Below are 57,671 nucleotides of genomic sequence, written 5' to 3' on the forward strand. Positions count from 1 at the left end.
TTTAATTTTATTTTATAATCTACACCGTCATATGCTGTCTAATCCCCTGGTTCACGCAACCAAGGCTGCGCGCTGGTTTCATTTTCAGTTAAAATTCGGTGCATTGTCTTTTGCGCTTGGGGTACAAACATTTTGGGTTCAGGATTCACCGGCACAAACTGCAGATCAAGTGTTTCTGTCCCATCTTTGCGCAATACTCCACCAACTTTTCTAACTTCAAAACCAACCCCAATCGTTTCTTGTGCATCGCCCCAAGAATTCTTTTGGGTGATATTGGTCGAGATGCCCAAAACACGTGTGACCTCAACATCCAGATTAGTTTCTTCTTTAAATTCGCGAATTACTGCTTGGGTAGGAGAATCACCATACTCTAAATATCCACCTGGAAACCCCCAACCAACTTCAGAATCCCAACGTTTCTCCAGTAAAATTGCATCATGTGCTTCATTCCACAAAACACCGTAAGCCGAAACAAAGATCATTCCTTCATGACCCACTTTTTCACGCATTCTTGCTATGTAATTTTTATCCATTGTCGTCTTCCTTCTATGTCAAATAACTTTTAACTTCAGTAACGCAGCTCCATGTATTCATTTTAGCTTACTTTAAATGTGCTTTTCAACATCTTCACTTCTTTAAACTTGCTTCTTTGAATTTTCCCCCTTAATCAACTTCCGCTGCATTTACCTGCACCTGCTTTGCTGCCCAAAATGGGGCTCGCACCACCCCAATTACCTTCTTTTCTGGAACAAAACCGTAATAACGACTGTCATTAGAAATATTTCGATTATCGCCTAAGACAAAATAGCTATTTTTAGGAACTGTAAATTCCTTATTTTCAAAAATTTTAACTCCGGCAGCTTCCGGATAGCTCGCCTGGCAGCCCAATTACCCGCTTAACATAGATCGTTTTTGCAGTAGTAGCTTGATTTTTTTCAATTCCCTGTGCATAAAAAGAAATCACTGTATTATGCCTGACTTTTGCTTTATTCAGGCGATAGACAACTTCATCGTTTCTCAATGTAGGACTCATTGAACTTCCAGCGATTACCTGCATCCCAAAGAATTGGTTAATGATCAATGCCATCACCAGTCCAACTAAAATGGGAATCACCCAGTCTCCGATCTGTTTAATCCGCCTCAATTTATTCTCCCTACTCCTTCTTTGCAAACTGCCAACTGCTCTTTCTAGTCTGTTTAGTTTGCTTTTCCAACTCTTTCAAGTATATCTTGCAACTGATAGAATTTCAATTTGCTCAGCATTTCACCAACCTATGCGGATAAAATTCAAAATTATTTATTTAAATAAGCGTAAAGAAACATGCTTTTTTTTAAATAAAATGATCTGTATCCATCAAAAGTAAGGATTAGTTCTAGGATAAGCGTAAAAGGTCTATTTTGGGGGCAGAAAATTGCAGCAAAGAAAAAAAGAATTACAGCGCACACACCAGTTCCTGCACAAGCATGCAGCACTGTGGTGTGGTTTATTAGTAACTTTATTACTCATGGTGGCGGCTGGTATGCTGGTGTGGCACCAATTAAATCCTAAAACCCATTTCAATAATCTAAAAACGGTCGCGCACAATCACACTCAGGTCCATCAGGCCAAAGGGACCTTTAATATCTTGGTAATTGGATCTGATGAACGGAAAAATCAAGTTAGCGGCCATACCGATTCCATGTTGTTAGTCCATGCTGATCTAACTAAAAAGCACTACACCATTATGAGTATTCCACGTGACTCACGCATCTACTTAAATAACTTTGGGTATACAAAATTAACTAGCGTACAAGCTGTCTATCAAGCAAAGTATGGTGCTAAACAAGGTGCTTTTCGGGCTGTCCAAGCAATTTCAAGTTATCTAGATGTTCCTGTGAATTATTATTTAGAAACTAATTATACGGGTTTTCGTTCTATGGTTCACGCAGTTGGGGGAATTACCATGAATGTGCCTTTCAATGTCACTCTCACGCATCCATGGTATGCTGAAGATTATAATAAGTTGATTACTGCTGGAAATCACAAATTAACTGCTAAGATGGTCACCGAAATTGTTCATGAACGCGATTCGGTACCTGGAACAGATTTTGGACGTCAACGCCTTCAAGAAGCTGCCCTGCTTGGGATTGGAAATAAGATCAGCGATCCGCTTAACGCTTTCAAAGTCCCAGCACTCGTCAGTTCAATTTCACAATTTCTTGTTGCCACTAATATGAGTAAAACCGATATGATTAGTATTGGGTTGGCTATGAAAAGTAATTTTAATGCTAAAAAACAAGTCCGTTATTTACAGCTTCAAGGAAAAGACACGGTTCTTTATGATGATGTATTGCAAAATTACAATGATGAAATCGTCCTTGAACGTTCGCAGTTGCACAAAATCATCACACAAGATTTTTAAAGGAATCCCGTCTTTAACATAAAAAGCTGCATGTGCACTTTGGTTTGTACCAAAGATTGCACATGCAGTTTTTTTACTCAAATTCGCCTTAATTACTTTTATGCCAAAGACTTAAATAACAAGACTCCGGCACCCATCACAATACAATATAGCGAAAAAGGCCCCATCGTATTGATTTCTTTGCGGTTGAACCAATGCATCAGAAAGTAAACACTTAAAAATGCAAAAAAGCCTGCGACAACGCCACCCGTCACCGAAAGTCCTAATAGTCCCGCCGGATGATGTTGAATTAGTTTAGGAATCTCTAACACTGCTGCCCCGGCAATCACTGGTGTTGCCAGTAACATTGAAAATCTAGCAGATTCTTCATTTGAAAGCCCCAGCCAAAATCCGGCTGTCATGCTAGAACCCGAGCGTGAAAATCCTGGAATCAATGCAAAAGATTGAAAGATGCCCACGATAACTGCTTGCCACCAGGTCAACTCTTCCAGCTTCTTGGTTCCTTTTTGTCGAAAACGTTCTCCCAAAAATAACAGGACCCCATTCACTATTAAGAAACTCGCTGCAAGTCCAACATTACTAAAGGCTTCGGTAATCCTCTTTTCAAACAATGCACCTAAAATAACCGCCGGAATTGTTCCCACAACGATTAACATCAGTGTCTTTTTTGAATCCCGTGTAAAAAGTGAACGAATAATCTGATACCAGTCTTTTCGAAAATACAATAATAATGCAAGCGTAGTCCCCACATGCATCATTACGACAAACTCCAAGAAGTTATTCTTCAAAAACTCTTCACTAAGATTCCAACCAAATATGTACGGTACGATCACTGAATGTGCGACACTGCTGATTGGAAAAAGTTCTGAAATTCCCTGCACGATCGCTAAAATAATTGTTTGTAAAAAATTCATTGTTTCTTCCCCCTTATGCAGTCTCATTGTAACCTAATGACCGCCACAATCAGGTAATTACTAAGGTTTCTTAAACAGATTTGCATTATTTTATAAATCTTTAAGCTATTATGCAAACATACCCGCCGTTGCCACTTTCCAAGTTATCAAAGTTGATTTTAAATAAGTCTAACAATTCAGAAAAAAAGCCTTATCGTGGTTCTTCAGTATATTTCAGCGTATATTAACTGTGTACAACCATTACGCCATCAGGCGGCTGAAAAGTACTGGTTTTAAAATCAAGCAAGAGAGAGGATTCGGTAATGATGGATACGCGATCACTAATTAAAAAATACCCACAAGTACGTGCTCTAATGAATAAAAATCCGCTTTTTTGGCGTAACCCTGATTACGGACAGCAAGCTGCTTTGCCATTCTCTCAAGCAGATCTTTTTGATGCAGTTGCACGCTGGGAACGCTTTGCTCCTTATCTAGAAAGAACTTTTCCAGAAACAATTGCAACACATGGAATCATTGAGTCACCCTTAATTCGACTTGAGCACCTGCAGGAAAGCTGGACCGAGCTCAATTCCTTGGGACTAAACGGAAAACTTTTTCTCAAGGCTGACAATCAGCTACCGATTTCTGGGTCAATCAAATCTCGTGGTGGAATCTATGAGATTTTAAAATTTGCTGAACAGATTGCTATGGTTGAAGCAGATCTCGTCTATCAGGACAATTATCAAATCTTAGCTTCTGCTAAATATCGCAAACTTTTCGCAAACTACGGCGTAATTGTCACTTCAACTGGAAACCTTGCACTAGGCGTCGGTATCGTAGCAGCTGCTTTTGGCTTCAAAACTACTGTTTATATGTCACATGATGCTCGCCAATGGAAAAAGGACAAATTACGCGCAAATGGAGTCACAGTCAAGGAATTCACAACAGATTTTTCCCACGTCATTACCCAAGCCAGAGCAGATGCCAGCCGTGATCCGCGAATTCACTTCGTCGATGATGAAGGTTCAGCTGACCTTTTCTTAGGATACGCCGTTGCAGCTGTTCATTTGCAAAAGCAGCTCCAGCAACACCATATTAAAGTTGACTCAACTCACCCAGTTGTCGTCTATCTGCCCGCTGGTGTCGGCGGTAGTCCGAGTGGAGTCACCTTTGGTTTAAAAACCATCATTGGGCCCAATATTCATGCGGTCTTTTGTGAACCAACCCACGTTCCTTCTGTCACTTTAGGAATGATGACTAAGCTGAATGATCAAATCTGCGTGCAAGATATTGGTCTGGATGGCTTAACTGCTGCTGACGGTTTAGCCGTTAGCCGACCTTCACGCTTAGCTGGCAACATCATGCGAACCCTGCTTTTCGGCAGCGTCACATTTGCAGAGCCTGATATCTTTCGTTACGTCGCACAGTTGATGGATACGCAGCAAATCGCGGTTGAACCTTCAGCTGCTGCGGGTTTCACCGCAATTCCTACGATTACCAAAAATGTCTCTGCATTCAATACCCCAGATACAACTCATATTGTCTGGGCCACAGGTGGCAATCTGCTTCCTGAAAACGAAAAAATTGCTAATTACATTCAAGGAAAAGCTTTACTATGAAAGTAGTAAACAGCGTTAATTCTCGTGCTGCAATTAAAAAGTAAAAATTTCAAAAATAAAGCTGTAGGCGTCCAAATAAGAAAATATACTAAAAAAAGACCGCGCCTTTAGAAATAACACAACGCTCTGTTATTCCCAAATTCACGAATCCTTTTGTTCAATTATTCAGTAATTACTCAAAAAACAATTGTGCCTCTCCTAATTTAATTGACTGCCCTTTTAACTTACCCTGCGCACCTGTAAAATGAAGTGTACTCAAATGATTAGCTGTTCCCGCAACAAATTCAAAAGTTCTTTCTTGGACTGGAACTTCAAAGCCCGCTGAACCTTTGACAACAGAACTTGCCAACAATGTGGCCCATTTTTGTGCAACTTCTTGCGGCCGCGTAACTGTAAAGGTCGCCGCCACCACTTTCAAGTCGCCTGCTGGATGACTTTGGATTAATTTTTGCTCCCTTAACTGTGCAATCCTTGCGGTGTCTGGACTTTGCCAATCAATAAAAAATGGATAAGGCATTCCTTCAATTTGACCATCAATAAAGAAAATTTTCCACCTAATTAATCGCTGCTGCTCATCCAAACGTTCGCCTTGTTCAATAGGACTGACTGGAATTCCAGCAGCTTTTAGCCGGTGCCACGTAGCTTGCAAATCAGTGCTGCGAATCGCAACCGTATTCAACCGTTGTCGCTGCTGCTTGAAGTCTTGCACTGCATCATAAACGGCAGCCGCTTCACTGCGGGTGAAAGAATCAGCCTGCTCTTGGTCAAAAACACTGATCAGTTCAATATAATTAATCCCAAAATACCCTAATGCGTTAGCAGTGCCCCATGCTTGATGCTTCCCTCCGCGCTGAAAGATAATTCCGTGCTTAGCAAAAAGTTGGACTGCTTCGTCCAGCGACTGTACATTAATCATTGAATGATCCCAGTTCAAGTGCTCCATTATTAATGTTTCCCTCCTAAGTCTGTTGTCCGTTGAATCGCCGCTAAAACTGCATTTTGAACTCCAGCTGCAAAGTCACTTGCATCCAATTCATGCTGCGCCGCGATCCCAACCCCACCAGCAGAGTTGTTAATATCTAACAGTTCATAAGGATGTTTGCCACTGATTTCAAGCATCCGGGCCGCTCCTTTGAGATTCTCTAATGCGACTGCATTGGCCTGTTTTCGCGATAATCCGCCTAGAACACCTGCATTGGTCAATGCAATAAAAAAGTTATAAACGTAATTCGGTCCTGCAACTCCATACCCTGTATAAATATCGAGCTGTTCTTCCGGAATGTAATCGACTTTGCCAAAGCTCGTTAAAAATGGTTCGATTATTTTTTGATTTGCGCGTGCAGAGCGGGTGACCCCGCTGTATCCAAAACCTGTTTCTGTCAATGTATTAGGAATAATCCGCGTCAAGGCTAACTGAACCTTAGTTGCCGCTGCAAGTTGCTGTAAAGTGACTCCGGCAATAATTGAAATCACTTGAGCTCTAGGATTTTCTTTGACAATTGTTTTTAAAATTGCATTCCAGTCATCTTGTGGACGAACTCCCAGTAAAATGATTTCTGCTTGCTGCAAAGCTTGGGTTGTCGTCACCGCCGCTGTGATATTGTATTTTTGCTGTAAGTAAGTCACCCGTTGTTCATTTATATCAGTTACAAAAGTTGTTTCAGGTGCAAGTGCCTTGTTCTTTAAGGCAGCACGGATAATCGCTTCAACCATTTGTCCGCCGCCAAAAGCATAGAGTGAAATCGTCATGCATCAGACCTCCCAATTCATTTTAATCTTCTAGATTGTAAAGAACTTCAAAAACATCAACCATAACCTTCTTCTAGTACCCAGCAAAGAATCTTTGGGTGTACCACTTGTTATTACAACCACCTCCTTGAATTTCGCGATATCTGTTTTACTAAAGCACTTTTTTGCTTATGCACCCACTGGCATTCTTTCAAAATAAAAAGCTTCCGGCCTTGACTGCTGAATTGCTAGTCAAGGGACGAAAGCTTTCGTGTTACCACCCTAGAATCATAACCCACTCACATGAATTACCTCAACGACACCTTTGATGCCAGGGATGATAACGGATCCTTCCGTGATCACTGCGTTAACACTAACCAATTCGTTCAGAGTTCATCTTCACAACACCGTTCCTAACTGTCTTTCACCGCACAACAGCTCTCTTTAAAAGAACAAGTCCTGCTACTCTTCTCTGCATAACTCAACTATTAAGATTATCATTGATAATATCACTAAAATTCAGATTTGCAAGCGTCACTTTCTAAAATAATCATTTAGCTTTTGCTGGAAATATCCAGTTAGCAATTATTTTACGTTGCACAAGCAGCACCACACTCACTAAAAATAGCGCTAAAAGCCCACATGCCGGAAATCCCCAACTACCAGCAGCTAAGTCCATTACTGCGCCAACATACAAACTTCCAAGTGGGGTTGTTCCTTGATTCAATAAGACATAAACACTCATAATCCGCCCACGAAGTTCATGCGGAATTCCAACTTGAAATGAAGCATTGGATTGATTTAAGAAAATCATATTACAAAAACCGAGTAAGATCATTATCACGCTTGCCAGCCAAAAGCTCCGGACAAACAGCATCAAGGATTGCAAAAGCATTGTTCCAAACGAAACAACTAGGTAGAGGCGGCGATTAAGTCCATACCGCGCTAAATAACTCATAATAAAAGCGGCCGCAAGTGAACCGATTCCAGTCGCAGAAAGCAAGTTGGCATAGGTTTGTGACCCAGCGTGCAGCACTTCTTCAGCATAGATTGGAATGATTACGTTGTTGTTGAAATTCAACGTGCTGATAATCAACATCATAGTCGCAACTAATTTGAGCTCCGAATGCGAAAGGACATAGTGAATTCCTGCCAAAATATCACGTAGCATTTGAGGCCTTTTATGTGTCTGAATAACTGCAGGAATATTCTCGATGCGCGCTAACCCAAAAATAACAGCTAGATAACTCACGGTATTAATAAAAAAACACCACGTGATTCCAAACTGCACCATCAAAATTCCAGCAAGAGCTGGACCGGCAATTTTTGCCAAATTAAAAATCGACGAATTCAGCGAAATTCCATTTAACAAATCTTTTTTGCCCACTAATTCAACTACGAATGACTGCCTCGTTGGTGTGTCAAAGCTTTGTAAAATTCCCATCCCAAATGCAATTGCCAGAATTTGCCAGTACTGTACTACTTTAAAATAGACGATCAAAGTCATTAAAGCTCCTAAAACTAAAAAGCCACACTGAGTTATCAGCAAAAGCGTCCGTTTGGGAAAACGATCAATCAGCGTCCCCGCTATTAAAGTTAATCCAAGCAGCGGTAAAAATTGACAAGCTGCCAGCAAACCCACTAAAAATGCAGATTTGGTCATTTGATAAACCAACCAAGTCTGAGAAGTTCGTTGAATCCAAGTGCCCATAACTGAAATACACTGTCCAGTCCAAAAATAGCGAAAATTTCGCGATCTAAGTGCCGCAAAGGTATTTGCAAAAAAATGAGTCTGCATTATTCACACCCCACTAATTCTGTTCTTTACTTTTACTATCTTAACCCTAACTAGCGCTATGGGGCATTTTAAGAACTTTTTTAAGAGACTTAGCTAAGTTTCACTTTTAAAATGGCTGTGCACCTTTTTTAGCTTTACTTTATCTAACAAGCTTAGTGACTTATTAAGCCTAGTATCGTGATACAATGCCATTTAACGTCAAAAAACAGTCAGACTGAAAATTGCGTTTGCATCTTCAATCTGACTGCCTCTCTAATTCCTAAAATGGACATTTAAACTAGGTAAATTCAGCTAGCAATTAAATCCAAACATCATTTTCCGCGGTCAAAGATCCGGTTGTATCTCCAGTGTTCAATACGCCCTCTGGTTCAATCAACAAAATTTGGGCTTCTTCTTTTGCATATGGCTTATGCTCTTTTCCTTTTGGAATAACGAACATTTCGCCTGCCGCTAAGTTAACGTTGCCATCCCGAAAATCGATTCTAACATTACCTGTGAGAATAATAAAAACTTCATCGGTTGTATCGTGTTTGTGCCACACAAAATCATTTTGAATTTTAACAACTTTAAACTGATAATTGTTCATCTGAGCAATAACTTTAGGTGACCATTGCTCAGAAAATTTGTTTAGCTTTTCGTTAAAATTAAGCGCTTGATAATTCATCTTGTGACCTCCGCAATATTTAGTAATTGTTTTGACATCATCTGTGCCTAAAGACGCTCGCCTACTAGTGCACTTTTTGAATTATACAGGAAACAAGCTCGGTCTACCTAATTTTTACTCTTCCTTAGCTGTTTCAACGTAAGTAACTGCACCACTTCTTCTCAAATAAAGCATTGACACCCAGAGTAATCCCAATGCCGTAATCATAAAGAGCAGCATCATTCCGATTGAAACACCCACCTGACTAGTCCCTAAACCAGACGTTAAGGCTTCTCTAAATCCATATATCGAATATGTCATTGGTAAAAATGGATTGATTGCTTGGAAAAATCCATTCATTCCCTTGGTAATCTCAATTGGAAATGATCCTCCAGAAGCTCCCAACTGAATCACCAGCAGGATCATCGCAGCAAACCGTCCCGGATTTGAACCTGCGACTGATAGGAACATTATCAGATACATTGCCGTTAAAGAAAATACCAACGCATTCAGCACCAGTTGGAGCGGGTGATCCGGTGTCAAGCCAGCAGCCATCATTAAGAGCGTCTCGACTAGTGCGTTTCCAGTTGCAACTAATCCTCCAATTGTAACTTTGCTGAAGAACCAATCCGTCCCAGTCCCACTCGGTGATGCTAGTCTTCTGACTGGATATACCAGGTTGAAGACAAGGGCTCCTACATACAAAGCAACTGACAACATATATGGCGCAAGTGCATAACCATAATTGGGAACCTTGCTGTAATTTTTGTGTACTAAGTTGGAAGGTGCTGCAAACATGTCTGCTGTCTGCGCAGAGGTCTTTACTCCATTTACCTGTCGGGCACCTTGAGCAAGTGCTTTAGCCAATGCTTTATTTCCGGCTGCAAGCTGGGTTGCACCTGTTTGTAACTTCGGTGAATTATTCTTCAACTGGGAAGTTCCACTTGCCAGTTGAGAAACACCGGTAGTCAAAGTGGGAACCTTGCTGTTTAATTAACCCAGACCGGTTGCCAATTGTGTGGCTCCAGTATTCAGGCTTTGGCTGTTATCATTTAATTGTTTTGTCCCACTAGCTAATTGCGCAATTCCAGCAGTTAAAGCCGGGACATTGCTGTTCAATGTTCCTAGACCAGTCGTCAACTGGACCGCTCCTTGATTAAGAGTGCCACTCTTAGCAGCTAATTTGCCAGTCCCATTTGCTAGTTGTGTAATCCCAGAAGTCAGGGCTGGGACATTGTTATTTAGTGTTCCCAGGCCAGTTGCAAGCTGGTTGGTGCCGCTGACTAAAGCTGACGAATTTGCATTGAGCTTTCCTGCACCAGCAGAAAGTTGATTTGCTCCAGCTGTATAGCTATTAATTCCTGCTGCTAATGCTTTAACCGCAGCGGTGGTCTTAGAATTTTGCGATAATTCGTTAACTTTAGCGCTCAACTGGGCTTCAGTCTGCAGCTGGTTGGCATCCAAAGTAGGCGCACTTCCATTCACCCCTGTATACAATTGTGTTGCCGCCGCTGCTGCTTTACTAGTTAATTGCTGAAATTCTGTGGCTTTGTTTGTGAGTGTCAACAGGTTATCCAGTTGGGCTTGTGCACTGTCATTAGTCATTCCTTGACTTGTCGCTAATAAGTTTTTCGAATCAGTCATCAAGCTTGTCAACTTATCCGTAGCACTCGTTAACTGCTGGATTTTGGAAGAACTCAAGTTAGCTTTGACATTGTTAAATGTTGTACTGAATGCACTCAAATTAACACTTTGTTTAAATTCTTGTGCAGCCGTTCCCAATGCCGCAGCTTCTTTAGCATTGCTGTTATCATTGCCTGTTGATAATGCAATGATTTGTTGCATTTTTTCTTTTTCATCCGTATTAGTACTGCTATTAGCAACTTCTCCCGCCAATTTGCTAATTGCTGTCGAATTACTGCCGATCTGCGACAAACTTGTTGCCAACTTATTTGTAAAAGTTGTCTGTGCAGTTTGCGCTTGACTTAATTGACTATCTAACTGCGAGATAGTGGGTGCAATCGCATTTAAACTCTTGCTTAAGGATTGCAGTAATGCCAAATCATCAGATAAAGCGTCCATTTCACTTTGCACTTTGGTAGTTTGTGTTGAAACATTTTTCATCTGTGTTTTCATTTGAGTAAGCTTTTCTTGATTGCTTGTAATTTGGCTAACAATTTTTTGGGTGTTCTGTTCAATGACAGAGTTCAGCACATATAGTCCCGCCGTTGCCTGGGGCAATTGACTGGTTGCTTGAACAAGCTGACTTGCTCCCGCATTCAAAGTCTGTGATTTGCCTGCAAGTTTATTTAAATTCTGGGTAACGCTGCTTACCCCTGCCGTATATTGGGTCACACCGCCGGTCAAAGTGCTTGATCCGGTTGCAAGCTGCTGCACTCCGCTCGCCAATGTGCCGGTCTTAGCATTCAGAGTTTGCACACCACTATTAGCCTGATTAACTCCACCAGTATACTGATTAATTCCTGCCGTTAAACTCTTTGACCCCGTCGCAAGCTGTTGCACCCCAGTTGCCAGTGTGCCTGTACTATTGTTCAACTGCTGAGTACCTGCATTCACTTGGGCAACTCCTGTCGTATATTGAGCAACTCCTTTTTTCAATGCAGTTGCGCCAGTCGTCAACTTAATTACACCCTGTCCCAAGGGAACAACCCCTGTCTGGAGCTGAATAACACCATCATTTAGCTTTGAAACACCTGCTGTATAAGTATTAATTCCATTGGATAAGGTAGTTGTGCCTTGCTTTAATTTTCCCGCTCCGCTTGCCGCTTTGGAAAATCCACCACCGATTTTTTTTAGCGTTGCAAACATTGCACTTGCGTACGCCTTTGTAACCGATTTCCGTACTTGATTATTAAGCTGCTTCACGCCTTCTTCGCTGATCACTTTTCCAATATAATTCAGCGAATCATTTGTTTCGTACTTCAACTTCATTTTGCGCGGTTCTTTGTCAAGAACAGTCGTTGCATTTTTGGAAAATTGCTTAGGAATTGTAATGACCGTATAGTACTTCTTGTGAGCTAACCCATAAGCTGCTTGCTTTTTCGAAACAAAGTGCCATTCCAAATCATCATTTTTCCGCAGTTGCTTGACCAAATCATGCCCAACTTGCAGTTTCTTTCCTTGATACTTAACTGCTCGATCTTGATTAACAAGTGCCACCGGTAACGAACCTGTATTGCCATAAGGATCCCAGACTGACTTTAAAAAAAAGACAGAATATAAAAAAGGGACAATCATGACAGCAAAAATCGTTGCAACTAAGATTTTGTGCCTACCAATATTTTTAAATTCTTCCTTAATCATGTTCACTGTTCCCACTCCCATACCATTTTGATTACTTCTAATTTCCTTAAAACGATGGAATTAACCAATTAGCTTAAACTCATTCAATTCCTTCCCAATTATTCTGGCAAGTCGTGCTACAATTTCAGCCACAGGTTTCTCGTAATTTTGCTGATTCCACAAGATTAGCACAGCAAATACTGCACCTGAATAGTAGGAAACCGCATAAGGAGAAGGCTGCTGGCCGCACTTTAAAAAATATTCAAAACAAGCACTCAAATCCTCCGTCTGTGCTTTTAAAACTAATCCTTCAACTCCAGCATTAGTAATTGCTGCTACAATTTGCGGATTCTTTCTAAAATAGTTGAAATACCCCTGCAGCAATTGCGGTAAACAAGTTAAGTTATTAGCTGTCATCTCTAACTTGAACTGCCCCGATACCCCGATAACCGTTGAAAGATCACCTTCAAGATGTCCTCTTTGCTTTTATAATTGCGATACAAACTCATCCGTGAGACTTCAGCTCGTTTTGCAATCTGCGTGAGCGAGATACTATCAAATTTTTCAACTTGCATTAATTGAAAAAGGGCAGTCTCAATCCGCTTTTGCGTATCAACACTTCTCTTATTCATAAATTAATCCCCCTTTCTAGGAAAGTTTCAGCTAAAGAATACCCAAAAGGTATTATACTTCGTTTCGTTACAAATGTAACTATTTTTTCAAAACTTAATCTCGTTTATTTTATCCGCGCAACCATATCCGGTTTAAGCTTAGTTGGCTTGCTGTTATCAGGAACTGCTAAAGCGACGCAGTTATTCATAAATGTAATCGTTTTCCTAGCAATTAACTTCCTCCTTATGGTAGTTTGGAGGTGTATATAGTTACTTTGTTGTTGTCTTTAACTTCTTCAATCTTGAAAAGAGGCAAGTTTATGATGTCAATCCTAACTATTTTGCAGCGTCAATTTGATTTGATTGAGACAGAGCTGATTCGTTACCGTAATAATCCCTTTGATGTTGAACGGACACATGATCTGCGAGTTGCAATTCGTACCCTTAGAGGACTCTTCAAATTTCTAAAACGTGAAATTCCACAAGCTGCTTTTGCAGTTGTGGATAAAAATCTTAGTGAAGCTGCTAAAATTTTTGGAACTTTACGTGAATTGGATGTTTTAATTGCCAAATCCAGTGAATTTGCTTACACACATCCAGAAGAACACACCAATTACCGCCATTTCTTTCAGGATTTTCATCACCGGCGCCAGCAGGAAATGGAAAGAATTATGGCACCAAAAGTTCAACAAGAATTGACCGACTACCTTGCGGGTGTGCGAGATCAATTAGGAATTTTGCGTTTTGACAAAAAAACTGATTGGTCTAAGCAGGTCGCTCAGGAACTTAAGCGACGCAAAAGCAGTCTGGATAAGGCTTTCAATCAGTTGGATTTCAAAGACTATACCCGCGTTCACCAGATTCGCAAGCGCGCTAAAACTTTGCGCTATTCTGCAACCTACTTTGCCAAACTGGCTCCTCAAAAAGCCGTTAAAGTTCAAAAACAGGCTAAAAAAATCCAAGCAATTTGCGGCGAGATTACTGATGCACATGTTAATTACGATTTCTTACTCCAATTTGCTGAGCAGACTGATAATTCGGCTGATAAAAAGCTGTTATTACGAATTGCTCAAGCGCAGCATGAGCTCTATGCTCCAGCTAAGAAGGATAGCTAAAAATGGTAATTAATTATTAAAGGGGGCTGTGACAAAAGTTAAGTTATGTCACAGCCCCGCTTTTATTCCGGATAAACGTGTTACATAAGTCAAAATTCTCCATCTAACTTCGAATTACTCATAGCAAAGATTCTCTACAAATAACTGATGCTAAAACCAGTAACTACAAAGCTAACTGCTCAAAAGCTTATTGAAATTAATCTCCATCTAATAAAAAAACGTTTGTACTCACAGATTCTGGCAGAAAACTGGTCCAGATGCATGATTTATTGCACCAAAAGGCACTAACTCAGTATGCTGAACTCTTGTCTAACTTTTCAGCAGCAGAGCTAGTCGTCATCAGCAAATTTATCAGTGTCTTAATTGCTCAGCTAACTAAGTATGACTGACTAACCTCCAGCGATCCTTTTAAACTCCGAAATTCTCAAATACACTTTTCAAAAGAAGCCCCACGGTTTAAGATGAAAATATCATCTAAACTTCGTGGAGGCTCAGCAATGAAAACTATTTTGGCAATTCATACCGGTGGAACGATCTCAATGTCTCAAAATGAAAACGGCGAGGTGGTCCCCAACGATGAAAATCCGCTTGCTAAAGAACAGGTAATTCTAAAGGGCCAGATAAATCTTATTACAGATAATCTCTTTAACCTTCCTTCTCCGCATATTACTCCGCAAATAATGCTGGCACTTAAGCAGCGTATTCTGCAGGCGATTGAAAAAGGAGTTGATGGGGTTGTCATTACCCATGGAACAGATACTCTAGAAGAGACCGCTTATTTCTTGGATCTGACTTTGCCCAACACAATTCCAGTTGTTTTAACTGGTGCAATGCGTTCCTCAAATGAAATTGGTTCCGATGGCCTGTATAATTTTCAAAATGCAATTTCAGTCGCTGCTACTCCTGAATCTTACGGTAAAGGTGTCTTGGTGGCAATGAACGACGAGATCCATACTGCCCGTTTTGTTACTAAGACACATACTACTAATGTCGATACCTTCCGCACTCCGACTTTTGGACCAATTGGGATTGTCACACAGCATAAAGCTAAGTATTTTCAAGAACTAATTCGCACGGATGTTTGCGAAATTGATCATGTTATTTCAGGAGTCTACTTGTTAAAAGCGTATGCTGGAATGGATGGTGACCTTTTCTCAGCTTTAGACAACAAAAAGACACATGGGATTGTTATTGAAGGACTTGGGGCAGGAAACTTGCCACCGCAAACCATTCCTGCTATTCAACAATTATTGCGGCATCAGATTCCAATTGTGCTCGTGTCACGCTGTTATAACGGAGTTGCACAAAAGATTTATGATTATGCTGGTGGTGGAATTCAACTTGAAAAAATGGGCTTAATTCTCTGTCAGGGATTGAATGGCCAAAAGGCACGGATCAAGCTGCTGGTGGCGCTTAGCAGTCAAAAAAAGGGAACGGATTTACGGCATTTTGTTAGTAATGCGGTTTCGTAAAACGAAAGCAGTGCCATCTTCAGCGATTAGCCGCTAGGGACTAGGTCCAAATTATGCAGTAGTCTGGGTAAACTAAGGAGAGTGTGACATAAGCCGGGAAAATTTTCCCGACTTATGTCACACTCTCTTAGTTTGTTGCGAATAAACATTCCGTTCCAGCCGTCAATCGCGATTGTTTTTTTTATTTTCTACTTCAGTTACCTCACGCCCACTAAAAAAGATTTCTAACTGTTCTTTTTCTTCTTCACTAAGCGTGGAACTTGTTAATGCACGCAATAATTCCGCTTGCAACGAAAGTTTAACTTCCCAAAAACCAGCTATCTTTTTAAAAAACTTACGTTCATAATGAGAAAATACAGGATAGATTTCCAAAAACTGGGAAAAAGTCAGATCTTGTTCTTCTTCGATCTTCGTTACCCAGCCTTTACTTAAAGCCTCTTTAGTTGGCATTCCTAAAGTATTAATAATTTTTTTATCTATTAAAAAAAGATAAGTTTCGGCCTTTGTCAATTCAGAATTACTTTTACTAAAATAACTAAAGGCTTGTTCAACTAGTGGAGGATAAATAATATTCATCTACGCGCCTCTTTTATAATTAATCATTGCAGCTAACAACATTCAAAGCTCTTTAAAATCAAGATCCTTCAATCAAACAGTAACGATTACTATTTAAAGATAACAATGATTTCTTTTCTTGTCAACTGCAGCTCCTTTCAAGCTTAAATTACAAAAGAATTTGAGACTTTTAAACAAACATTGTGTCCTTCTTTGATACTGAAATTAAACTTCAAAATAAGGCATAGGACCCACTCTTTCACTTTAATTAACTGATACACTCCTGAAGAAATTACCAGTTTTCAGCTTCAACTTACTTATTCTGTAGCTTTGAATGCCGCAATCCGTATCCAAAATAGACCACTAAGCCTAATACTAACCATAGGCCCACCGAAATCTTGGTAATATTCGGCAACATAATAATGAAATAAACGCTTAAGCTCCCCGCAATACATGGTAGAACCGGATACAACGGCATTTTAAAGCCCTTATTTTGAATATCGTGCCGCTTACGCAATGGAATAACTCCAAAAGAAATAAACGCAAACGCCAAAAGTGTGCCCGCATTGATTAATGAAGCAAGTTCTGTTAATGGTACCAAACCGGCAAAAAAGGCCTGTACAATCGTTGCGACAAGAATGGCGTTTTTAGGAACAACATGTTTTGTGCTGACAACTCCCATTTTAGCAGGTAATAAACCATCCCGTCCCAGTGCATAGACCAGCCGTGAGCCTCCAAAAAACATTGTAATCAATGATGTAAAAATTCCGATTAATGCCCCAATTGTAATTAGCTTATTCCACGTATTTAGATGAATAACTTGGAGCGCATAAGCTGCAGGATCGTCTACATTTAATTTAGAATAATGTACTATTCCGGTAAGCACAAATGAAAATGCAACATATAATACAACTGACACACCCACAGTACCTAGAATCCCCTTTACGACATTTTTTTCTGGGTTAATTGTTTCTGCAGAATTAGCGGCCAAGGCATCGAACCCGATAAAAGCAAAAAAGACCGTTGCAGCAGCAGTTGAAATTCCACCCAGACCCAAAGGTGATGTCTGGAACTGTTGCGGATAAAATGGCACATAATTGCTTGTTTTGATATAAAAAGCGCCAACGGCAATGAAAATAATAATAATTGCAACTTTGATGACGACCGCCACATTTTCTACTTTTTTAGAAAGGCTGGCACCATGTAAAATAATAAGTGCGACTACTAACACAATTAGCACAGCTGAAAGATTAATCACACCACCTTCTAATGGACCTGCCTGTAAAGCTTTGGGCAAATTCAAGCCAAATGATTCCAAGATATTATTATTGAAATAGGCAGCAAAACCTGTTGCCTCAGCTGATACTGCAAGAAAATATTCCAAAATTAATGACCAACCTAAAATCCAACCGATAATTTCCCCGTACACTACGGAACCGAATGAGTATGCTGAACCAGCCACCGGCATCGCCGATGAAAATTCGGCGTACGCCATCCCAACAATTCCAGAAACAATTGCTGCTAGCAAAAAAGCAATTGCTACTGCTGGACCGGCATGCAGTGCAGCTTCATGCCCCGGTAAAATAAAAATTCCAGTCCCAATCACTGTTCCAATTCCAAGCGCTAAGAGATCGCGTGCACGCAGACTCTTGGTCAGGCGTGCATCGGCCTTCAAGTATGTACTGACTGTTTCTTTTTTAAATACGTTCTTCATGAATCCTCCTAAAAATATTATTAATTTATCCAAAAAAAAAGCGTCTTCCTCTTATTCAAATGCTCGATTTAACAAGCTGAATAATTGATTTCGCTTAAAGGATAGCCGGTTAATTGTAACATAGGATGTCACCTAAAATCATATCAATAATTTGTTGAAATTAGCTGATTAACTTAATCTTTCATTAGATTAGGCTGTGCCTGCAGTTGCTTTAAAATATTTGCTTTAAGCTGCACCCCCAGCCCATTGCCCTCCGGAAGACTCAGCTTCCCATTTTCAAGTTCAAAGCTTTTTGTGAGTGTATCATTAGTATACAACTGTGTCGCAGGCGCAAGGTCGCCGGGAAAAGTCAATGGTGCAAGACTCGCAAGTGCTAAATTGGCAGTTCTTCCGAGTCCGCTTTCAAGCATTCCTCCACACCATACGTTAAGCTGATGCTCAAGACAAAACCGAATAAGCGCTAAAGCAGGCGTAAAGCCACCTACACGTGCCAGTTTTAGATTAATTGCCCGACAGCTTTTTAACTGATAGGCAGTTTTAACATCATCAATTGAAAAAATATTTTCATCTAAACAAAGTGGCACGGTGAGTTGGCTCTGTAAACGAGCATGTTCTGTAAAATCATTAACGCCTAAAGGTTGTTCTAACATTGTTAATGTTGTTTCTGTGAAATTCTTAAAAATAACTGCTGCTTGTTCGTAAGTAAAGGCAGAGTTGGCATCCAGCATAAAATGCACTTGCGGAAATTGCTGAAAGATTGGAAGGCAGTTAGCTGCCTCAGTCCTTGTGGTAATTTTAATCTTGATGCGCTGATAACCGGCCGCAACCGCTGTTTTCACGTTTTGGAAAAGTATTTCCCCACTTTTTTGTGCGCCTAGGCTGATTCCGACAGCAAATTGTTTCCGTACCTCTAATCCACTTTTTTGCCCTAAAAGACCAGCCAATGAGGTTTGACGTTGTTTGGCAAATAAATCCCAAACAGCCGTTTCTAAGGCAGCTTTTGCCATCTGATTTCCCTGAAATTTGCTAAACAACGTTGTCATTTCTTCTGGCTGCTCAAAGGTCCTTCCTTTTAAGCTGGGAATTAAAAAGCGTTGAAGAAAAAGCCGCGCCCCAGCTTGAAACTCCGGTGTATAGTTAGGTCGTTCAAAAGCTTCAAGTTCCCCATAGCCCCATTGCCCATCAGCAGCACGTAACGCTACAATCGTAATCTGCCTCTGTGTAGCTGTCTCATGTGCAGAACGAAAAGGATACTTAAGTTTTAAAGTATATGGCAATAGCCTAACATCAATTATTTTCATGTGCTTCAATCCTTCCAAGCGCCTGCAAAACTGCTTGAGGCTGCTCAAGATGTACGTTATGTCCAGCTTTGGAGATTACTTCCCTAAAGGCATTTGGAATTTCATGCTGCAGTTTTGCAGTTAAGTACTGGTACTTACTGTCATATTCACCACAAAGCAGCAAAACTGGTACTTTGATTTTGCTTAGCTCTGGCCATAAGTCAGGCATTTGCCCCGTTCCCATGCCTCGCAGACTAGCAGCTAGACAATTTGCGTGCTGCCCCATTCGCTGTTTATGCACAAAAGTCTGCTTAGCAAAAGGTAATTTTTGTTGTGAAGCAAATAACGGCAACTTTTCCCATGCCGCGACAAAGTTCGCTAACGGTTCACGCTGAAGCTTAAGTGCCAGTTGTGCATCATGTTGTTGGCGTAACCGTCGTGCTGCCGGCGCAGTAATTCCAGCTGTTGCACTTTCCAGTACTAAGAATTTCACCAAATGCGGGTAGGTCAATGTAAGTTGCAGTGCTAACCGACCGCCCATTGAGTAACCCCAGACGTTCACTGGCGGTACCAGTTTACGCGTAATCAAAGCCGCCATATCAGCAGCCTGCCGTTCAATCGAAAAGCGGCTGGCAGGTGCTGCTGTCAGTGAATGCCCATGTCCCAATAAATCTGGAATAATACAACTTCCTGCCAGTGCAGGTGCAATCTGTTGAAAATCGGCCGCACTTCCCATAAATCCGTGTAACAGGATCCATTGCTCATCAACCTGCCGTTTTTGTTCCATCGTTTGAAAATAATATTCCTCATCATTAAGCTTGATTTTCATTAATTAACATCCTTAAAATTCCATCTTTAACAGCTTGTTGCAGCTGCTGATGCTGTGCAACATTTTCTGAGCGCTTAGTCACAACCTCAATTATTTCTAAAGAATGGACTGGAGTCGCCAAAACCTGCTGCAAAGCGGTAAATGATTCAATTTTTTGATAAGTTGCATGATACAGTGCGGCTACTTTGGCTATTTCCAGATTTTGAGCAGTTCCAAATAATTCTTCAAAATCGGCTACCTGTGCTTGCGGCAGAAAAGAAAAAATCCCGCCCCCATTGTTATTCACAACAATAATTCGCAATTGTAATTGATAGCGCACCGCCATCATCAAACCATTCATATCATGAAAAAAAGCAAGATCCCCGATCAGCAAAAAATTAGCGGTTTGCTTGTCTTGTACTTGAGCACTCATCCCTAATGCACTTGAGATAATTCCATCAATTCCGTTTGCTCCTCGATTACAAGCAATTTTAATCTTTTCTCTGGCCGTTAAAAAGAAACGTTCAATGTCTCTGATTGGCATTGAATTACTAACAAACAAATTGGCGCGTGCGGGAAGCTGCTGCGCAAGTGCCACCGCAATTGCCGGTTCGCAGAATTTCTGCGTAAAATCATACGCAGTTAAACTTTTAAGTGTCTTATTCTGTACTCCAGCCCATTTATGCAACCAGTCTGCAGGTGTCGTGACTGGGCTTAAAGCTGCAAAAAAATTTGCTTCTTCCACTGGTAAAACATGTGTAGCAGTTTTGGTATGATCATTAACTTCTTGATCAGGATCAAGATAGTAAAGCGGAATCTGTAACTCTTTTAACCAGGCAGCCAGTTGCGCTGACACCAAAGTGCCACCGCTTCTAATGATCACCTCCGGCTTGAGTTTTTCACGCACCTCAGGAATTCCCATAAACAGTTCATAACCTGTGATTACATTTTCACTCGCATTTCCTCGCAGTTGACTTAATGAATCTGCTAAAATCGGCCAGGCCGAAGCACGTGCCCATTTTAGGAGTGCCGCATGCTGGGGAAGTTGCATCTCAGGTCCTGCAATTATCAGCCCCCGTTTATTAGCGAAGGTTTGTTGCAGCTGTTTAAGATCGAATGCGGCTAACTTTAAAGCCGCTGTTTCAAATTCAATTTTGGGATAAATAGCCTTAGCCGGACTCAGTTGGGGTAGCAATGGCTTGCGTAATGGCAAATTAAAATGAACCGGGCCACACGGTCGTGTTTTAGCTGCAACGACCATTCGCTGTACATTAAAATTAAGATATTCAAGCTCAGCTGAACTAGCTGAGGCTAATGGCAATTCACAGAAATGTTTCACCTGTTGCCCGTAAAAATGAATTTGATCCAAAGCTTGCGGCGCTCCAATATTGGTCAGTTCTGGAGGACGGTCAGTTGTCAAAATTACCAATGGCAGGTGTGCGCTTTTAGCTTCACACACTGCAGGATAAAAATTAGCGGCGGCAGTTCCTGAGGTACAGACCAACAGGACTGGACGCTTAGTCTGCTTAACAATTCCAAGCGCAAAAAAGCCCGCTGAACGTTCATCAACATCTACATATAGGTCAAGTCTTCCTTGGTGTTCTAGTTGTGCCAGCAATAATGCAACTGGCGTGGAGCGCGAACCAGGTGCTAGAACTGCTGTTGTGATTCCCTGGTATCGCAGTGCTTCCAAAATAGTGTTTACTTGTTGGGTAATTGCTTGATTACTACTCATCATTTCCTCCTAAAGCTTGCAATAACGGCTGAAACTTCAAGTGCGTTTCATGAACCTCTTTGTCAGGAGAAGATTCCGCCACAATTCCTGCACCGGCAAATAAGTAAGCCTGATTCTCTTTTAAAACAGCCGCCCGAATTCCAACCACTAGCTCCCCACGGCAATTAAAGTCAAGATAACCAAGCGGTGCGCCGAAAAGCCCCCGTGGCCGCTGTTCGACTTTTTCAATTTGCTGCAGCGCAGCCTGCTTAGGAAGTCCACCCAATGCAGGTGTTGGGTGCAGTTGCGCGAGTAATTCAAATAGCTGATAAGGTCCAGTCCCTTTAATTGGAGTATACAAATGCTGAACTTGCTTATTCTTCAGCAACTGTGGGGACGCGGGAATCGTTAACTTTAGCCGTTGCTGTGCTAATAAAGCAGCAATTCTTTTGACCACAAACCGATGTTCCTGCCGATTCTTGTGATCATTGAGCAATAATTGCCCTAAGCGTTGATCTGCTAGCGTATTTTGTCCACGTGCAGTTGTTCCCGCCAGTGCGGCTGTTTGAAATTCATGTTGCTTGAATTTAGCAAACCGCTCTGGAGTTGCACTTACAAACGCAGTCCCTGACTTTTTCAATAATAAGTGGTATGTTTCGGGCTGTGTTTTTAACAAACGCTGCAAAGTAACATAAGGATCAAGCTGCGTTTGCGCCTCAACGATTAAATAACGTGCCAGCACTACCTTGCTCAAGTGCTGCTGTTTAATCTGAGCAACGACATGGGCAACATTTCTTTTCCAAACTGCAACATCTGTGGCACTTACCTTCAAATGCCCCATAGAAGGAAGCTTACAGTCGCTTAATGCTGCGGCCTGCAGCTCTTTTCTAACAGCAGTTGTAATTGACTTCAATTCAATTGGTCGAAAACTGCAAGCAACCACATATGCGCCAGCCTTGCCTTGTACAATTAATGTCTGCGGTAAGAAGTAATATCCATTTCTTAGCTTTCCCCAGATCTGGTCAGCAGACTGCTTTGAATTAGTAAACCCGAGTCCGCCAACAATTTCCGGTTGAATTTCTTGTCTTTTTTCACCAGCAGGCACACAAACTAGTCTTGCAGCCAGTTGTTCATACCATTCTTTGAGTTGTAAGAAAAGATTCTGGTCTTTTTCAAAAGTACATTCTGCCAGTGCGCCATATGCAAGTCGAACCTGCTGCGTGTCTGGATTATGGAAAAAGAAGACTGGATCATGGTTTTGTGCACATTTTAATAAAGTCGGCAACGCTAAATGCGGTACTTTAGTCACAGTGTAATAGATTTTCACAATCATTTTTCCTTCACATAGTTAACTTTTTTATAATCGCTTTAAGCTAGTTCGATTTTAGCATAACTTCAATTTTGAAGCAGATGATATGCAAAAGAATGTCAAAATACTGAACCAGTTTCTCTAAGACTTCAGGCATCCACAAAAAACAATATGGCATAAGTCGATAAAACTTAAATACCAACGCAAAATTATGAATAGCACGCGTACTTTACTATGAGTAGAAGTTACCCAGAGAATTTGGCATCTATTCAATATTATCTAGAGAATAAAATAAATTGTTGTTTCCGTTGGTCTCAACATTGATTTTTGTTGAACTGTCAGTTGAATATTTTAACAGCGAGTAGATCTTATTTTGGCCTTCAAAATAAAATTCAAGGCTGCTTTGATCTTCAATGAGATGCAGTTTTAAATCATGTGGAGAAATCACCCCGCTTGCTTCAACATACGCTTTTTCATAATTACTCTTAGCCGTTGTATCTTTTAAACGTTCACTAGCTCTGGAAACCATATAAGCGCCATTATCTGTGTTATAGTCAATTCTTACCCAAGCGTCAGCCTGCTTTAAATTTATCCTAATATGCTTGTTAACACTTTTTGTAATATCATTGTTGCTAAATTGCAGATAAATATTTTGCCGTGACCACCGCTTTAAATCTAAAAGTTGTGCATAACCCTCATTTTTTTCCACATCATTCACTTTACGGTTGCCACTGACCGTATTGCTAAACAATGCAGTCGGTTCAATTATTTTGTTTGCCACAGTATAATCTCCGCTTGTCCCACTCAAAGTCAGCTGATGAGCACAACTTAAGGAGCCGAGCTTATTACATTCCCCATACTCATCACAGATACAGGCTGCAGAATACCCCCAGTTCCCCAACCATGACACCGAAATAATGCTGTCAGCATCAACTTGCATATAATTGGCCCCATAGTAATCAGAACCATCATCCACGCGTTTGGGCTGCTGCTCAGCAATAAAGATCCCATTTTCTTCCAAGTGTCCTACCATGTAATAAGAACCGGTTGTTTGTCCGTAACGATAGCCATTTGCGCCAAAAAACAAAACCGCTTTTAACTCCTTAGTATCAGGATCATAGATCTGTTTTAAATTCGGACATTCAATCGTTCCCAGATCTTTTCCTAATAATGCAGCTTGATTTAGACTCGTAGCCCCAATGTATTTAAAATCCACTCCGTTATCACTCTCGTACACACCAACTTTATCGCCTTCTGCAAGATACATATTCAATTTACTTGTCTTGCTGTTATAACGCATATATGGATCTCTTGCATCGCTAGTCGTACTTTTTGCGCTCATAATCGGTGCTTTTTTATACGGGGTAAAGCTTTGCCCTTCATCCGTTGAATAAGCTACAAATTGTTGCTGCACTCCATCGATATAACTGGTAAAATATGCAATCAACGCCGAACTAGGCAGATCTTTAAAAAAATGATTTGTATTATGAATGACTGATCCCGTAGCCATGGAGTACCACACTCCATTGAATTTAGGAATCGAGATCCCGACATTCTCATAATGAATGAAGTCTCGAGTTTTAACATGATACCAGACAGTTCCATCACCTGTATGCTTATATTGAGGATTGTACAAATACAATAAGTGATAGTATCCATCTTGACCCTTCCAAATTGTTTGCACATCGTTCATAAAGCCACGCGGTACGTTGTAATGATAGCCTTGTTCAAATTGACTTGCTGTTAAATTATCTGCTTTGACAGCTAAAACTATCGAAAAAAAAGAGACCAAAAAAACAGCTATACTAAGTACTTTTTTCAAAAAATGCATTATTTTCTCCCACGCCAAGTAGCGGTCCAAGTCATCCCTGTACCGCAATATTTTTTTTAAGTTGAAAACTGTTTAGTTATCTTTTACATATTTTTTAGCTTAATGATTGGTGTCCGGATAATTTTCCAATTCTTTACTCATTATCTTGCTAGTCTGTGCCACCAGCTCTGTTAACGGTTTTTGATAATTTTCTTGATTCCATAAAATGAGGACTGAAAAAACCGCTCCAGAATAATAAGAAACATCATAAAGCGAAATTACCTGCTTTTCACCAAATCGCTTTTCAAAAAAATCCCTAAAAAAGGCTGTCTGCATCCTCAAAGCCAGCCCCTCAACTCCTGCATTTGTAATTGCTCTGATAATTTGCGGATTTTCCTGGAAATAAGAAAAGTAAATATCTAGTAATTGCGTAACCTGTGTTAATTTTTGCGCCGCAACATCAAAGAGAAACTTATCATATAAACGAGCCAAAAATTTGTTTAAAATATCCTCCTTGCTAGTATAGTTACGGTAAAAGCTCATTCGTGAAACCTTAGCTTTTTCAGAAATCGTTGTAATTGAAATATTATCAAACTTTTCCGCTTGCATAAGTTGGAACAAGGCTTGTTCTACTTGATGCTGTGTATTGGCACTTTTTTTATTCATTGTCGCTCCACCTGATCTCAGCAATTTTTCTATAAATCCTAAACTAAAATATATTATAATTTAGTTTTGTTACAAATGTAACTGATTTTAACTTTTTTTAATTTGATCGTCAAGTTCACACGAAGCTTTAAACAAAAATAGCGACCCTTCCATCCCGGAATTGGGTCGCGCTTGCTGCTAATCTAAACAAAGTTCTACGTTTTTGAGCTTCCTGAAATAATCTGCAAAAGACGCTTAACCTATCTTTGTTGCAGACTTTTAGTTCCCGCACTTTTTAACTCGCTAGCAGTCTTCATATCGGCTGCATGAACTTTACTTTGGCTGTTCAAATTTCTTCAGATACTGCGAAAGCAATGTCAATCCTTGCACCAAAATGTGTTTTTCACAACAATAGCCTAAACGAGCGTATTGTGGCATTCCAAAAGCACTTCCAGGTACCAAGAGCACACCCGTTGCTTGCAACAAAGAGACACAAAATGGATAATCACCTTCTGGAATATCTAGTTTGATAAATGATGTTGAAACATAATTAGGCAAAACTAAGCTGACACGTGGCTCTGATTTAACCCACTTTTTCAAAATAGCTAAGTTCTCACTAACAATTTTACGATTACGTGCCAAAATATCTTTTTGATGTCGTAATGCAAGAATAGCTAATTCATCTCCCAGTACTCCACTGCTGATTAACGTATAATCTCGATATTTGCGCAAAAGTTCAATTATTTTATCACTTGGTGCAGCAACCCAGCCAATTCTAAGTCCCGGAAGTGAATAAGTTTTTGACAAAGAATTAGTAGCAATCCCTTTTTCATAGATGTCGGCAATCGAGGTAAACTGCTGTTCTGCACGCAAGGGGGCGTAAACTTCGTCAACTAAAACATAGGCCCCTACCTCACGTGCAAGTCCAGCGATCTGCGTCAATTCTTGTTTAGTCAACAGTGTTCCTGTCGGATTATTAGCATTATTCAGACAGATCATTTTGGTAGCCGGCGTAATGGCAGCTGCCAGTTGCTCCATCTCAAGTTTCCAGTTGTGCTCTGCTGTCAGCGTTACAAAATCTACTTTTGCACCAAGAGAACGGGGAATATCATAAAGTTGTTGGTAAGTTGGAAACATGGTCACAACATGATCTCCTGGCTCCAGCAAAGCATACATCACTAATAAATTCGCCCCAGTTGCTCCATTAGTCTGTAAAATATGTTCCGGGTCAACATGCTGATATAACTCACTAACTAATTTTTTGAATGTTGGTGAACCCTCAATCCAACCATAATCCAATTCCTGTTCCGCGATGCTTTGCATAAAAGCTGCTGGACTTTTTCCAGCTAAGGCTGTCAATTCTGAGAATTTCAAGGCTGCAATTGAACTTTGGGCAATATCAAAATCAGCTTTCTTTTCCCAAGTATTCAGCCATTCTTCAACACCGAATTTTGCTATTTCGATTTTCATCTCTCCATTTTTCAAATTCCCAGCTCAGGGTCTAAACACAAACTTGAACGTAATACTGTCAAAATCGTCTTTACTGTTCTTTAACCTTGACGCGTAATAATTGCTTGAGCTCAGTTATAAGGCGTTGATTTTCAGCGGCTTTGCCAATTGTAATTCTAAGATACTGTGGATATCCCCACGCACCACATTCACGCACAATTACTCCTTGTGCCATCAACTGCGCTGCAATTTGTCCAGCAGCAATCTTTCCCGGCAATTTAACAAAAATAAAATTAGCTTGCGATGGCACTGTTTCAACCTCAAGTTGTGCTAATTCATTAACCACTCGCTGTTTTTGCTGCAATATTTTTTCCTTGATTTCACTGGCCTCTGCCTGATCAAGCAATAAGGATGCACGTGCAGCAAAGAGTCCAGAACGGTTAACACAAAATGGTTCAGTAATTGTGTCATATGCTGAAATTACTTTTTGTCGGGCCAAGATATATCCGACACGCGCGCCTGCAAGCCCATAGTACTTAGAAAAGGTGCGAATGATTACTAATTTTTTCTGCTCAAGTTTGTCCGTCAATTGGGCACGCTGTCCGGCTTGAATAAAGTCTGCATAAGCTTCATCCAAAACTATCCAAACATGATCGCCGACTTCATCGATAAAACGTGTAAGTTCCTGTGGGTCATTGACCACCCCAGTAGGATTATTAGGATTGCACAACCAAATCAGCTTTGTCTTTGGCGTAATGGCAGCTTTAAAAGCTTCAAAATCGGCTGTAAAATCAGACCTGACCGGTACTTCTTTGACACTTGCCCCCATCAGCAACGAGACTTCACGATAGAGCCGATAAGTTGGTGTAGCAATTAAGACTTCATCACCTGCATCTAAAAACAAACGGGAAGTCGTTTCAATCACATTTCCAGCTCCACCACCCAAAGCAACATTTTGACTTGTGAGTCCATTCTTGGCCGCAATCGTTGCAATCAAATCAACATAGTCATCTTCCGGATACCGGTTAAGATATTGTAAGCTTTCTTGCAGTGCTGCACGTGCGTTAGTGTATGGGCCATAAGGATTCTCGTTTGATCCTAATTTAACCACCGATTCTAAGTGATACTTTTTCAGTACTGCAGCCTCAGTCTCGCCTGCAATATAAGGTTGGCAATCGTCTACTTGTCTGCGAAAATTCAACTCTGACATCCAGTCACCTCGTCTTTTAATTAATAAAAATATTCACTGTTCTTTAAAAGCATAACCTCTCTGGTTCTAGCCAGCTTTGCCTTATCATGCGGCTACTTAAAGACAATAATCTTTTGATTAGTAAACTCATATAATCCCAGATCACTCATTTCTCTTCCATAACCAGAATGCTTGATACCTCCAAACGGTAATTCAGGATGCGCACCTGAAGGTCTGTTAATAAAGACCTGCCCTGTTTCAAGCTGTGAGGCTACTCGATGAGCGCGTACTTCATCTTTTCCATAGACCGCACCTGCTAATCCATAGTGCGAATCATTTGCTAAAGCCACAACTGCTGCATCGTTTTCCGCAATAAAAACTTGTGCCACTGGGCCGAAAAATTCCTGATAATAGGCTGGGTTGGCAGGTGTAATATCCGTCAAAACTACCGGTTTAAAAAAGTTCCCCTGACCAGCGACAATCCCACCTGCCACCAAAACTTTAGCTCCATGTGCAATTGCAATCTCAACTTGTTTTTGCAGCTCAACTGCCGCGTTATGCGAGGAAAGTGGTGCTAATTCAGTTGTTTCATCAAGTGGATCCCCCATTTTTTGAGCACTAAAAGTCTTTTGGATTCCAGCAATAAATGCTGCAGCAACTTCTTTTTCAACAATATAGCGTTTGGCCGAAGTACAAACCTGCCCACTGTTACGCAAACGTGCAGCGGTTGCGTCTGCAATTGCTAATTGCACATCTGCATCATTTAGAATCACAAAAACATCACTGCCCCCTAATTCCATCGTTGATTTAACCAGATTTTTCCCCGCTGCACCTGCAATTGTGCTGCCAACTTCTTCCGAACCCGTCAATGCAACTCCCTGCACCCGTTGATCAGCAATTATTTGAGCTACTTGTGCATGAGATACAAACAGGTTTTTAAATGCTCCTGCTTCCCAACCGGCTGCTTGCACCATTTTTTCTAGCAAGTCCGCACATCCTGCAACAATTCCTGCGTGTTTTAACACTACTGGATTACCAATTAAGTAGTTAGGTGCGAGGACCCGTACAACCTGTGAATATGGGAAATTCCATGGCTCAATACTCATAATAATTCCAAGCGAGTGGTATTCCAAAAGTGCCTTTTTACCTGTTCCGTACGTATATGGCTTCGCATCTAGTAAATCGAGATGTGCTGCATAGTATTCTGCAAGTTGGGCGCATAATTCAACTTCTCCTCGACCTTCAATCAGCCGTTTTCCCATATTCAAGGCAGCCTCATGTGCTAACTCCTCTTTATGCTCCCGCAAAATTTTGGCAAAGTGCTGTAGCTTCTTTGCCCTAGAAGCTACCGAAATTGATTTTTGCTGCTGATAAAATTGTGCGGCTTGTGTTAAAGCCTCTTCCACTGCTGCATCGTCTGCAGTAGTAAACTGTTTCAATGTTTCTCCTGTATACGGATTAGTCACAGTATAGCCCATTAATTTTCACCCACCTCTTTCAAGCTCACAGCAAGACTTTTAGCAAAAATTTCAACCGCTTTGTCAACTTCTTTCTTGCCGATTATCAAAGGGGGAATAAACCTAATGACATTGTGGAAAACGCCGCAGTTCAAGAGAATCAAATGTTGATTTAAAGCCTCTTTGCGAATTGCCGCTACTAATTCAGTAGCTGGTTTTCCAGTCTCATTCCTAAACTCAACTCCGATCATTAGCCCTAGTCCACGGACACTGCTGATCACAGAGTATTTTTCCTGTAATTGGCGCAACTTAGCCGTAAAATAAGCACCAGTTGCTTGTACATGCTGCAAAAATTCCTCATCCATGATGTCCAGCACTGCTGAGCCTGCCGCACAAGCAAGTGGATTGCCGCCAAATGTTCCCCCATGTGCTCCTGGTTCCCAGCGATCCATATACTTTCGCTTACCCAGCACAGCACTTAGCGGTATTCCATTTGCGATTCCTTTGGCGGAGGTTAATACATCCGGCTCAACGCCATAATAGTCTTTTGCAAATAAGTGTCCGGTACGTCCATAACCACTTTGAACTTCGTCAAAAATCAAAAGAATCCCAAAACGGTCACAAATTGCCCGTAATTCAACTAAAAATTTCTGTGGAGCTGGCACATATCCACCTTCACCTTGGACGGGCTCTACCACAATACAGGCAACCTGTGAAGGCGCTAAAACATTATGAAAAAGCTGCTCTAATTGCTCTAGACAGCGAGTGATCTCTTGATCTGGCGTTAAACTCGTATTGTAAATATCTGGGAAATCAACATGATATACGGGCGGTAAAACTCCGGCATAATTTTTACGATATTGTGCATTTGAAGCTGTCATTGAGGCCGTCAGCAAAGTGCGCCCGTGAAAAGAATGGGTAAAAGCAATGATCCCGCTTCGTTGAGTAACACTCAGTGCCAGTTTGACTGCACCTTCGTTAGCCTCAGCCCCACTGTTGGAAAAGTAGACCTTATAGTCCGGGCCAACACGCTTGACGAGTTTTTCTGCCAACTCAATATAAGAAGGGTAATAAACAACATTGTGACCACCATGAACCAAGGCATGTAGCTGTTTTTCAACCGCCGCAACTACTATTGGATTATTATGACCACAGTTAACAACTCCAACCCCAGCTGCAAAATCAAGGTACTCTTCACCTTTTTCATCAGTCAAATAGGCTCCGTGACCTGCAACGACTCCAAGTTGTGTCGCACGCTTAGCTACCGGTGGCAACACAGCAAGCGAACGCTCATATAATGACTTCACTGTACTTCACTCCTTGCAGACAGTTACATTACTTTAGATAGAAATGCACGTGTCCGTGTATTATTAGTCTTTTTAAAAATATACTCAGCGGTGCCGCTATCTGCGATCATCCCGTCGTTCATAAATAAAACCTTGTCCGCAATATTTTGGGCAAACGACATCTCATGTGTCACGATAATCATCGTCATGCCATCTTTGGCCAGCCCCTCCATCACATCTAAAACATCCCCCACCATTTCTGGATCAAGTGCCGAGGTCGGTTCATCAAAGAGCATGACTTCTGGTCTCATTGCCAAAGCGCGTGCAATTGCGACTCGCTGTTGCTGTCCACCTGATAAGGATTGCGGATAAGCTGCGGCTTTTTCTGATAATCCGACTTGTTTGAGCAGCTCATGGGCATGAGCAACTGCAATTTTAGGTGCTTCTAATTTCAACTTAATTGGAGAGAAGGTGATGTTTTCTAAGACTGTTTTATGTGGAAAAAGATTAAACTGCTGAAAAACCATTCCCATTTTCTGTCTTAATACACGCAACTTCTCCTTGCTTGCACCATTAACATTTTCACCCTCAAAGAGGACCTTTCCTTCATAATCATCTTCTAGTCGGTTTAAACAACGCAGCAACGTACTTTTTCCGCCGCCAGAAGGACCAATCAAGACAACTTTTTCAGATTTTTTAACATTGAACGAGATATCTTTTAAAACTATATTTTCACCGAACGACTTTTTTAGATTGTCAACTTCAATAATCTTCTCTTCAGCACTCATCTTCTCAGCCTCCTTTAGTTACTCTGCAAGTACTTGCGGCCCATCTTCTTTTCCAAAAGCTGCATTAGCTGTGACAGAATAAAGGTCAAGACAAAGTAGATTAATGCTGCAACTATTAATGGTGGTACAAAATCGTACAATGTTCCACCAACACCTAACGCCTGAGCGGTAACTTCTTGAACACCGATGTAAAATAGCACTGAAGATTCCTTAACTAGTGAGATAAATTCATTCCCAAGTGCTGGTAAAATATTGCGGACAGCTTGCGGTAACACAATTGAAAACATAGTAGTTCTGTCACTCAAACCTAATGAAAGCCCAGCTTCTGTCTGGCCTTTAGGAATCGAAATAATTCCAGAGCGGAAAATTTCAGCAGTATATGCTCCCGAATTAATCCCCAAAGCAATCGATCCTGGAATTACACGATCAAGACCAGATCCGAGAAATTGAATCTGAGGTACCTCTAAAACTTTAGATAGCGTATAATAAATCAGCATGACTTGAATCATTGCTGGTGTTCCCCTAACAATTGCAATATAAACACGTGCAATGTAGGAGAGAACCTTTATTTTAGATAGCCGCATCATTACAAAGATCAATCCCAGCAAAATTCCAATTAAGATCCCAATAATAGAAATAATAATGGTTTGTGCAGTTCCTTCAACAAAAACGGGATAGTACTGTTTTAAAAAATCGAACATTTACTTCACCCTTTACTTGATTTGCCTATTTTCCACTCTTCAACTGTAATTCTTGTGCCTGCTTGAACATCTTGTCTAACTGTCCATTCTTCTCTAACTTGGTTAATTGTTGATTAACACGTTTTAGTAATGCTTTGTCTGATTTACGGACAGCAATATTAATTGACCGCTGATCCTTTGGTGTGGTCAACTTAACTTTGGCGATCGCGTACTTGTCCGGGTAACGTTTAATATAATTATTTGCAATTTCATTTTCGACAACAACCCCACTCAACTTACCTTGCGATAATTCAGTTGTTAAGCTCGTTAGCACACCTTCCGTAACAACATTACTGCCTTTCAACTGCGACTTAGCAATTGATTCCTGAGTTGTAGTCTGCTGTGCGCCGATTTGTTTATCTTTGACATCAGCTACACTATTGAATTTATCTGCATCTTTCTTTTGCACCAACAACACATTTTGAACTGTATAGTATGATTTTGAAAAGGCAACAACTTTCTTACGTTGACTGGTTGAAACCATCCCTGCCATAATCAAGTCAACCTTGTTATTCTTCAGTTCAGAAATCAGTGAGGGGAACTCTGTGTTTTCAATTTTAAGTTTGACTCCTAAATCATCTGCAATTTTTTGTGCAATCATCATGTCATATCCGACAATTTTTTTACTGCCATTTTGCATAATTGGAAATTCAAAAGGGGCATAATCTGCTGATGTCCCAACGACTAATGTCTTCTTGTCCTGAATCTTTTTAACACTATTATCCTGACTTTGACTGCTGCATCCTGCAAGCACCAAGCTAAGTGCTAGTGCTGCTCCAAAAATCCCCAAAGCTTTTTTGAAAGTCTTTTTCATAATTATTCCTCCATTTTTTGTTAGCCCCGCGCTAGTGGAAAGGTCATGCAGTGCGGACCGCCCCCAGCTTTCAACGTTTCTGTAATATCTAATTCAATTACTTCCATTCCATGTTCGCGCAGTTGTGTATTAACTGTTTGATTTTGTTTAAGCGATAAAACTCGCTTTTCTCCTAGGCTTTCAAGATTACACCCATGTTTGAAAATGGCCTCTTCCGGAACTGGAATGATTTCAATTTCAAGCTTCTTCAGTAATTCCAAGAAAGCGACTGGCAGCCCTTCACGGTAAGCAACTGCCAAATGATCAGCTACAAGATTAAAACACATGTCGAGATGCAGATACCGTGGATCAGCTGGTACCGGATAAACTCGATATCCAAGTGGTGTCAAAGCAGCCCTGAGTTCTTCAAACCCCCTCTGATTGGTGCGATCAATAATTCCTACCGCAATCTCTTTTTCCGTTAAAAAGGCAAAATCTCCACCTTCAAAATAACCTTCTTTAACTTCAGCAATCTTAGGAATTCCCAATTCCCGCAACTTATCTGCATATGCCTTTCTTTCAGGAAAGCGCAGCTCCTTTTTGAATCTGCCTAAAATGTAACCTTCTTTGACACACCCTCCAAAATCACGTGCAAAAACCGCATTTGTCATCTCCGGTGTGGGCGTCTGCAATTCAACTTCAATTCCCGCTGACTGATAAGCTGACACGATTTGTTCGAATTCAGTAGTTAATTTTTCTTTATTCAACGGTTGACCTGCATATTTTTTAGAAATTTCATTAATTGGAGCTGCCTCATTCAAATACGTCGGTGGACAAAGCAGGACTTTCTTTAATTTTGAAGTGCCATTACGTACAAACATTATTTTTTCTCCTTATTCCTTCCAGACTTTGGTTGTAAAATCACGGATTATTTTTGGTAAAATTTCAAATGAATAGGGCTTATAAACGCGCTCTTTCCAAGTATGTGCTCCCTTGCCAAAAACCCCAATATCAACAGCTGGAATGTTTAGCGCGCGCATCTTGGCATAAGGTAAGGGATAAATCTGCTCAGCCAGTGGAAAGTTCTCAGCCAGTTTACCGATTTCTTCTTCATTTTCATCAATTGCCAAATAGCTGCTATCCGATAAATACGGGAAAAATTGTTTCATTTTAAAGTTCTCGGTTTGCCCATAAGCGGTTAATGTTGCCTGCAGTTTTTGATAAACTGCTGAGTCTTTTGCAACACTATTATGTGGGCAAAAAGGAGGTGCTAAGAACAGAACAACTTTTGCTGTACTATCATTAACTTGCTTATCTAAATAATCAATTAGCGCAAAACCAACTTCACGTTTATCCATATCTGCATGTGCTTCCCAAAAGTCATGCATCAATTGTTCAACTTGAACGCCGGCTTGCCGCAAGGACTGCAAATATTCAGTAAAAGTAAAAACCTTAAGTTGACGTTTGTCTTCAGTTGCCGGGAATGATAGCTTATTCAGATAGGCAGCTTGTTTTTTTATCAACTCTGCAACCAGTTCTGCGCAGTCACTTTGAACGGCTTCTTTTAACTGTTGCAAAATCTGATACACTGGGCGTTGATACGTAAACGTGTTGAAATACAGATGTGTGACTTTAGCTGTTTGAACATTGTAAAAGTCCTTTTGGTCCCGCAATAACAAACACGAGGAGGGCAAGATTTCTTCTCCTGGAATTTCTTCAACAAATTCTGGATTATTGTTAATTAGAGTATTGATCCGACTGGCAACTAAAGTTGAATCAATCCCCGCATAAGTATTTCCCACATGCGTCTCAATTCCTTTAATATAAAAACACGTTAAAGCTTTGCCTGCAGCTCCATAATAGATATATTTCTGCTGATCACCGGCATATTTTGGACTAATAAAATCCGTATTAACGGCAACTTCGTAACTTAAATGCTGCTGTTTTTTTAACTTTTCCAGCTCAGCTAATGCAGCGATCGCACCACTGTGATCATTTTCTTCAACGCAATTGCCCATAAAAAGCAGATTACCGCTCATTTCTTCAGGGTGCTCACTGTAGTACAACAAGTTAACCAGATTAACGGCATCCCCGCTTTTCATATCCAAGGCCCCACGCCCAAAAAGCCAGTCTCCGGAAAGAGCATCTTTTTGAATATCTGAGTCTGCACTGTAATTTTTAAAATACGCGGTCAACTCGTCAGAATTTAGTGCAGCTTGCTTTATTGCACCGAAGTCATCAATTCCAACCGTGTCCAGATGAGAATGATAAATAACTGTTCTAGTGGCATTTTCCTTATTTATGAAAGCAAAAACATTTTTTCGCTGCAACGAATCACCTGGAAGTTTTTGAGTCCAGACCCACTCAGGATGCATTTGAAAAATAGGAAAACTACGTAAAATTTCTTCTACTGTCTCAACAATTGCAACTTCCCCACCAGTCCCATTAACACTCTTGACGCTAACCAGTTTACGTGTAATGGCTTCAATTCTTTGTGCATCTGACATTTTTACCAGTTTCTGATACAAACTCACCACTCCCAACATTAAAAGCAAATTAAAGCTTAATAAGACCATAATTCATTTATACATGTAATGTCAACAAATATAACATTGCATATCTCTGGAAATTTGTTGTTTTCAAAAGCTGGTTACCACTTCTACAGTCACAATAATGTATAAAAACAAAATGTTACTGGTTACATGTTAATAGATATTCTTTATCAGTCATGTAATATTCAGCATTATTTTTTGACATTTATTATCGCAAGTAATTCAGCGGCTTCTGCTCACTTAAGGTATCTTTTTGTTGATATGTTTTGTGACATTAAGTTAGCAGTGCGATACACAGCGTTTAACCGCCGTAGTCTAAGCCCTGAATTACAGCGTTTTTCATCTTGTAGCACAAAAAAGAGCAGTTTGATCAAAAACTAACTTTTGATCAAATTGCTCTTTTTATTTCTGATAAAGTGTTCCATAATTCAAAATTCTCCGTTTAAATCGGATTACTCATCGCAAAATATGTGCTGTATTCGTAATTCGTATTAGTACTCAAATTATATCGCCTTATGTCACACCCATCTTATTTCTTATTGCAGCTACACACGTGCGCTAATTGCTATCCTAAAAATTTATGCAAATGGACGCCTTTTTTTTAAAAATGCATTCTCAATATTTTCAAATTTTAATTTAGGATAATAACCTTGAGCTGCAGGTGATGCTAAAAGAAGCAGTGCTACATCAGGGCCGATTTGAGTATGGACTCGCTCAACTAGATTTTTCCCAATTCCCTGCTTTTGATATTTTTTAGCAACTGCTAAATCTGATAAGTAGCACGCATAACTAAAATCTGTCAACGCACGCGCAATCCCTACTAATTTTCCGGCATCCCAAGCAGTCCAAATAATATCTGCATTATCCAGCATCAACTTCAAGCGCGGTAAATCCTTGATAGGTCTATGAATACCAGCCGCTTCAAAAAGCTGTGCCAAATCAGTTGCTGCTATTTTTTCTTTATTAGTATAAGTAATCATCAACAAGCTACTCCTTTAAGTTTTATTGCTCGTCATCAAAGCGTTCTTTAAGCTTGGCTTCACTGGCTGCTAGCAAGGAACGGGCATCAATTTCATATTTGCTACTAATAATTACTACCTGATCCAAAACATCCGCAAGTTCTTCTTCTAAGTTGCTTCTTAGTGCCGTCACTGAAGCCTTATCTTCACCGGGATGATCACGTCCGATTTCAATTGCTCTAATCGCGCGCGCTAATTCGCCGGTTTCTTCGTTCAAAAAATTGGCATGCACAAACGGTGAATATTCATACCAGCCACGCCGTTCATAAAATCGTTTTAGCCATTGTTGATGTTTTTCAAGTGTCATTTGCTCTTCCCCCTGCCACCAAAATCTCTTAATTTATTGCTATTCTTATTCCAAAAGAGAGTGTGACATAAGTCGGGAAAATTTGAGTGCTAACTCGAAATTATGAACATAGCGAGTACCTTGCTATGAATAATTCGAAGTTAGACGGAGAATTTTGACTTATGGCACACGTTTATCCAGAATAAAAGCGGGGCTGTGCCAAAATTTAACTTTTGTCACAGCCCCTAGCTTATCATTGAAAAAGTGATTAAACAACGCCCTAATTATTGCTAGCCGTGCAACTTTCTCAAGCAGCGCCAATTCCAGTGATGAGAACCTTAGTAACAATCTATAAATATGGTCCTCGCTGGCTGAACTTTTCTTTTATTTCAAGGGACACAAAGCTTAGGACAACACTCCAAAATAGCCATCCTATTACTAATAAACTGATGGAATAAAGCGGTCCTCAAAGCAAGTTTTTTACTTAGCAGAGTTTTCAACGCTATAAGGGATAGCGCACTTTTTAAATGTACCGCAACCGCTTGTTCATCTTTTCCACCAGCAAATCCTTTTTCCATAAAATCACTCTCCATCTAATGACACTCTGTCTTTTTAAAGCTGCATTCGAACTTTTCGGGATTCGACTATTTTTAACCTATTCAACACGCTAAAAAGATCCAGTTCGCAATACCGCAATTAATGCATACTTTGAACTGAATCTCAATTCAAATCGTTCTATTTTACCTCTGTGAATTAAGGAGTCGGAAAAAGTTGGTGTGCTGTGATCACAATTTCCTTGTGCTAAACTTGCATTTATTTTTGCTCAGCAGCCTGTTCCTTTTTCAACAACTCGCGGTCGTATTGTCTAATGAATGGATACCAGACTACAAAGGCGACCAAGGCACAAATGATTGCCAACACTGCACCTTCCCAACTAGTCGTTGCGATCGCACCGCCTAAACCAACCGGTGTCGGCCAAGGCTGCTGTACAATTATTTTGTGTACGAAATGCGAAGTGACTGCAAAATAACCCACAATTCCTGAAGCAAGTGGCGCACATACGAATGGAATGAAAAGCCTGACATTATACACAATTGGCAACCCAAATATGATTGGCTCATTAATATTAAAAATTGCTGGCACAAGTTCGGCTTTGCCAATTTCTTTTAATTGAACTGATTTAGCTTTTGAGGCCAACCAGATTGCCATCCCGAGTGTTGCCCCAGAACCGCCGATAATAACAAACGCATTCATCGGATCACCCGCAAAGAAATTATTTGCTCCTTTGACATTTGCAGCCATATTTGCGAGAACTATCGGAGTATAAAATGAGCTCATTATTGTGGCTCCGTGAATACCAAACCACCATAAGAAATGAATTAAGAAAATAATTACTAGGAAGCCCCACCAGGTGTCAGCGATGCTGCTTACAAAAGAGAATGGAATATAAAGAATCTTAAAGATATCGGTGCCTCCGATCACAAGCAGTAAGTTGAGTAATGAAACCACCGTTGCGACACAAAAGCCAGGAATCAAAGCACTGAACGAATTGGCAACACCTGCTGGTACCGCATCGGGCATCCTAATTGACCAATTGTGTTTTATAGTAAAGCGATAGATTTGAACCGTAAGCCAACCAACCACTAAGCCGGTAAAGATCCCGACCGCCGCTATTCTTGTTATTCCAGAAACTGAAACTGAATACCCGCCACCAATAATATTGTCCTTGTTTAGTGACTGCACAAACTGCACTGAACCATTTTTCCACACTAATTGTGGTACTGTAATAAACATCGCCATTAAAAACATCAACAAACTATTGAGCGGGTTTAAATTCAGATGTTCCTCATCACGATATATTTTAGTGTAGCTGTAGGTAAACGTTCCTGCAAATATCAGCGCAAGCAGTCCCATTGTTGAGTTATATGCAACTTGAAACAAATTGGCAAAGCGTCCCAGCGTATTTGCATAAAGACTTGCAAAACCAGGAATTTGAAAAGCTTGTGGTAAAACTTGCAGAATTAGGAAAACCGCACCAATAATTGAAAATGCAATTACACTATACCCAGCTTCCATGATTGCCCTAACAAATCTTGATCCCGCAAATTTTCCTACCCAAGAAGTCATTTTTTCTTTAAAAGTATCTGAATTGTTCATCAGAATAACACTCCTTCCAAACTAGCCCTGACGCTGCTCAATTTGACTTAATCTGTGATAAACACTAATCAGTTCTGTCGCAAGATCAATAAAAGTAATCGCGGTCATCAAATGATCTTGTGAATGGACTGTCAATAAAGTCAATTTGGCATGCTCTCCATTAGCCTCTTTCGTTAACATCTTCGTTTGTGTGTTATGCGCTTGAATTAAAGATTCGTTAGCTTCTTTCAATTTAGCTTGCGCCTGTGAAAAATCATTACTCTTTGCAGCATGAACAGCTTCAATCGCTAAAGATTTAGCGTTACCTGCGTTACTAATCAGTCCCATAGCCTGCATTAAAGCTTGTTCATCTTCAACTTTATCATTCATGTTCCTTCTGCCTCCTTTGAAAATTCACTTGATCAGCTTAAGCCCTTGTTGCAGTACGCGATCACCTTTTACCATTCCATAGTCCTGCATATTAATGACATCCACTGGAATGTTTTGCGCAGCAACTTTTTCTTTAAAAGACCCCAGCATATAACGCACTTGCGGACCTAGTAAGATACAATCAATCTTTTCTTGTGCAAGTTTTTCATTAGCTTCAGCCGCTGGAACTGCAAATATTTTGGCATTAACACCTTCATCTTTAGCTGCTGCCTGCATGTTTTTGACCAAAATACTCGTGCTCATCCCTGCTGCACAACACAACATAATTGTTACTTTTTGCTCATCTGTACTCATGACTTTCCCCTCCAATTTTTAGTTATCATTCCAAAATGTAAAAACCGCTAACTGTTTATCAGTATCAATGTAACCGCTTACTAAAATTCAGAATAGCTGTTTTCTTTCTTACGCCTTCATAATACAAGAAACCATTGGTGGTTACTAGATAGTTACTATAAACGGTTACATATTTCAAAAAAAGAAACATTGGCTAATTTTGGAATTTGGTAGCGTTTCATTATATAATCTAACTAGCGATTGCAGTAGAGAGAAAGCGGAGGACAAACTTATGGTTGATTTAAAAAATTTTACACCGACAGAAATTTTAGTTTATAACTATTTAATTTCTCATTCTGATGAAGTCATGCACTTGAGCATCCGCCAATTAGCCGTTACTATTCATGTTTCATCGGCTTCAATTATGAGATGTATTAAGAAAATGAATTATGATAGCTTCTATGAATTTAAATTTAGCCTTAAGCAAAAAAAGCTAGCCCTGCAAGACAAGGAGCTCGCTGGAACTTTTAATACAGAAATTTTTGATTTAGGTACAGAATATTTCGACCGTCCGCTGTTACAACAGTATTCACACGAACTCAATGCCTTTAAAAAGCTTGTCAAAGATACTAATAAGATTCTCTTCTTTGGAATCGGGACTTCCGGCACTTTGGCACAATATGGTGCCCGGCAATTTTCGAATTTCAGGATCAATGCTTTTTATAATGTAGATCCATTTTACCCACTTCCCTATGATCTCGACCGCGATTCGAATCAAATTGCAATTTTACTGTCAGTCAGTGGCGAAACTGCCGAGGTTATTAAGGAAGCAGTCAAGTTAAAAGAACAAAAGTTCCACATTGTGAGCATCACTAACAATAGCTACTGCACTCTGGCCAGATTATCCGACGTTAATTTTTCATATAATGTCAAACCAGAAGTTATCAATGAGACTTTAAACATTACTACTCAAATTCCAGTAATTTTTATTCTAGAATCATTAGCTCGTAATATTGGTAAAAATCCCACCAAAGTAGAAAAATTCCATCAGAGTCGACCGCATTGAGTCAGTGTACAAAAAAATGTAAGCTAAGTTGTTAAAATTTGCATACTACCGTGAAATTACAAATACAGTGTGACCGTTGTTACAAGTAACTCAGAATTTGACAGCGCATTTTAACTTAGGGAACACATTTGTCCACAAATAAATAAGGGACAGGGCAAAATTTAGCGTTTAACCCAATCCCTTAACTTGATCTTATGACCCATCAGCCATTCTGCGGATCACATAATAACTAAAAAAACCCACAATCGCGCTTCTTACTTATGACAGGTCTTGTCCATTACTTTTAATTACCTTTTGATACCAATAAAACGAATCCTTTTTCATCCGCGCAAGACTCCCATTACCTTGATCATCGCGATCAACATAAATAAAGCCATAACGTTTAGACATCTGCCCCGTCCCAGCTGAGACTAAATCAATACAGCCCCATGGTGTGTATCCAATTACTTCGACACCATCTTTTTCAATCGCAGTTTTCATCGCCTGAATGTGCGCTCTCAGATATGCTATCCGATAATCATCGTGAATTTGACCATCAGCTGCAATCTCATCGCGCGCACCCAACCCATTTTCAACAATCATCAGCGGTTTATGGTAATGATCTGCAAGCCAATTTAATGAATAGCGCAAGCCCAAAGGATCGATCGGCCAACCCCAGTCACTGGTTGCTAGATAAGAATTAGCAACTGCCGCTTCTGGTCCGACAAAATGATACTCCGGATTGTCGCTTTGGGCCGCAACGGTTAAGGAATTGTAGTAGCTAAACCCCAGATAATCAACTGTCCCTTCTTCCAATACAATGCGATCTTCTAACGTAATATCGGCTCGCAGCCCATTTGCTTTGAAAAAGGCTTCCATATGCCGCGGATATTTTCCAAGCGTCTGCACATCGGCAAACCAATACCGGCGCTGCATCGCTTTTAACGCTTGAAAAGCATCCGCTGGTTTGCAAGTTGCAGGATATAACGGTGACACGTTAAGCATACATCCAAGCTTAAAGTCTGGGTTAATTTGCCGCCCAACCTTCACTGCCAGTGCACTAGCAACTAATTCATAGTGCGCCGCTTGATACATTAAAGCTTCACTTTGCGGATCGTCAGCGTCAAGTACCAGTCCTGAGTCCGTTGCCAGTAAAAACTGTTCCTTGTAATTTGTTTGATTGTTGATTTCATTAAAGGTCATCCAGTATTTAACTTGTTTCCGGTAGCGTTTAAAAACAACAGTTGCAAAATGCACGAAGAAGTCAATTAACCGGCGATCACGCCACCCTCCATACTTTCTTATCAAATGATTAGGAATCTCAAAATGTGAAAGCGTGATCACAGGCTCAATGCCATACTTATGACACTCAGCAAACAAATCATCATAAAAGCGTAATCCCGCTTCATTAGGTTCTTGCTCGTCTCCCAACGGAAAAATCCGTGTCCAAGCAATCGAAGTACGAAAACATTTGAATCCCATCTCAGCAAATAACTTAAGATCGGCTTTATAATGATGGTAAAAATCAATTGCTTCATGGTTGGGATAGAATTTATCAGGTTCAACTTCCGCCGTAATTTGTCGCGGAATTCCATTAGCCCCCGCTGTCATCACATCTGCAAGACTGACGCCCTTGCCGCCTGCTTGCCAGGCTCCTTCTAACTGATGAGCTGCAACCGCTCCGCCCCAAAGAAAATCTTTAGGTATTGAAAAAGTCATAAAGATCCTTCCCTTCTTTATTAAAATTCACTTTTATTATACCCAAATGTGAATGCGCTATCATTAATTACAATAAAATAGTCACACTCGCTGTATTAAAGTCAAGTGTGACATTTTTGGAACGCAGCCTGTTCGCCTGTGAAAAGACACCCATTTTTTAAGATCAGCCAAAAGATGCAGTGCCTTTTTGTTTAACTTGGGGCACTGCAGCTTTTGCCAAATTTTTACGCTTTTAAATATAGATTGCCTCAGATCTGTTCATTTGAAACGGCATTTTCATGAAAGTACATTGCTCCTCCAAAGATCAGCGTCCAAGCAATTGCGCCAACAGCACCGATAATATCTTCTGGAATAAAGAACAAACTCATGAAAATGATTAGGAAAAATGCAATTGTTAATGGACTGGTGATTTTGTACGCCGGCATTTTGAACCCGTCTGGCAAAAAGTCATTTGATTCACGGTACTTACGATGAGCAAGCATCGCCAAGATATAAACAATAATATACATATCACTTGATGCCCCAGTCACAATTGTAAAGACAGACGTCGTTGCATTAGTCAAACTCATAATTGGTGTAATTAGAACTAATCCTGCGGAAAGTAGAATTGCGGGTGCAGGTACCCCACTCTTAGAAATTCGCGCAAATTTTCGAGCCATAAAGCTTTCCTTAGGCACCTCCGTGGCCAATTGATAGAAATGGCGCCCAGCTGAAAAAATACAACTATTGAGTGCCGATGCCGCTGACGTTAAAACCACGAAATTAATGATCGCCGCAGCCGCTGGAAAGCCGGCTAATTTAAAGACTTGCACAAACGGGCTACTGTCAGCAGATAAAGAGGTCCACGGAATAATTCCCATAATGACAACTAAAGCCCCAATGTAAAACAAAAGAATTCTTACTAAAGTTTCATTAACTGCTTTTTTAATAATCAGATGGGGTGCTTTAGCCTCGCCGATCGTAATACTAACGAATTCGATTCCCTGAAAGGCGAAGAAGACCATTGGAAAAGCAGCGATAAAATTAAAAGTGCCATGTGGAAATAACGTGTAATCATGGAAAATGTTTCCCACAGAAGCGTGTCCCAAAGGAGTTGCAGAATGACTAAACATCATAAAAATTCCTGTCACAATCAAAGCAATAATGGCAATAATTTTAATCATTGCAAACCAGAATTCAGCTTCGCCGAATAAACGGGCTGCAATCAGGTTCACACAAGCCAAAACCCCTAAGAAGACTAACTCAACTATCCATGATGGTATCGCTGGAAACCAGAATTTAACATATGCTGCAACCGCAGTTAGTTCGGCCATACATACAAAGACTAAACCAATCCAATAAGTCCACCCGGTAAAATGACCAACTGCTGCTCCAAGATAACGTGAAATAAATGAAACAAAGGTATGCTGTGAAGGATCCGAGTAAAACATCTCCCCAATTGCTCTCATCATGAAAAAGAAAAACAATCCGAGCACCAAATAAACTAACATAACTGAAGGACCTGTCTTTGAAATTGTGCTGCCTGCTCCTAAAAACAGACCAGTTCCAATCGTTCCACCAATTGCAATCATCTGCACATGGCGGTTGCTTAAAGCACGTTTTGTACCGTCTTGGTTGGTTGTCTCCCGCTCTTTCATAAAAGCCCCTCCTTAAAATGAAAATCTCCAAAGCTGTTATTAATCTTTTTATCATAACTTGGGCTTAGTATACCACCCTTCAAATTCTTATGTTACTTTTTATCACACAAAAGCGATAAAATCTAGTATTCAAAAATAAAGCTGCACTTAAGCTTATTTTTTGGTATTTACAATTTGTTTTCGCCTTGAAAAGAATAGTTTGCTCATTGAAAAGCATGATCCTGAATTTAGAAGAGCGCTGCTGCTTGTTCCTGAATTGCTTGAACGACAATCTGAATTGCACGGACTCTTGCCTGCGGTTTGCGCACGGCTAAAAAAATCTGTCGCAAAGTGGCCGGCTGTAAGTTAAGCAGCTTAACATTCGCTGTCTGCGTCACTGCTAACGTCGGCAGCACACCAATCGCCCAATTATGACTAACTGCGGCCTGCAACGTAGTATAACTTTGGCAGATTCCGCTGACATTTGGACTAAAACCTGCTTGCTGGCAAAGGCGCCGCACAGCTTTAGTCAAATATGCAGTATCCGGCTCTAACATCCAAGCCTGTTCTTTTAGTAAATCGATTGAAATACTCTCATTTTTGGCCAAAGGACTGGCTTGATTAACGAGCACTTGAAGTTGATCAGCCCCAAGGTTAATTAATTGGTACTCTGGATCTGTCAAAGCATTCCCAGTTCCCAACTGAGCAATTAACGCGATATCAAATTGGTGCGCTTGAAGTCCCGGCAGACTTTGATCAGGCTCCATTTCGTTTAAAATAATCTTGATTTGCGGATAAGAATCATTTACCTGTGCGACTGCGGGAAGCACTAGTGCACGCAAAGCGCTTGAAAAAGCAGCAATTCTGACTGTTCCTTGAACCTCTTGGGCAGAATCTTGCAATTCATTGGTTACACTTTCCAACTGATTCAAAATGGGACTGACTTCTTTAACCAACCTCTGTCCTGCCGCTGTTAACTTAACGTTACGTCCTATTTTTTCTAAAAGCACGGTACTTGTTTCTGTTTCAAGTATTTTTAGCTGCATTGAAACTGTGGCAGGACTGATCAGCATCGCCTCGGCCACAAGTCGCATTGTCCCCAACTTACTGAGTTGTACCAGCAATTGAAGACGCCAAGTATTTAACATCTGCACCATCCTTTAGTTTTTTTGAACAAACCGTTTATATTTTATTGATTGTTTTTACTTAATACTTTAATCATAATAAACATTAAGCTACAGCAGAGCAATTAACAATTCAAGTATGGGGTGAATTCTATGAAAACTGCCTTTGAAAAACGTACTGATCCTTGGAAAGATGTTGAACAACATGTCGGACGCTACGGTGCACCATTTTTTATTCCTGAAATAATCGATCATGCCAGCGGTAGCTATATTTATACAGAAAGCGGCCGTAAGATCTTAGACTTTACTTCTGGACAAATGAGTTCAACGCTGGGCCATTCGAATCCGGAAGTTGTCCAAACAATTCAACAAGCTAGCGGTCGCCTAGACCATTTATTCAGTGGAATGCTGTCCCGACCTAGTATTAATCTATGTACCAAGATTGCTCACAGTACTGCTGATTTACTCCCTAAGGTTATCCCTTTGACCACCGGCTCAGAGGTTAATGAAGCCGCTCTAAGACTTGCAAAAGCGGTTACCGGAAAATTTGAAGTTGTCTCTTTTAATCGTTCCTGGCATGGAGTTACGGAAGCCAGTGCTGGGGCAACTTATTCTGCAGCGCGCAAGCTCGGAGTCCCCGGCTCTCCTGGTCAACTATCTATCCCTACGCCATACTCTTATCGACCTGACTTTGTTAATGCTGCTGGTAGCTTAGACTGGCAGAAACAATTGGATTATGGTTTTTCAATGGTTGATGCTCAGTCTGTTGGCAGCTTAGCCGCCTGTATTGTTGAACCAATCGTTTCTGGCGGTGGCATCTTAGTTCCGCCTCCCGGATACCTTGCAGCTTTAAAACGCAAATGTCATGAGCGCGGAATGCTGCTAATCTTTGACGAAGCGCAAACCGGCTTTGCTCGGACTGGCGATTGGTATGCCTTCCAACATGAAGAAGTCACTCCTGATATTTTGACGCTTTCTAAAACTTTGGGAGCAGGCCTTCCGCTTGCTGCCTTGGTGACGACCGCTCAACTTGAACAAGCAGCTTACGCTAATGGTTTTATTTTCTATACTTCGCATGTTAACGATCCTTTGGTAGCAGCGGTTGGCTGTACTGTGATGGACATTATTGAACGTGACCAGTTGGCAGCGCAAGCCCTTGAGAAGGGACAGTTTTTACACAAAGGACTCCAGCAGCTGGTAGCGACACACGAAATTGTCGGTGATGCTCGCGGTCGCGGTTTGCTGCAAGGAATTGAGATTATTAAAGATTCTACTACTAAGGAACGGGCTGCAGAATTAGGTAACTCAATCACAACACGCTGTTTTCAGTTAGGGCTGCACATGAATATTGTTTGTCTTCCAGGAAAGGGCGGAGTTTTCAGAATTGCGCCTCCATTAACAGTTAGTTACGCAGAGTTAACAGCCGGACTGCAGATTTTAGATCAAGCCATTACAGAAGTTGAAGCACAATTATAACTTAGGAGCTGAGTCCAATGGAATTCAAAACTTACCTTAAACACAAATGCTCTTTTAAAAAAATCCGCTTACTTAGAGAAGAAGTTAAAATGATTCGCGCCTATGACCCTGCTGTAACCTCCACTGCGGAAGTTCTTTTGACCTATTCCGGGCTACATGCGGTGTGGCTATACCGTTTATCGCATCATTTATGGTGCCGTCATCATTGCTTAAGTGCACAGCTGGTAACTCAAATTTCACGCTTATTTACAGGAGTTGAGATTCATCCGGGTGCTAAGATCGGCAAACGCCTCTTAATTGATCATGGTACAGGAATTGTAATTGGAGAAACTGCAGAAATTGGTAATGATGTCGTGCTCTACCATGGTGTAACTTTAGGAAGTATTGCCAATCACGGTTCCAGCCGACACCCTAAAATCGGTAATCGTGTGTTCATTGGGGCTGGGGCAACTATTTTAGGCGCAGTTACAATCAATGACGACGTTAAAGTCGGTGCTGCCGCCGTTGTCTTGCATGATGTACCAGCAGGAAAAACAATTGTTGGTAATCCTGGACACATTTGCTAGCACAATTTAAACACAACAATCTAAAAATAGGCAATTAGTAGCACTAAAATGGACTGTGGGCGTCTTCCCTAGGCTTTGCCTTCGAAAGCTAAACACACATTGTGCTGCTTTTTTTGTATCAAAATTATGTCGCGCAATGCTCGTGATGCACATTTGAACAATCAAGCTGTTAAAACTGCCTTAAATAGCTTTTTGAACATAGATGAATAAAATTCACTCTTTAATGAAAAAGTTGAATTTTATTTATTCAAAAAAACAGGATATACTAAAACCAACGTAAAAAGAGAAACAGAAAATAAAGTTTAAGGAGAAAAGTATACATGAATGATATCTTTGCAGATCGTGTTATGCTGGGTTCGGAAGACCGCTTAGCTGAAATGTTTGGCGGCAGTTTAGGTGAGGATGGTATCAAATTCTCTGCGGGGAACCCTAATCCTGACCTTTTCCCAATCACACAAATGAAACGGGCTTTCAACCAAGCAATTGATAAAGCAGGCAACCAAATTTTTGAATATAATACTGTTAATGGTTTTGAAAAATTACGCGAACGTCTAGCACACCGAGCTGGTCAAACAGCAGGCATTAAAGCTGACCGTGAAAATATTTTAATCACCCAAGGCGGTCAACAAGCGCTAGACTTGATCGGCAAGTTATTGTTGAATGCTGGAGATGGAGTTGTTGTTGAAGCACCTACTTATGTTGGCGCCTTGTCAGCCTTTGATCAATATGATCCTTGTTATTACGACGTGGCACTTGAAGAAGACGGTTTAAATCTCGAGCAGCTTGAGCTGGTATTGCAGACGCATCCGAATATCAAATTGTTATATACCGTTCCTGATTTTCATAATCCTACAGGTGTAACACTTTCATTGAGTAAACGCCAAAAATTGGTTGAATTGGCTGAAAAATATGACTTTTTCATTCTTGAAGATACACCTTATCGCGACTTACGTTATAAGGGCGCAAAGCTTCCTGCGCTTAAATCGTTTGATCGCCATGGACATGTTATATTCGTCAGCAGCTTTTCCAAAATTCTAATGCCAGGATTGAGAGTCGGCTGGATCGTGGCAGATCAAGCAACCATTTGCCATCTGCGTAAATTAAAAACCAGCAGCGACTTAGAAACGCCCAGTATTGTTTTAGCAGCACTCAATCAGTACTTGGAAAACAATAATTTAGAGCAACATATCACAGGGATGCTGGCAACTTATCAAAGCCGTTTAGATACGATGCTTACCGTTCTTAGTGAAACAATGCCGGCAGATGTTCATTACACCCAACCAGAAGGCGGCTTCTTCATTTGGCTAACCTTGCCGGAAGTCCTTGATACTCAAAAGTTACTAAGTGAGACCTGTATTCCCACTGACCGGATTAGCTTTGTCCCTGGAAAAGTTTTCTATGCACATAAAAATAAGAAAAACGGAATGCGTTTAAATTTTTCAGGTGTAACCGAAAAACAAATTGAACTTGGAATTCCCAAGCTGGCTAAAAGTATTCAAAATGCAATTACTGCAAGCGAAGTCCAAGCATTTCGTTAAATTTAAAAGAGCGCCTTTATTCCTACTATGAGGGATGAAGTCGCTCTTTTGAATTATAGTAATCAGGTTAATTCGAGGTTACGCTTGAAGCCTCCCGGTGATTGTCAGCACTTCTTATTAACGTGTTCCGCTCACCAGTCTTTTGTGCCTAACCTCAAATTGCCAATCGTCACAATCCGACTAATGGCAATTCGAGGTTACGCTCGAAGCCTCCCGGTGATTGTCAGCACTTCTTATTTGCTGACCTTTACCCACCTCACTGGACGACTTAACGTGATCAACTCGGTCAACGTTAATTTTAATGCATGGTACTCATCGCCTGCTGCCGGATACAGCCACGTCAAATTCTTTAACGAGGTATCCAGGTAAACTGGCAAAGCATTATTCAACCCAATGGGATTCACCCCACCGACAGGATACCCCGTAGCCTTTTGCACCTCAGTTGCAGGCAGCAAGCGCGGACGCACCCGAAATTCTTCTTTAAAATGATGATTATCCAACCGTGCATTGCCACTCAACACAAGCACTGTCGGCTGTTCGTTAACATTTAGAACTAAGGATTTAGCAATTGCATCTGGATCAACCTGCAATACTTTGGCTGCTTCTCCAACCGTTGCCCCAGTCGCAGGCAAAACAAGATAACGATCTTCCAGTTTATGGTAAATTAGTTCATTTTTTAGATCACTTAAACTCATTTAAAAACCCCCTATTAAGAACCTTGAACATCAACTCGCTTCAATTTCTTCTGGCGATAAAGCAATAGTAAGTTAAAGCCAAGTGCCCAAGCCAGTGCACCGAGTGCTGGAAAAATTGATGCTTGATTAAATAACAAACTAACAAAAATTGCAAAAAAGAAAATAACTGTGAGCGGATTAGCCCAGCGATATTGCGGCATTTTAAATCCATCAACCTTAAAATCTACTGAGTGCCGATACCTATAATGGGCGCTCATTGTTAAAATACAGACCAAAATATAGATATCACTTGAGACAGACGAAATGAACGAAAATGCCGTTCCTAATGAATTAAATGCACTAATAATAGGTGCTAAAACCATGATCAACGCTGAAAAAAGCACACTAGCAACTGGAATTCCATTTTTAGAAACCTGTGTGAAAAAGGACATGCTCTTTGACGATGATTCCTCTGCCAATTGGTATAGATGGCGCCCGGTTGAAAAAATCGCACTGTTCAAGGTTGAACAAGCTGCTACAATCACGACCAAGTTAATAACCTGTGCAGCTGCTGGTAGTCCAGCTAATTTAAAAATTTGAACAAAAGGGCTCTCATTCGGATTAAGGGTCTTCCACGGTGTAATCGCCATGATTACTAACAACGACCCAATATAAAAGAGGAGAATCCGGCTGATAATCTGATTAACCGCATGTGGTAGTACTTTTCGTGGATTTTTGGTCTCGGCAGTTGTAATCCCGACGAATTCCATCCCTTGGAAAGCAAAGAAAACCATTGGAAAAGCGTTAATAAATTGGTGAAAACCATGCGGGAAAAGTTCAAAATGTGCAAAAACGTTTCCCCAAGAAGCTTGGGTACCGGCTGGATTATGATGATTCGTTGTTACTAAAAAAAAACCAATTATAATTAAAACCAAAATCGTCAAAATCTTTATCCCAGATAAAAGAATTTCAGATTTTCCAAAAGAGCTGACCATTGCCAAATTAACAGCTGTCAATATTAACAAAAAGACTATTTGAACCATCCAAGAAGAAGTCCCCGGAAACCAATATTTAACATAGGTTGAAAGTGCAGTAAGCTCTGCCATCCCTGCTAAAACGAGCTCTAACCAATAACTCCAAGCTGCAAAATATCCCAACTGTGGGCTGACATATTTTCCGATAAAGGAAACAAAAGTGTGCTGTTGAGGATCAGCATACATCATCTCACCAATCGCACGCATCATCAAAAAGAAAAAAATTCCGATCATTAAATAAACAAATAAAATCGCTGGCCCAGTACGATGAATGGTACTCCCTGCCCCCAAAAACAAGCCGGTTCCAATTGATCCTCCAAAAGCAATCATTTGGACTGCTAAGTTCGAAAGCCCCCGGACAGTGCCATCTTGATTAACTTCAACTTCACTTTTAGCCATGGTTGTCTTCATTCCCATCCTTTTTACTCATAACAAGCAGAACTGCTTATCAGCTTTACTAAAAAATACTCTTAGCGCGGTAACTTACTTTTAAACTTTGTCCTTAGTGTTCACCTAAATTATTTGAGAGCCCTACAATGAACAGTGCATAAATCCAATTTTGTTTCACTTCAATTGGTTTGAAGTTATTACCGACTCTTAAAACAACCTTTCTAGTCATCTTGATCACTCCTTATATTAAAATCGACCTTTTCCACAAATTTCATTAAAAAAAAACACCCCGCAGTCATTGCTGACTACGAGGCGTGTTATCGCTTTACCACTCGTTATTCGATAATCAAATCACTTCAATTATCCTCATTAGGTCATGAATGCATTTCAAAACCCCGATGCTGTAACAGGCATCCCTGTCTGACGCTAACTAAATTCACGTCAGATTCCAACAAAAGACCATCTTCATTTGTACTCTCATCGGCTATTCTCATCCAGTTAGCCTTCTCTGTAAATAATTGTGTCAAACTACTCATCTTTTTATACCTTATTAATTTTTGCATGTTTTTAAAAGCTAACAAGCCCTTTACTTAGATACATCACATTGTCGCCGCTACCAGTCACAAAATCCATAAAAAAAGCCCTTTATTCACTAAAATTCTAGTAAATAAAGGGACGAATAAATCGCGGTACCACCCTAATTTGCATTGTTAAAAATGCCTCAACGATACTTACTTCGCATAAATATCCGGGAAATTAACGGTTCCTACCGAATAGTTGGCTTTCACCAAATACTTCTATTTCCAAGCTCATCTTCACCGACTCAATTAAGACCTATTCTCAGCTAAATTAGGTTCTCTGTGCTCAATCAATGTCCGTTACTCTTCTTTTCAAAAGATCAATTGATTAAAATTTGATTAATAACTTATCTTGCATTCTAATCTCTCACACAAACTCTGTCAAGCATATTTTTACAATTTCTGACAACTATAAATAACCTGTTTCCTTTATTTGTTAAAGCGGTTCAAATAAGCTGTCGTAGAAAGAACTTGCGCAAAACTCTGTAATGCTGCTAAAAAGGCATACTGAACATCCTTAGCCGCGACCTTATTAGTACCAAAGCTAAGTGCTTTAGTTGCAGTTGCATCCGCCAATAAAATCGGGTTGTAACCTAACTCGCGGCTGGCACGCGTAGTTGAGTCAACACACATCTGTGTCATCATTCCAGTAATTACCACTTGCTCAACCTGCAGCGACTTTAAGGTCTCCTCCAGCTTGGTTTTAACAAATGAATTTGGAAATTGTTTTTCGATGACAATCGCTGAACTGTCGACTTCTAAATCCGTATGCAACTGTGCGCCCTTTGTGCCACGTCCAAAGAAATCAGCCGTGGTACCTTCCTTTATATGCTGAATATAAATAATTGGCAATTCAGCAGTCTTAAAAAAAGTTAGCACGCGTTTGATCTGTTGCAATGCTTCTTGCGGTGCCTCCAACTCCATCTTGCCATTTTCAAAATAATCATTTTGCACGTCGATCACTATTAATGCTTGTCTCACAAAATCACCTTTTCTCTTTAAGATTTGCTATAGTTAAGTATACAGAAGAGATCTGTCAGCAATAAACAACTTGCTGAAAGAAAAAACACACTAAAACTTTGATGCTGAAAAAGGAGATTCTATGGACAAGATTGACAGACAGATTTTGACAATTCTCAGTCAAAACAGCAAACTTACCAATAAAGAAATTGGTGCAATCATTCACCTGACAGGGCAAGCTGTAGGTAATAGGATCGCCCATTTGCAACAAAACGGGACCATTCAACGCTTTAAGATTGAAATCAAGTACTCTCAAACACAATTTATTAGAGTTTTTATGGATTCAAATAAATACAAAGACTTTGAACACTTTGCTAATGCCTATCAGGAAGTCACCGCTGTCTATAAAGTCTCTGGTCAAGCCTGCTATCTGCTTGTAAGCCATTTTGCCGGGAATACACTCGCAGAATTTATTGAAGCTCTCTCAAAATGGGCCCGATACAGCGTAGAAACTGTAATTGCTGATAAAACGGTCCCTGTCAAAATCGATGACTCTTTCACCAACTAATTTCAATGGACAAAAATAACCTGATCCCAGTAGAATACCGAGAACAGGCCATTACATAGTGCGAAAACATATTTTGTCAAATTTTTTGTTGCACTTCGCTTTTATTATTTTATAAAAATCGATATTTAAAAACTAGCTTAATAGCATAAAAAAGCAATGACAAGTTGCCAGTTCAACACCCATGATATCTTCGTCTGAGATACCTTCGCTGTATTTTGTGAGGGTCCGCAATGAATTACCATGTGCTGCGATGATGACATTTTTGCCATCTAATAATTTAGGCGCAATTTGGTCTTCCCAAAATGGAACCCAAAAGAACTTATAAAGCCTATCATAGTGGTGCTTTTAATTAAATATTGAATTCCAGCTTTTGTCAAAATAAAGGAACATAACGTTGTGAAAAGGTACTTTAGCACACTAATCTAGAAGGGAAGACTAAATTACACATGCAAAATGAGTTGAAAAGTATACCCTATTTGCCCTAAGAGCCCTGATACTTTTTTTAGTTTTTAATTACTATAATTAAATTTCATATATTCAATAAATTTTACCTCTCTTCATTGCTGCCCTTTTTATTAAAATATTTTAAGCTATTCTATTTCATAAAATAAAACGTATTTCTGCTAAGAGCTGACATCTAAACTTAGCTTCATGTAATTCTTCCAGAAAAATACACGATTAAAATTGTCTAAACAGTATTCCTGCGTTAAACAAAACTATTAACTAACTTTTAAATACATTGATTTACCAAGCTTTTAACCTCGTCTGAAATTCTAGAGAAATAAATTGTTCGGTAAGTTGGAACTTGCTATTGTGTCAACAGCGGGTTGCCAAATTTTCTTCTGCCAAGGTATTAATGCAATGACCACTGACGATACCCTTTGTGAACACAAACAAAATTAATACATGTAACTCATACTTACACTGACAGCCCAAAATATAAAAATTTTTAATTTTAAGATCTTCAATTATCTGATTAATCATCCATTCATGCAGAATAATTTTATTTTGGTTCTCAGTCGATTTCAATACTAAGTACAGTCTAATTTTTGCTACAGCCATTACAAATTTTAGATATTTTTTCTATATTATAACTTAGAATGGTGCCAAGACTTTTCACAATATTCAGATCTAAAAATCGGTTACATCTTAGTAACTTAAAAGTAACCTGTTCTTGCTATTTTCAACTTAATAAAATTTTAAAAAAATCCTAATTCAGGGGTATCAAGTCCACCTATTAGAACTCCCCGATCCAGATACTGGTTTTGCTTCTCACAACTGGTTTCGGACACCAGTGCGCATGCATGACATGCCCCAGCATTTAATGAATTACTACCTTGACCCTCACTATCAATACATACTGGATCAAAACTACACCACTTTGCTTTCTCAATTGCAGCTGATAAGATCCATTTCATTTTTTCGGGTACTCCTTGTTTGACCAATCCACCCAAGGTTCCCTCCGAATCAGAACTGGACGTATATATGAGTATTCCATACATTTCTTGACCAACTTCGTTTGAAAAGTAAAGTCTTTCTTTGAGAGCTGTGGCCGAATACCCACTAGAAACGCTTAGTTCTTTTAAAATAATATGGCTTAGTGTATGGAGCAAATAATAATCAGGAGTAATATATTTTTTTTCATCTTCGAATACATCTGGATTATTAACTTTGTTCAAAATTCGCTTGGATATTTCAGATCCCTTAATTCGATCCATCCATTCTGTAACTTGAACTGGATCCAATGTAATGAAGATACCCTCACCATGGGATCTCATGCCAACATATCGTCCATCGGTACGTCTTAATGAGACTTCTTTTGAAAAATCAGTGTTTTCTCCTTCTTCCCGAATAATTTCCTTCATACTGTCGGAATCAGTAGGCTTTAATCTACTATAACTTCGAAGTACATTGACGACCTGTAATTCATGAATAAGTGTTATACATTTAACTGATACTGGCAGTTTATCCCGTAACAAGCTAGTTTGGTTAAACGTTTGTTTAATCAGTTTATCAGAACTATTATCATATGGAGTACTTCCTGATAATATGTTGAATTCTTCCCGACGATAGTCCATAACATCAATATTTTCATCATATGATGAATTTTCAGAATCTATCTGATCTATAATTTCATTTAAAACTTGCGATTGATCAATATTAGGATAACTAATCTGAAGTACGCTAACAATGTTTTGTAGCAATGAGTTAACAATTAAATTTTTACATAATTTATTCTTAATTGTCTCAGAAAATTTTTCCTTGGCAATTTTTTTAATGTTTTGTCTGATTACAAGATAGTCTGCATTAAGATCTTCATCTGCCTTAATAGCATTAATAAGGCTGTGATCATCAAATGGGATATTAACAGAACTGGAAATGTTGGGAAAATACAAATTGTTTGCACTTCTAAGCAACACTTGTAGTCCTTGATTACAGCTATCTGATTTTACCCTATTCTTCCAAACATAATTTCCCTTACAATGAACTCCAATTAAATCTAGATAATCAGAGAATGCATTTTTGTTAAAAATTATTCCCAAGCTTTTCTTTTTGTCACAATATTTACAATGAACAGAATAATCTAAAATTGATCCTGAATTATGGGTATTATTCAGTTCCAAATCAGGATGTTCACAAATCTTGCCACCATGTGGCCACTCAACCCATGGAAAATCCTGTACATGACCATTAGAACAAACACAAATAAACCTTAATGGGACAAGCTCATCTCTTAATTTGGAAGAAGCATCAAACGGTTTTTCATCAAAAAATCGAACCTTTCCATGTTTATCAGCCATTTTTCTCCATTCATATATTGGTTGAATTCGACGTGTATAGGGTGAGAGATACCATTGTGGAAATCTTATACCAGAAATGCCCCCCCCCAGTACTATCGTCGACACTTATTGGCGGCTCAACAAAGCCCGAAGTATTCATTGCCTGTTCCAATCTTGGATCGTGAATTTCCTTGAGTTCGTCTTTGTTCCAATATTCAGAATCTGCAATCATCACCGTTTGATTATTGATGTCAAACAACGATCCAACACCAAAAGGAGTTAGCAATTGGGAGCGACGAATATTGTGCTCTGGGTGTAAATTTTTGCTTGTCAACTTTCTTCATCTTCCTTTATATTAACAAATGAAACATCGTCTACATTCCGCATACTTTCCATGACATGTGACGCTTCTTTATGTGAATTATCGTTAAATGATCTTAAAAGTAAATTTCCTGGATATTGAGAAGAGACCATTGGATACTTGAAATATTGAAATTCCAGATCTTGTGAATCTGTTGCTAGTTTTCGCCATTTATTAATAAAGTTATTAATGATTTCTTGAGCGCCATTTTGGTATAGATGATACTTATCTTCGGAATGTTTGACTCTATCATTTAGAAATTTTTTCGTTCGTTCGAGTTGTTGATTATTATTATCCTCCAAAATGTTTATTGCGCACTTGTCTCCAGAAAGTTGCTCAACAGTATTTCTAAGCATTGCAGCCATCACCCCTGGTATACACCGCTTCATTGCTGGAACAGAAAATGGTGTGACACTACTTGGTTCAACATATTTATATAAGCTCTGGTGATACGCCTGAAACGTCTCATAATGAGATCTATCACGACTTCTTGTTGAATTATAGAGGGTAAATACGGCTCCAAGAGTTTTCCTACCAACACGGCTGGTAGCTTGTATATACTCGGAAGTTAATTTTGGCTGACCTACTACAAGCATTGCATTAAGTCTGGAAATATCAATTCCAACAGAAAGCATATTTGTTGCAAGTAATGTATCGACAGCATATTGCTTATTTTCGACCTCAGATTGATCGTTATGCATAATTTCAAGTTCTTTAATGATTTCTGGAATCTGATTCCCCTCAATTCTAGATGTAAGTTCCTTAGCATTGAAATCAGATAACTCCCTAAATTTTTCGTTTGGAATACACAGCCTTTTTTTCAATTCTCTAAGATAATCTCTGACGTCATCACGTAATAACGTAGATGCTTTTCCTAATTCTCTTAAACTGTTAAAGTATCCTGCTATTGTCCAATATAATTCCTCAGCATCACAGCCGTGCCCCAAGTCAACTGCACACTGAAGCATGGCGGCCAAAATATGAACCTCAACGGTCATCTGAGATTTCCCTGTTCCCATAATGCCGAAATACTTTCTTCCATGCCCCTCATTTGAATCACGAATGAAATAATTATCAGAAGAAGTAATTCCTTGAGGAGGAAATTGTTGAACACGGCGATCAAATATTCCTTTTACCTGTTCCTCAGCATTCCTGATTGTTGCCGTAGAAGCAATATATTTGGGACCTTCTTCTGTACTATTATCACGAAAAATGTAATCAAATCCTGCTTCGTACAATCCAACAATACTTCCTAATGGCCCAGAAATAAGATGCAGTTCATCTTGAACAATCAGATCGGGTCGATGATAACGATTATTATCATCCGAACCAAACAAATGTTGAGCAGATTCATTAAGGGGAACCTGTGCAAATTTATCAACAGTACCAAAAATTAATGTTGGAC

The 57,671-nt window shown here is 40.0% G+C and carries 51 protein-coding genes, 1 pseudogene and 1 other annotated feature (1 of these 53 running past the window's edge); of the genes and pseudogenes, 9 read left to right on the forward strand and 43 right to left on the reverse strand.

Annotation, left to right across the window (positions count from 1 at the left end; translation table 11 throughout):
- Positions 1 to 38 precede the first annotated feature (38 nt).
- From FD50_RS10490 to FD50_RS13035, 3 genes are all read right to left on the reverse strand, one after another.
- A complete protein-coding gene (locus FD50_RS10490) occupies positions 39 to 533 on the reverse strand; it encodes an NUDIX domain-containing protein (RefSeq protein ID WP_056961558.1) in 495 nt (164 codons plus the stop codon).
- Positions 534 to 663: 130 nt separating this feature from the next.
- A complete protein-coding gene (gene lepB / locus FD50_RS13030) occupies positions 664 to 888 on the reverse strand; it encodes a signal peptidase I (protein WP_056961560.1) in 225 nt (74 codons plus the stop codon).
- Complete coding sequence (locus FD50_RS13035) at positions 848 to 1,144, reverse strand: S26 family signal peptidase (RefSeq protein ID WP_054755885.1); 297 nt, start codon at positions 1,142 to 1,144, stop codon at positions 848 to 850. Before FD50_RS13035 ends, lepB begins: the two co-directional genes overlap by 41 nt.
- A 268-nt stretch (positions 1,145 to 1,412) precedes the next feature.
- On the opposite strand from FD50_RS13035, the gene FD50_RS10505 reads away from it, so the two are divergent.
- A complete protein-coding gene (locus FD50_RS10505) occupies positions 1,413 to 2,402 on the forward strand; it encodes an LCP family protein (protein ID WP_054755883.1) in 990 nt (329 codons plus the stop codon).
- A 98-nt stretch (positions 2,403 to 2,500) separates the two neighbouring features.
- On the opposite strand, the gene FD50_RS10510 is transcribed toward FD50_RS10505, so the two are convergent.
- Entirely contained in the window at positions 2,501 to 3,316 is an 816-nt protein-coding gene (locus tag FD50_RS10510; protein ID WP_056961562.1) for an undecaprenyl-diphosphate phosphatase, read from the reverse strand.
- A gap of 305 nt (positions 3,317 to 3,621) precedes the next feature.
- Between FD50_RS10510 and FD50_RS10515 the strand changes: the two genes are divergently transcribed.
- Positions 3,622 to 4,914, forward strand: coding sequence for a D-serine ammonia-lyase (locus FD50_RS10515; RefSeq protein WP_056961688.1), 1,293 nt, complete (start codon positions 3,622 to 3,624; stop codon positions 4,912 to 4,914).
- Positions 4,915 to 5,086: 172 nt separating this feature from the next.
- On the opposite strand, the gene FD50_RS10520 is transcribed toward FD50_RS10515, so the two are convergent.
- The 7 genes and pseudogenes from FD50_RS10520 to FD50_RS10550 form a co-directional block, all read right to left on the reverse strand.
- Complete coding sequence (locus tag FD50_RS10520) at positions 5,087 to 5,857, reverse strand: VOC family protein (protein ID WP_056961564.1); 771 nt, start codon at positions 5,855 to 5,857, stop codon at positions 5,087 to 5,089.
- Between the two features lie 2 nt (positions 5,858 to 5,859).
- Complete coding sequence (locus FD50_RS10525) at positions 5,860 to 6,663, reverse strand: pyrroline-5-carboxylate reductase family protein (protein ID WP_056961566.1); 804 nt, start codon at positions 6,661 to 6,663, stop codon at positions 5,860 to 5,862.
- Between the two features lie 529 nt (positions 6,664 to 7,192).
- Entirely contained in the window at positions 7,193 to 8,440 is a 1,248-nt protein-coding gene (locus tag FD50_RS10530; RefSeq protein WP_056961568.1) for an MFS transporter, read from the reverse strand.
- Positions 8,441 to 8,738: 298 nt separating this feature from the next.
- The gene (locus FD50_RS10535; RefSeq protein WP_056961570.1) at positions 8,739 to 9,104 is read right to left on the reverse strand and encodes a cupin domain-containing protein; all 366 of its coding nucleotides are present in this window, start codon (positions 9,102 to 9,104) and stop codon (positions 8,739 to 8,741) included.
- A gap of 114 nt (positions 9,105 to 9,218) precedes the next feature.
- Positions 9,219 to 12,428, reverse strand: a pseudogene (locus FD50_RS10540) (YhgE/Pip family protein).
- A gap of 39 nt (positions 12,429 to 12,467) precedes the next feature.
- Positions 12,468 to 12,803 (reverse strand): hypothetical protein, encoded by a 336-nt coding sequence (locus FD50_RS10545; protein WP_054755879.1) that lies wholly within the window; start codon positions 12,801 to 12,803, stop codon positions 12,468 to 12,470.
- 2 nt (positions 12,804 to 12,805) lie between these two features.
- A complete protein-coding gene (locus FD50_RS10550) occupies positions 12,806 to 13,018 on the reverse strand; it encodes a TetR/AcrR family transcriptional regulator (protein WP_054755877.1) in 213 nt (70 codons plus the stop codon).
- Between the two features lie 299 nt (positions 13,019 to 13,317).
- On the opposite strand from FD50_RS10550, the gene FD50_RS10555 reads away from it, so the two are divergent.
- Both FD50_RS10555 and FD50_RS10560 read left to right on the forward strand, forming a co-directional pair.
- Positions 13,318 to 14,112, forward strand: coding sequence for a CHAD domain-containing protein (locus FD50_RS10555; RefSeq protein WP_235803463.1), 795 nt, complete (start codon positions 13,318 to 13,320; stop codon positions 14,110 to 14,112).
- A 497-nt stretch (positions 14,113 to 14,609) separates the two neighbouring features.
- Positions 14,610 to 15,584 carry an asparaginase gene (locus FD50_RS10560; RefSeq protein ID WP_056961571.1) on the forward strand — a complete coding sequence of 325 codons (975 nt, stop codon included), beginning with the start codon at positions 14,610 to 14,612 and terminating at the stop codon, positions 15,582 to 15,584.
- A 162-nt stretch (positions 15,585 to 15,746) separates the two neighbouring features.
- Here the strand turns inward: FD50_RS10560 and FD50_RS10565 are convergent, their stop codons facing one another.
- The 23 genes from FD50_RS10565 to FD50_RS10675 form a co-directional block, all read right to left on the reverse strand.
- Positions 15,747 to 16,160, reverse strand: a complete 414-nt coding sequence (locus FD50_RS10565; RefSeq protein ID WP_056961573.1) for a hypothetical protein — start codon at positions 16,158 to 16,160, stop codon at positions 15,747 to 15,749.
- A 292-nt stretch (positions 16,161 to 16,452) separates the two neighbouring features.
- Positions 16,453 to 17,853: an APC family permease gene (locus FD50_RS10570; RefSeq protein ID WP_056961575.1), complete on the reverse strand. Its 1,401-nt coding sequence runs from the start codon at positions 17,851 to 17,853 to the stop codon at positions 16,453 to 16,455.
- A gap of 173 nt (positions 17,854 to 18,026) precedes the next feature.
- Positions 18,027 to 19,154, reverse strand: a complete 1,128-nt coding sequence (gene menC / locus FD50_RS10575; RefSeq protein ID WP_056961577.1) for an o-succinylbenzoate synthase — start codon at positions 19,152 to 19,154, stop codon at positions 18,027 to 18,029.
- Entirely contained in the window at positions 19,141 to 19,962 is an 822-nt protein-coding gene (menH, locus tag FD50_RS10580) for a 2-succinyl-6-hydroxy-2,4-cyclohexadiene-1-carboxylate synthase (protein ID WP_056961579.1), read from the reverse strand. The genes menC and menH overlap by 14 nt, the downstream gene beginning before the upstream one ends.
- Positions 19,946 to 21,676: a 2-succinyl-5-enolpyruvyl-6-hydroxy-3-cyclohexene-1-carboxylic-acid synthase gene (gene menD / locus FD50_RS10585; RefSeq protein WP_056961581.1), complete on the reverse strand. Its 1,731-nt coding sequence runs from the start codon at positions 21,674 to 21,676 to the stop codon at positions 19,946 to 19,948. Before menD ends, menH begins: the two co-directional genes overlap by 17 nt.
- Complete coding sequence (locus tag FD50_RS10590; RefSeq protein WP_162256079.1) at positions 21,669 to 22,982, reverse strand: isochorismate synthase; 1,314 nt, start codon at positions 22,980 to 22,982, stop codon at positions 21,669 to 21,671. Before FD50_RS10590 ends, menD begins: the two co-directional genes overlap by 8 nt.
- 247 nt (positions 22,983 to 23,229) lie before the next feature.
- Positions 23,230 to 24,795, reverse strand: a complete 1,566-nt coding sequence (locus FD50_RS10595) for a glycoside hydrolase family 32 protein (RefSeq protein WP_056961584.1) — start codon at positions 24,793 to 24,795, stop codon at positions 23,230 to 23,232.
- Between the two features lie 99 nt (positions 24,796 to 24,894).
- Positions 24,895 to 25,440 carry a TetR/AcrR family transcriptional regulator gene (locus tag FD50_RS10600; protein ID WP_056961586.1) on the reverse strand — a complete coding sequence of 182 codons (546 nt, stop codon included), beginning with the start codon at positions 25,438 to 25,440 and terminating at the stop codon, positions 24,895 to 24,897.
- Between the two features lie 312 nt (positions 25,441 to 25,752).
- A complete protein-coding gene (locus FD50_RS10605; protein ID WP_056961690.1) occupies positions 25,753 to 26,883 on the reverse strand; it encodes an aminotransferase in 1,131 nt (376 codons plus the stop codon).
- Between the two features lie 76 nt (positions 26,884 to 26,959).
- A complete protein-coding gene (gene hisC / locus FD50_RS10610) occupies positions 26,960 to 28,078 on the reverse strand; it encodes a histidinol-phosphate transaminase (protein WP_056961588.1) in 1,119 nt (372 codons plus the stop codon).
- Positions 28,079 to 28,170: 92 nt separating this feature from the next.
- Positions 28,171 to 29,535 carry an aldehyde dehydrogenase family protein gene (locus FD50_RS10615; protein WP_056961590.1) on the reverse strand — a complete coding sequence of 455 codons (1,365 nt, stop codon included), beginning with the start codon at positions 29,533 to 29,535 and terminating at the stop codon, positions 28,171 to 28,173.
- Positions 29,535 to 30,821 carry an aspartate aminotransferase family protein gene (locus FD50_RS10620; protein WP_056961592.1) on the reverse strand — a complete coding sequence of 429 codons (1,287 nt, stop codon included), beginning with the start codon at positions 30,819 to 30,821 and terminating at the stop codon, positions 29,535 to 29,537. The genes FD50_RS10615 and FD50_RS10620 overlap by 1 nt, the downstream gene beginning before the upstream one ends.
- A 23-nt stretch (positions 30,822 to 30,844) precedes the next feature.
- Positions 30,845 to 31,588, reverse strand: coding sequence for an amino acid ABC transporter ATP-binding protein (locus FD50_RS10625; protein WP_056961593.1), 744 nt, complete (start codon positions 31,586 to 31,588; stop codon positions 30,845 to 30,847).
- 14 nt (positions 31,589 to 31,602) lie between these two features.
- Entirely contained in the window at positions 31,603 to 32,289 is a 687-nt protein-coding gene (locus tag FD50_RS10630) for an amino acid ABC transporter permease (protein ID WP_056961596.1), read from the reverse strand.
- A 25-nt stretch (positions 32,290 to 32,314) separates the two neighbouring features.
- Positions 32,315 to 33,142: a transporter substrate-binding domain-containing protein gene (locus FD50_RS10635; protein ID WP_056961598.1), complete on the reverse strand. Its 828-nt coding sequence runs from the start codon at positions 33,140 to 33,142 to the stop codon at positions 32,315 to 32,317.
- Positions 33,143 to 33,162: 20 nt separating this feature from the next.
- The gene (locus FD50_RS10640) at positions 33,163 to 34,002 is read right to left on the reverse strand and encodes a dimethylarginine dimethylaminohydrolase family protein (protein WP_056961600.1); all 840 of its coding nucleotides are present in this window, start codon (positions 34,000 to 34,002) and stop codon (positions 33,163 to 33,165) included.
- Between the two features lie 12 nt (positions 34,003 to 34,014).
- Positions 34,015 to 35,667, reverse strand: a complete 1,653-nt coding sequence (locus FD50_RS10645) for a M20/M25/M40 family metallo-hydrolase (protein WP_187328414.1) — start codon at positions 35,665 to 35,667, stop codon at positions 34,015 to 34,017.
- 584 nt (positions 35,668 to 36,251) lie between these two features.
- On the reverse strand, positions 36,252 to 36,653 hold the full coding sequence (locus FD50_RS10650; RefSeq protein WP_056961604.1) for a GNAT family N-acetyltransferase: 402 nt from the start codon (positions 36,651 to 36,653) through the stop codon (positions 36,252 to 36,254).
- Positions 36,654 to 36,675: 22 nt separating this feature from the next.
- Positions 36,676 to 36,999: a MazG nucleotide pyrophosphohydrolase domain-containing protein gene (locus FD50_RS10655; protein ID WP_054755848.1), complete on the reverse strand. Its 324-nt coding sequence runs from the start codon at positions 36,997 to 36,999 to the stop codon at positions 36,676 to 36,678.
- Between the two features lie 368 nt (positions 37,000 to 37,367).
- Complete coding sequence (locus FD50_RS10660; RefSeq protein WP_054755847.1) at positions 37,368 to 37,556, reverse strand: hypothetical protein; 189 nt, start codon at positions 37,554 to 37,556, stop codon at positions 37,368 to 37,370.
- 235 nt (positions 37,557 to 37,791) lie between these two features.
- The gene (gene celB / locus FD50_RS10665) at positions 37,792 to 39,135 is read right to left on the reverse strand and encodes a PTS cellobiose transporter subunit IIC (RefSeq protein ID WP_056961606.1); all 1,344 of its coding nucleotides are present in this window, start codon (positions 39,133 to 39,135) and stop codon (positions 37,792 to 37,794) included.
- Positions 39,136 to 39,156: 21 nt separating this feature from the next.
- Positions 39,157 to 39,504, reverse strand: coding sequence for a PTS sugar transporter subunit IIA (locus FD50_RS10670; RefSeq protein WP_054755843.1), 348 nt, complete (start codon positions 39,502 to 39,504; stop codon positions 39,157 to 39,159).
- 24 nt (positions 39,505 to 39,528) lie between these two features.
- Positions 39,529 to 39,858: a PTS sugar transporter subunit IIB gene (locus tag FD50_RS10675; RefSeq protein ID WP_056961608.1), complete on the reverse strand. Its 330-nt coding sequence runs from the start codon at positions 39,856 to 39,858 to the stop codon at positions 39,529 to 39,531.
- Between the two features lie 271 nt (positions 39,859 to 40,129).
- Between FD50_RS10675 and FD50_RS10680 the strand changes: the two genes are divergently transcribed.
- Positions 40,130 to 40,903 carry a MurR/RpiR family transcriptional regulator gene (locus FD50_RS10680; protein ID WP_082610523.1) on the forward strand — a complete coding sequence of 258 codons (774 nt, stop codon included), beginning with the start codon at positions 40,130 to 40,132 and terminating at the stop codon, positions 40,901 to 40,903.
- Between the two features lie 258 nt (positions 40,904 to 41,161).
- Here the strand turns inward: FD50_RS10680 and FD50_RS10685 are convergent, their stop codons facing one another.
- The 3 genes from FD50_RS10685 to FD50_RS10695 all read right to left on the reverse strand — a co-directional run bounded on the left by FD50_RS10685 (position 41,162) and on the right by FD50_RS10695 (position 45,365).
- Positions 41,162 to 42,601, reverse strand: a complete 1,440-nt coding sequence (locus FD50_RS10685; protein ID WP_056961610.1) for a 6-phospho-beta-glucosidase — start codon at positions 42,599 to 42,601, stop codon at positions 41,162 to 41,164.
- Positions 42,602 to 42,849: 248 nt separating this feature from the next.
- Positions 42,850 to 44,238 carry an amino acid permease gene (locus tag FD50_RS10690; RefSeq protein WP_056961612.1) on the reverse strand — a complete coding sequence of 463 codons (1,389 nt, stop codon included), beginning with the start codon at positions 44,236 to 44,238 and terminating at the stop codon, positions 42,850 to 42,852.
- A gap of 227 nt (positions 44,239 to 44,465) precedes the next feature.
- A complete protein-coding gene (locus FD50_RS10695) occupies positions 44,466 to 45,365 on the reverse strand; it encodes a LysR family transcriptional regulator (RefSeq protein WP_056961614.1) in 900 nt (299 codons plus the stop codon).
- A gap of 129 nt (positions 45,366 to 45,494) precedes the next feature.
- On the opposite strand from FD50_RS10695, the gene FD50_RS10700 reads away from it, so the two are divergent.
- From FD50_RS10700 to FD50_RS10710, 3 genes are all read left to right on the forward strand, one after another.
- A complete protein-coding gene (locus tag FD50_RS10700) occupies positions 45,495 to 46,817 on the forward strand; it encodes an aspartate aminotransferase family protein (RefSeq protein WP_056961617.1) in 1,323 nt (440 codons plus the stop codon).
- A 17-nt stretch (positions 46,818 to 46,834) separates the two neighbouring features.
- Entirely contained in the window at positions 46,835 to 47,383 is a 549-nt protein-coding gene (gene cysE, locus FD50_RS10705) for a serine O-acetyltransferase (RefSeq protein ID WP_235803464.1), read from the forward strand.
- A gap of 320 nt (positions 47,384 to 47,703) precedes the next feature.
- Positions 47,704 to 48,921, forward strand: a complete 1,218-nt coding sequence (locus FD50_RS10710; RefSeq protein ID WP_056961618.1) for an aminotransferase-like domain-containing protein — start codon at positions 47,704 to 47,706, stop codon at positions 48,919 to 48,921.
- Positions 48,922 to 49,154: 233 nt separating this feature from the next.
- Here the strand turns inward: FD50_RS10710 and FD50_RS10715 are convergent, their stop codons facing one another.
- The 3 genes from FD50_RS10715 to FD50_RS10725 form a co-directional block, all read right to left on the reverse strand.
- The gene (locus FD50_RS10715; RefSeq protein WP_056961620.1) at positions 49,155 to 49,616 is read right to left on the reverse strand and encodes a YbaK/EbsC family protein; all 462 of its coding nucleotides are present in this window, start codon (positions 49,614 to 49,616) and stop codon (positions 49,155 to 49,157) included.
- Positions 49,617 to 49,630: 14 nt separating this feature from the next.
- The gene (locus FD50_RS10720; protein ID WP_235803465.1) at positions 49,631 to 51,046 is read right to left on the reverse strand and encodes an amino acid permease; all 1,416 of its coding nucleotides are present in this window, start codon (positions 51,044 to 51,046) and stop codon (positions 49,631 to 49,633) included.
- A 641-nt stretch (positions 51,047 to 51,687) separates the two neighbouring features.
- Positions 51,688 to 51,922, reverse strand: a binding site (T-box leader).
- Positions 51,923 to 52,026: 104 nt separating this feature from the next.
- Positions 52,027 to 52,578, reverse strand: a complete 552-nt coding sequence (locus FD50_RS10725; protein ID WP_056961622.1) for a cysteine hydrolase family protein — start codon at positions 52,576 to 52,578, stop codon at positions 52,027 to 52,029.
- A gap of 121 nt (positions 52,579 to 52,699) precedes the next feature.
- Here FD50_RS10725 and FD50_RS10730 point away from each other — a divergent pair, with 121 nt between their 5' ends.
- Positions 52,700 to 53,125, forward strand: a complete 426-nt coding sequence (locus FD50_RS10730; protein ID WP_054755832.1) for an Lrp/AsnC family transcriptional regulator — start codon at positions 52,700 to 52,702, stop codon at positions 53,123 to 53,125.
- 1,199 nt (positions 53,126 to 54,324) lie between these two features.
- Here FD50_RS10730 and drmB read toward each other — a convergent pair.
- The 3 genes in view from drmB to FD50_RS10745 are tightly spaced (each overlapping or abutting the next) and all read right to left on the reverse strand, a layout consistent with a single transcriptional unit that may run on beyond the window.
- On the reverse strand, positions 54,325 to 56,031 hold the full coding sequence (drmB, locus tag FD50_RS10740) for a DrmB family protein (RefSeq protein WP_235803466.1): 1,707 nt from the start codon (positions 56,029 to 56,031) through the stop codon (positions 54,325 to 54,327).
- Positions 55,937 to 56,239, reverse strand: coding sequence for a hypothetical protein (locus FD50_RS12570; protein WP_082610526.1), 303 nt, complete (start codon positions 56,237 to 56,239; stop codon positions 55,937 to 55,939). The genes drmB and FD50_RS12570 overlap by 95 nt, the downstream gene beginning before the upstream one ends.
- Positions 56,236 to 57,671: the 3' portion of a helicase-related protein gene (locus tag FD50_RS10745; RefSeq protein WP_056961624.1), read on the reverse strand. It continues 2,023 nt past the right edge of the window; 1,436 of the gene's 3,459 nt are visible here — the last part of the coding sequence; its start codon lies off the right edge, out of view — the gene reads right to left on this strand; it ends in the stop codon at positions 56,236 to 56,238. Before FD50_RS10745 ends, FD50_RS12570 begins: the two co-directional genes overlap by 4 nt.

The sequence above is a fragment of the Liquorilactobacillus satsumensis DSM 16230 = JCM 12392 genome, from assembly GCF_001435195.1.
In the GTDB taxonomy this organism is placed as follows: Bacteria; Bacillota; Bacilli; order Lactobacillales; family Lactobacillaceae; genus Liquorilactobacillus; species Liquorilactobacillus satsumensis.

Excerpts from the sequence above, each read along its gene's own strand:
- FD50_RS10490 (WP_056961558.1), bottom strand. The coding sequence starts at position 533 with ATGGATAAAAATTACATAGCAAGAATGCGTGAAAAAGTGGGTCATGAA.
- FD50_RS10510 (WP_056961562.1), bottom strand. The coding sequence starts at position 3,316 with ATGAATTTTTTACAAACAATTATTTTAGCGATCGTGCAGGGAATTTCA.
- FD50_RS10515 (WP_056961688.1), top strand. The coding sequence starts at position 3,622 with ATGGATACGCGATCACTAATTAAAAAATACCCACAAGTACGTGCTCTA.
- FD50_RS10520 (WP_056961564.1), bottom strand. The coding sequence starts at position 5,857 with ATGGAGCACTTGAACTGGGATCATTCAATGATTAATGTACAGTCGCTG.
- FD50_RS10525 (WP_056961566.1), bottom strand. The coding sequence starts at position 6,663 with ATGACGATTTCACTCTATGCTTTTGGCGGCGGACAAATGGTTGAAGCG.
- FD50_RS10530 (WP_056961568.1), bottom strand. The coding sequence starts at position 8,440 with ATGCAGACTCATTTTTTTGCAAATACCTTTGCGGCACTTAGATCGCGA.
- FD50_RS10535 (WP_056961570.1), bottom strand. The coding sequence starts at position 9,104 with ATGAATTATCAAGCGCTTAATTTTAACGAAAAGCTAAACAAATTTTCT.
- FD50_RS10545 (WP_054755879.1), bottom strand. The coding sequence starts at position 12,803 with ATGACAGCTAATAACTTAACTTGTTTACCGCAATTGCTGCAGGGGTAT.
- FD50_RS10550 (WP_054755877.1), bottom strand. The coding sequence starts at position 13,018 with ATGAATAAGAGAAGTGTTGATACGCAAAAGCGGATTGAGACTGCCCTT.
- FD50_RS10555 (WP_235803463.1), top strand. The coding sequence starts at position 13,318 with ATGATGTCAATCCTAACTATTTTGCAGCGTCAATTTGATTTGATTGAG.
- FD50_RS10560 (WP_056961571.1), top strand. The coding sequence starts at position 14,610 with ATGAAAACTATTTTGGCAATTCATACCGGTGGAACGATCTCAATGTCT.
- FD50_RS10565 (WP_056961573.1), bottom strand. The coding sequence starts at position 16,160 with ATGAATATTATTTATCCTCCACTAGTTGAACAAGCCTTTAGTTATTTT.
- FD50_RS10570 (WP_056961575.1), bottom strand. The coding sequence starts at position 17,853 with ATGAAGAACGTATTTAAAAAAGAAACAGTCAGTACATACTTGAAGGCC.
- menC (WP_056961577.1), bottom strand. The coding sequence starts at position 19,154 with ATGAAAATAATTGATGTTAGGCTATTGCCATATACTTTAAAACTTAAG.
- menH (WP_056961579.1), bottom strand. The coding sequence starts at position 19,962 with ATGAAAATCAAGCTTAATGATGAGGAATATTATTTTCAAACGATGGAA.
- menD (WP_056961581.1), bottom strand. The coding sequence starts at position 21,676 with ATGAGTAGTAATCAAGCAATTACCCAACAAGTAAACACTATTTTGGAA.
- FD50_RS10595 (WP_056961584.1), bottom strand. The coding sequence starts at position 24,795 with ATGCATTTTTTGAAAAAAGTACTTAGTATAGCTGTTTTTTTGGTCTCT.
- FD50_RS10600 (WP_056961586.1), bottom strand. The coding sequence starts at position 25,440 with ATGAATAAAAAAAGTGCCAATACACAGCATCAAGTAGAACAAGCCTTG.
- hisC (WP_056961588.1), bottom strand. The coding sequence starts at position 28,078 with ATGTCAGAGTTGAATTTTCGCAGACAAGTAGACGATTGCCAACCTTAT.
- FD50_RS10615 (WP_056961590.1), bottom strand. The coding sequence starts at position 29,535 with ATGGGCTATACTGTGACTAATCCGTATACAGGAGAAACATTGAAACAG.
- FD50_RS10625 (WP_056961593.1), bottom strand. The coding sequence starts at position 31,588 with ATGAGTGCTGAAGAGAAGATTATTGAAGTTGACAATCTAAAAAAGTCG.
- FD50_RS10630 (WP_056961596.1), bottom strand. The coding sequence starts at position 32,289 with ATGTTCGATTTTTTAAAACAGTACTATCCCGTTTTTGTTGAAGGAACT.
- FD50_RS10635 (WP_056961598.1), bottom strand. The coding sequence starts at position 33,142 with ATGAAAAAGACTTTCAAAAAAGCTTTGGGGATTTTTGGAGCAGCACTA.
- FD50_RS10640 (WP_056961600.1), bottom strand. The coding sequence starts at position 34,002 with ATGTTTGTACGTAATGGCACTTCAAAATTAAAGAAAGTCCTGCTTTGT.
- FD50_RS10645 (WP_187328414.1), bottom strand. The coding sequence starts at position 35,667 with ATGTTGGGAGTGGTGAGTTTGTATCAGAAACTGGTAAAAATGTCAGAT.
- FD50_RS10650 (WP_056961604.1), bottom strand. The coding sequence starts at position 36,653 with ATGATTACTTATACTAATAAAGAAAAAATAGCAGCAACTGATTTGGCA.
- FD50_RS10655 (WP_054755848.1), bottom strand. The coding sequence starts at position 36,999 with ATGACACTTGAAAAACATCAACAATGGCTAAAACGATTTTATGAACGG.
- FD50_RS10660 (WP_054755847.1), bottom strand. The coding sequence starts at position 37,556 with ATGGAAAAAGGATTTGCTGGTGGAAAAGATGAACAAGCGGTTGCGGTA.
- celB (WP_056961606.1), bottom strand. The coding sequence starts at position 39,135 with ATGAACAATTCAGATACTTTTAAAGAAAAAATGACTTCTTGGGTAGGA.
- FD50_RS10670 (WP_054755843.1), bottom strand. The coding sequence starts at position 39,504 with ATGAATGATAAAGTTGAAGATGAACAAGCTTTAATGCAGGCTATGGGA.
- FD50_RS10675 (WP_056961608.1), bottom strand. The coding sequence starts at position 39,858 with ATGAGTACAGATGAGCAAAAAGTAACAATTATGTTGTGTTGTGCAGCA.
- FD50_RS10680 (WP_082610523.1), top strand. The coding sequence starts at position 40,130 with ATGGTTGATTTAAAAAATTTTACACCGACAGAAATTTTAGTTTATAAC.
- FD50_RS10685 (WP_056961610.1), bottom strand. The coding sequence starts at position 42,601 with ATGACTTTTTCAATACCTAAAGATTTTCTTTGGGGCGGAGCGGTTGCA.
- FD50_RS10690 (WP_056961612.1), bottom strand. The coding sequence starts at position 44,238 with ATGAAAGAGCGGGAGACAACCAACCAAGACGGTACAAAACGTGCTTTA.
- FD50_RS10695 (WP_056961614.1), bottom strand. The coding sequence starts at position 45,365 with ATGTTAAATACTTGGCGTCTTCAATTGCTGGTACAACTCAGTAAGTTG.
- FD50_RS10700 (WP_056961617.1), top strand. The coding sequence starts at position 45,495 with ATGAAAACTGCCTTTGAAAAACGTACTGATCCTTGGAAAGATGTTGAA.
- cysE (WP_235803464.1), top strand. The coding sequence starts at position 46,835 with ATGGAATTCAAAACTTACCTTAAACACAAATGCTCTTTTAAAAAAATC.
- FD50_RS10710 (WP_056961618.1), top strand. The coding sequence starts at position 47,704 with ATGAATGATATCTTTGCAGATCGTGTTATGCTGGGTTCGGAAGACCGC.
- FD50_RS10715 (WP_056961620.1), bottom strand. The coding sequence starts at position 49,616 with ATGAGTTTAAGTGATCTAAAAAATGAACTAATTTACCATAAACTGGAA.
- FD50_RS10720 (WP_235803465.1), bottom strand. The coding sequence starts at position 51,046 with ATGGGAATGAAGACAACCATGGCTAAAAGTGAAGTTGAAGTTAATCAA.
- FD50_RS10730 (WP_054755832.1), top strand. The coding sequence starts at position 52,700 with ATGGACAAGATTGACAGACAGATTTTGACAATTCTCAGTCAAAACAGC.